Origin of the sequence: Candidatus Sysuiplasma acidicola, from assembly GCA_019721035.1 — an archaeon.
In the GTDB taxonomy this organism is placed as follows: Archaea; Thermoplasmatota; Thermoplasmata; order Sysuiplasmatales; family Sysuiplasmataceae; genus Sysuiplasma; species Sysuiplasma acidicola.
Genome location: JAHEAA010000012.1, coordinates 1 through 57,671, shown reverse-complemented (window position 1 = coordinate 57,671; position 57,671 = coordinate 1). Strand labels below are relative to the sequence as shown.

General features: G+C 51.7%; 54 protein-coding genes, 1 tRNA gene and 1 pseudogene (1 of these 56 running past the window's edge). 19 read left to right on the top strand and 37 right to left on the bottom strand.

Annotation, left to right across the window (positions count from 1 at the left end; translation table 11 throughout):
* Both KIS30_06775 and KIS30_06770 read right to left on the bottom strand, forming a co-directional pair.
* Positions 1 to 763 carry the 5' portion of a deoxyribonuclease IV gene (locus KIS30_06775; GenBank protein ID MBX8646440.1) on the bottom strand. Its footprint begins 68 nt before the window's first position, so only the first 763 of its 831 coding nucleotides appear in the window; the start codon lies at positions 761 to 763; its stop codon lies off the left edge, out of view.
* 15 nt (positions 764 to 778) lie between these two features.
* On the bottom strand, positions 779 to 1,135 hold the full coding sequence (locus KIS30_06770; protein MBX8646439.1) for a response regulator: 357 nt from the start codon (positions 1,133 to 1,135) through the stop codon (positions 779 to 781).
* 346 nt (positions 1,136 to 1,481) lie between these two features.
* On the opposite strand from KIS30_06770, the gene KIS30_06765 reads away from it, so the two are divergent.
* Genes KIS30_06765 through KIS30_06755 form a run of 3 tightly spaced genes read left to right on the top strand, consistent with a single transcriptional unit; the run spans position 1,482 to position 5,238 of the window.
* Positions 1,482 to 2,654, top strand: a complete 1,173-nt coding sequence (locus tag KIS30_06765) for a hypothetical protein (protein ID MBX8646438.1) — start codon at positions 1,482 to 1,484, stop codon at positions 2,652 to 2,654.
* Positions 2,651 to 4,183 carry a hypothetical protein gene (locus KIS30_06760; protein ID MBX8646437.1) on the top strand — a complete coding sequence of 511 codons (1,533 nt, stop codon included), beginning with the start codon at positions 2,651 to 2,653 and terminating at the stop codon, positions 4,181 to 4,183. Before KIS30_06765 ends, KIS30_06760 begins: the two co-directional genes overlap by 4 nt.
* Positions 4,180 to 5,238 carry a hypothetical protein gene (locus KIS30_06755; GenBank protein MBX8646436.1) on the top strand — a complete coding sequence of 353 codons (1,059 nt, stop codon included), beginning with the start codon at positions 4,180 to 4,182 and terminating at the stop codon, positions 5,236 to 5,238. Before KIS30_06760 ends, KIS30_06755 begins: the two co-directional genes overlap by 4 nt.
* A 47-nt stretch (positions 5,239 to 5,285) precedes the next feature.
* On the opposite strand, the gene KIS30_06750 is transcribed toward KIS30_06755, so the two are convergent.
* Entirely contained in the window at positions 5,286 to 6,011 is a 726-nt protein-coding gene (locus tag KIS30_06750) for a GNAT family N-acetyltransferase (GenBank protein ID MBX8646435.1), read from the bottom strand.
* Between the two features lie 541 nt (positions 6,012 to 6,552).
* Between KIS30_06750 and galT the strand changes: the two genes are divergently transcribed.
* Positions 6,553 to 7,617, top strand: coding sequence for a galactose-1-phosphate uridylyltransferase (galT, locus tag KIS30_06745; GenBank protein MBX8646434.1), 1,065 nt, complete (start codon positions 6,553 to 6,555; stop codon positions 7,615 to 7,617).
* Here galT and KIS30_06740 read toward each other — a convergent pair.
* Genes KIS30_06740 through KIS30_06730 form a run of 3 tightly spaced genes read right to left on the bottom strand, consistent with a single transcriptional unit; the run spans position 7,569 to position 10,284 of the window.
* Positions 7,569 to 8,795: an AAA family ATPase gene (locus KIS30_06740; protein ID MBX8646433.1), complete on the bottom strand. Its 1,227-nt coding sequence runs from the start codon at positions 8,793 to 8,795 to the stop codon at positions 7,569 to 7,571. The genes galT and KIS30_06740 overlap by 49 nt on opposite strands.
* Before the next feature lie 5 nt (positions 8,796 to 8,800).
* Positions 8,801 to 9,514 carry an RAD55 family ATPase gene (locus tag KIS30_06735; protein ID MBX8646432.1) on the bottom strand — a complete coding sequence of 238 codons (714 nt, stop codon included), beginning with the start codon at positions 9,512 to 9,514 and terminating at the stop codon, positions 8,801 to 8,803.
* A gap of 5 nt (positions 9,515 to 9,519) precedes the next feature.
* Positions 9,520 to 10,284 (bottom strand): RAD55 family ATPase, encoded by a 765-nt coding sequence (locus KIS30_06730; protein ID MBX8646431.1) that lies wholly within the window; start codon positions 10,282 to 10,284, stop codon positions 9,520 to 9,522.
* 299 nt (positions 10,285 to 10,583) lie between these two features.
* On the opposite strand from KIS30_06730, the gene KIS30_06725 reads away from it, so the two are divergent.
* Entirely contained in the window at positions 10,584 to 14,864 is a 4,281-nt protein-coding gene (locus tag KIS30_06725) for a GAF domain-containing sensor histidine kinase (protein ID MBX8646430.1), read from the top strand.
* Positions 14,865 to 14,869: 5 nt separating this feature from the next.
* Here KIS30_06725 and KIS30_06720 read toward each other — a convergent pair whose 3' ends face one another.
* Positions 14,870 to 15,601 carry an MBL fold metallo-hydrolase gene (locus KIS30_06720; GenBank protein ID MBX8646429.1) on the bottom strand — a complete coding sequence of 244 codons (732 nt, stop codon included), beginning with the start codon at positions 15,599 to 15,601 and terminating at the stop codon, positions 14,870 to 14,872.
* Between the two features lie 221 nt (positions 15,602 to 15,822).
* Here KIS30_06720 and KIS30_06715 point away from each other — a divergent pair, with 221 nt between their 5' ends.
* The gene (locus tag KIS30_06715; GenBank protein ID MBX8646428.1) at positions 15,823 to 16,035 is read left to right on the top strand and encodes a hypothetical protein; all 213 of its coding nucleotides are present in this window, start codon (positions 15,823 to 15,825) and stop codon (positions 16,033 to 16,035) included.
* 198 nt (positions 16,036 to 16,233) lie between these two features.
* Positions 16,234 to 16,875, top strand: a complete 642-nt coding sequence (locus tag KIS30_06710) for a proteasome subunit beta (GenBank protein ID MBX8646427.1) — start codon at positions 16,234 to 16,236, stop codon at positions 16,873 to 16,875.
* 40 nt (positions 16,876 to 16,915) lie between these two features.
* Here KIS30_06710 and KIS30_06705 read toward each other — a convergent pair whose 3' ends face one another.
* On the bottom strand, positions 16,916 to 17,218 hold the full coding sequence (locus tag KIS30_06705; protein ID MBX8646426.1) for a DUF59 domain-containing protein: 303 nt from the start codon (positions 17,216 to 17,218) through the stop codon (positions 16,916 to 16,918).
* A 194-nt stretch (positions 17,219 to 17,412) separates the two neighbouring features.
* Here KIS30_06705 and KIS30_06700 point away from each other — a divergent pair, with 194 nt between their 5' ends.
* Positions 17,413 to 20,268: a hypothetical protein gene (locus tag KIS30_06700; protein MBX8646425.1), complete on the top strand. Its 2,856-nt coding sequence runs from the start codon at positions 17,413 to 17,415 to the stop codon at positions 20,266 to 20,268.
* Positions 20,269 to 20,332: 64 nt separating this feature from the next.
* A complete protein-coding gene (locus tag KIS30_06695; GenBank protein ID MBX8646424.1) occupies positions 20,333 to 20,587 on the top strand; it encodes a hypothetical protein in 255 nt (84 codons plus the stop codon).
* 16 nt (positions 20,588 to 20,603) lie between these two features.
* On the opposite strand, the gene KIS30_06690 is transcribed toward KIS30_06695, so the two are convergent.
* The 9 genes from KIS30_06690 to KIS30_06650 all read right to left on the bottom strand — a co-directional run bounded on the left by KIS30_06690 (position 20,604) and on the right by KIS30_06650 (position 29,583).
* On the bottom strand, positions 20,604 to 21,191 hold the full coding sequence (locus tag KIS30_06690) for a hypothetical protein (protein ID MBX8646423.1): 588 nt from the start codon (positions 21,189 to 21,191) through the stop codon (positions 20,604 to 20,606).
* Positions 21,192 to 21,417: 226 nt separating this feature from the next.
* Entirely contained in the window at positions 21,418 to 23,517 is a 2,100-nt protein-coding gene (locus KIS30_06685) for a hypothetical protein (protein ID MBX8646422.1), read from the bottom strand.
* Complete coding sequence (locus tag KIS30_06680) at positions 23,453 to 24,184, bottom strand: hypothetical protein (GenBank protein MBX8646421.1); 732 nt, start codon at positions 24,182 to 24,184, stop codon at positions 23,453 to 23,455. Before KIS30_06680 ends, KIS30_06685 begins: the two co-directional genes overlap by 65 nt.
* A gap of 190 nt (positions 24,185 to 24,374) precedes the next feature.
* On the bottom strand, positions 24,375 to 24,791 hold the full coding sequence (locus tag KIS30_06675) for an NUDIX domain-containing protein (GenBank protein MBX8646420.1): 417 nt from the start codon (positions 24,789 to 24,791) through the stop codon (positions 24,375 to 24,377).
* Positions 24,792 to 24,895: 104 nt separating this feature from the next.
* Entirely contained in the window at positions 24,896 to 26,089 is a 1,194-nt protein-coding gene (locus tag KIS30_06670; protein ID MBX8646419.1) for an acyl-CoA dehydrogenase family protein, read from the bottom strand.
* 1 nt (position 26,090) lies between these two features.
* Positions 26,091 to 26,873: an enoyl-CoA hydratase/isomerase family protein gene (locus KIS30_06665; protein ID MBX8646418.1), complete on the bottom strand. Its 783-nt coding sequence runs from the start codon at positions 26,871 to 26,873 to the stop codon at positions 26,091 to 26,093.
* Positions 26,870 to 27,835 carry a 3-hydroxyacyl-CoA dehydrogenase family protein gene (locus KIS30_06660; GenBank protein ID MBX8646417.1) on the bottom strand — a complete coding sequence of 322 codons (966 nt, stop codon included), beginning with the start codon at positions 27,833 to 27,835 and terminating at the stop codon, positions 26,870 to 26,872. Before KIS30_06660 ends, KIS30_06665 begins: the two co-directional genes overlap by 4 nt.
* Positions 27,836 to 28,040: 205 nt before the next feature.
* Positions 28,041 to 28,415 carry an OB-fold domain-containing protein gene (locus KIS30_06655; GenBank protein ID MBX8646416.1) on the bottom strand — a complete coding sequence of 125 codons (375 nt, stop codon included), beginning with the start codon at positions 28,413 to 28,415 and terminating at the stop codon, positions 28,041 to 28,043.
* Positions 28,416 to 28,419: 4 nt separating this feature from the next.
* Positions 28,420 to 29,583 carry a thiolase domain-containing protein gene (locus tag KIS30_06650; protein MBX8646415.1) on the bottom strand — a complete coding sequence of 388 codons (1,164 nt, stop codon included), beginning with the start codon at positions 29,581 to 29,583 and terminating at the stop codon, positions 28,420 to 28,422.
* Positions 29,584 to 29,701: 118 nt separating this feature from the next.
* On the opposite strand from KIS30_06650, the gene KIS30_06645 reads away from it, so the two are divergent.
* On the top strand, positions 29,702 to 30,622 hold the full coding sequence (locus tag KIS30_06645) for a DNA-3-methyladenine glycosylase 2 (protein ID MBX8646414.1): 921 nt from the start codon (positions 29,702 to 29,704) through the stop codon (positions 30,620 to 30,622).
* A 33-nt stretch (positions 30,623 to 30,655) separates the two neighbouring features.
* On the opposite strand, the gene uppS is transcribed toward KIS30_06645, so the two are convergent.
* Complete coding sequence (gene uppS / locus KIS30_06640) at positions 30,656 to 31,471, bottom strand: di-trans,poly-cis-decaprenylcistransferase (protein ID MBX8646413.1); 816 nt, start codon at positions 31,469 to 31,471, stop codon at positions 30,656 to 30,658.
* Between the two features lie 10 nt (positions 31,472 to 31,481).
* Positions 31,482 to 32,171 (bottom strand): metal-dependent hydrolase, encoded by a 690-nt coding sequence (locus KIS30_06635; protein MBX8646412.1) that lies wholly within the window; start codon positions 32,169 to 32,171, stop codon positions 31,482 to 31,484.
* Between the two features lie 275 nt (positions 32,172 to 32,446).
* Between KIS30_06635 and KIS30_06630 the strand changes: the two genes are divergently transcribed.
* The 3 genes from KIS30_06630 (at position 32,447) to KIS30_06620 (ending at position 36,047) form a co-directional block, all read left to right on the top strand.
* A complete protein-coding gene (locus KIS30_06630; GenBank protein ID MBX8646411.1) occupies positions 32,447 to 33,649 on the top strand; it encodes a threonine synthase in 1,203 nt (400 codons plus the stop codon).
* A 53-nt stretch (positions 33,650 to 33,702) separates the two neighbouring features.
* The gene (locus KIS30_06625) at positions 33,703 to 34,689 is read left to right on the top strand and encodes a homoserine dehydrogenase (protein ID MBX8646410.1); all 987 of its coding nucleotides are present in this window, start codon (positions 33,703 to 33,705) and stop codon (positions 34,687 to 34,689) included.
* A 179-nt stretch (positions 34,690 to 34,868) separates the two neighbouring features.
* Complete coding sequence (locus KIS30_06620) at positions 34,869 to 36,047, top strand: mandelate racemase/muconate lactonizing enzyme family protein (GenBank protein MBX8646409.1); 1,179 nt, start codon at positions 34,869 to 34,871, stop codon at positions 36,045 to 36,047.
* A gap of 999 nt (positions 36,048 to 37,046) precedes the next feature.
* On the opposite strand, the pseudogene KIS30_06615 reads toward KIS30_06620, so the two are convergent.
* The 3 genes and pseudogenes from KIS30_06615 to KIS30_06605 all read right to left on the bottom strand — a co-directional run bounded on the left by KIS30_06615 (position 37,047) and on the right by KIS30_06605 (position 39,456).
* Positions 37,047 to 38,267: pseudogene (locus KIS30_06615) on the bottom strand (SPFH domain-containing protein).
* 7 nt (positions 38,268 to 38,274) lie between these two features.
* Positions 38,275 to 38,814, bottom strand: coding sequence for a hypothetical protein (locus tag KIS30_06610; GenBank protein MBX8646408.1), 540 nt, complete (start codon positions 38,812 to 38,814; stop codon positions 38,275 to 38,277).
* A gap of 93 nt (positions 38,815 to 38,907) precedes the next feature.
* The gene (locus KIS30_06605) at positions 38,908 to 39,456 is read right to left on the bottom strand and encodes a GrpB family protein (protein ID MBX8646407.1); all 549 of its coding nucleotides are present in this window, start codon (positions 39,454 to 39,456) and stop codon (positions 38,908 to 38,910) included.
* Positions 39,457 to 39,611: 155 nt separating this feature from the next.
* Here KIS30_06605 and KIS30_06600 point away from each other — a divergent pair, with 155 nt between their 5' ends.
* The gene (locus KIS30_06600; protein MBX8646406.1) at positions 39,612 to 40,634 is read left to right on the top strand and encodes a hypothetical protein; all 1,023 of its coding nucleotides are present in this window, start codon (positions 39,612 to 39,614) and stop codon (positions 40,632 to 40,634) included.
* A 16-nt stretch (positions 40,635 to 40,650) separates the two neighbouring features.
* Here the strand turns inward: KIS30_06600 and KIS30_06595 are convergent, their stop codons facing one another.
* The 9 genes from KIS30_06595 to ribB form a co-directional block, all read right to left on the bottom strand.
* Positions 40,651 to 41,277, bottom strand: a complete 627-nt coding sequence (locus KIS30_06595; protein ID MBX8646405.1) for a hypothetical protein — start codon at positions 41,275 to 41,277, stop codon at positions 40,651 to 40,653.
* Between the two features lie 146 nt (positions 41,278 to 41,423).
* Positions 41,424 to 41,723, bottom strand: a complete 300-nt coding sequence (locus KIS30_06590) for a DUF424 family protein (GenBank protein MBX8646404.1) — start codon at positions 41,721 to 41,723, stop codon at positions 41,424 to 41,426.
* Positions 41,724 to 41,727: 4 nt separating this feature from the next.
* The gene (locus KIS30_06585; GenBank protein ID MBX8646403.1) at positions 41,728 to 43,815 is read right to left on the bottom strand and encodes a minichromosome maintenance protein MCM; all 2,088 of its coding nucleotides are present in this window, start codon (positions 43,813 to 43,815) and stop codon (positions 41,728 to 41,730) included.
* A gap of 193 nt (positions 43,816 to 44,008) precedes the next feature.
* On the bottom strand, positions 44,009 to 44,542 hold the full coding sequence (locus KIS30_06580) for a DUF367 family protein (protein MBX8646402.1): 534 nt from the start codon (positions 44,540 to 44,542) through the stop codon (positions 44,009 to 44,011).
* 586 nt (positions 44,543 to 45,128) lie between these two features.
* A complete protein-coding gene (locus KIS30_06575; protein MBX8646401.1) occupies positions 45,129 to 46,445 on the bottom strand; it encodes a tetratricopeptide repeat protein in 1,317 nt (438 codons plus the stop codon).
* Between the two features lie 72 nt (positions 46,446 to 46,517).
* On the bottom strand, positions 46,518 to 47,135 hold the full coding sequence (locus KIS30_06570) for a riboflavin synthase (GenBank protein MBX8646400.1): 618 nt from the start codon (positions 47,133 to 47,135) through the stop codon (positions 46,518 to 46,520).
* 1 nt (position 47,136) lies between these two features.
* The gene (locus KIS30_06565; protein MBX8646399.1) at positions 47,137 to 48,384 is read right to left on the bottom strand and encodes an amidohydrolase family protein; all 1,248 of its coding nucleotides are present in this window, start codon (positions 48,382 to 48,384) and stop codon (positions 47,137 to 47,139) included.
* Entirely contained in the window at positions 48,381 to 48,842 is a 462-nt protein-coding gene (gene ribH, locus KIS30_06560; protein MBX8646398.1) for a 6,7-dimethyl-8-ribityllumazine synthase, read from the bottom strand. The genes KIS30_06565 and ribH overlap by 4 nt, the downstream gene beginning before the upstream one ends.
* 12 nt (positions 48,843 to 48,854) lie before the next feature.
* A complete protein-coding gene (gene ribB / locus KIS30_06555) occupies positions 48,855 to 49,547 on the bottom strand; it encodes a 3,4-dihydroxy-2-butanone-4-phosphate synthase (protein MBX8646397.1) in 693 nt (230 codons plus the stop codon).
* A gap of 129 nt (positions 49,548 to 49,676) precedes the next feature.
* On the opposite strand from ribB, the gene KIS30_06550 reads away from it, so the two are divergent.
* Positions 49,677 to 50,237, top strand: coding sequence for a hypothetical protein (locus KIS30_06550; GenBank protein MBX8646396.1), 561 nt, complete (start codon positions 49,677 to 49,679; stop codon positions 50,235 to 50,237).
* A 22-nt stretch (positions 50,238 to 50,259) separates the two neighbouring features.
* On the top strand, positions 50,260 to 51,762 hold the full coding sequence (locus KIS30_06545; protein ID MBX8646395.1) for an alkaline phosphatase family protein: 1,503 nt from the start codon (positions 50,260 to 50,262) through the stop codon (positions 51,760 to 51,762).
* Positions 51,763 to 51,772: 10 nt separating this feature from the next.
* On the opposite strand, the gene KIS30_06540 is transcribed toward KIS30_06545, so the two are convergent.
* From KIS30_06540 to KIS30_06520, 5 genes are all read right to left on the bottom strand, one after another.
* Complete coding sequence (locus KIS30_06540) at positions 51,773 to 52,288, bottom strand: hypothetical protein (protein MBX8646394.1); 516 nt, start codon at positions 52,286 to 52,288, stop codon at positions 51,773 to 51,775.
* Positions 52,281 to 53,483: a PLP-dependent transferase gene (locus tag KIS30_06535; protein ID MBX8646393.1), complete on the bottom strand. Its 1,203-nt coding sequence runs from the start codon at positions 53,481 to 53,483 to the stop codon at positions 52,281 to 52,283. Before KIS30_06535 ends, KIS30_06540 begins: the two co-directional genes overlap by 8 nt.
* 6 nt (positions 53,484 to 53,489) lie before the next feature.
* Complete coding sequence (locus KIS30_06530) at positions 53,490 to 53,699, bottom strand: hypothetical protein (GenBank protein MBX8646392.1); 210 nt, start codon at positions 53,697 to 53,699, stop codon at positions 53,490 to 53,492.
* 69 nt (positions 53,700 to 53,768) lie between these two features.
* Positions 53,769 to 54,311: an exosome complex RNA-binding protein Csl4 gene (locus KIS30_06525; protein MBX8646391.1), complete on the bottom strand. Its 543-nt coding sequence runs from the start codon at positions 54,309 to 54,311 to the stop codon at positions 53,769 to 53,771.
* A gap of 14 nt (positions 54,312 to 54,325) precedes the next feature.
* Positions 54,326 to 54,925 (bottom strand): METTL5 family protein, encoded by a 600-nt coding sequence (locus KIS30_06520; protein ID MBX8646390.1) that lies wholly within the window; start codon positions 54,923 to 54,925, stop codon positions 54,326 to 54,328.
* Positions 54,926 to 55,118: 193 nt separating this feature from the next.
* Between KIS30_06520 and KIS30_06515 the strand changes: the two genes are divergently transcribed.
* Positions 55,119 to 55,847, top strand: a complete 729-nt coding sequence (locus tag KIS30_06515; protein ID MBX8646389.1) for a hypothetical protein — start codon at positions 55,119 to 55,121, stop codon at positions 55,845 to 55,847.
* Positions 55,848 to 55,866: 19 nt separating this feature from the next.
* Positions 55,867 to 55,939 (top strand) — tRNA-Val (locus KIS30_06510).
* Positions 55,940 to 55,990: 51 nt separating this feature from the next.
* Here the strand turns inward: KIS30_06510 and KIS30_06505 are convergent.
* Positions 55,991 to 56,152, bottom strand: coding sequence for a hypothetical protein (locus KIS30_06505; GenBank protein ID MBX8646388.1), 162 nt, complete (start codon positions 56,150 to 56,152; stop codon positions 55,991 to 55,993).
* 90 nt (positions 56,153 to 56,242) lie between these two features.
* On the opposite strand from KIS30_06505, the gene KIS30_06500 reads away from it, so the two are divergent.
* Positions 56,243 to 57,671 (top strand): hypothetical protein (locus KIS30_06500; protein MBX8646387.1); only part of this gene is annotated, 1,429 nt, incomplete at its 3' end.

Sequence of the window (57,671 nt, the reverse complement as noted above, 5' to 3'; positions counted from 1 at the left end):
TGGGTATGCGGGAAAGCCCGCGGTAATGCATCAGTGCCCTGAATCCCTCTATTCCAATCTTTCCCCTGCCTATGTTTTCATGTCTGTCAAGGCGTTTCCCGAGGTCTGCTCTGGAATCATTCAGATGAAATGCAAGCAGGCGCTTCATGCCAATTGTGTCCCGGAATTTTTTCATCGTTGCATTCAGGCCTTTCACGTTTCTTATATCGTAACCTGCTGCAAATATGTGGCAACTGTCTATGCAGGTTCCGAGTCTGGGCGAATCCACGGCATCGAGGATGCGTGCTATCGATTCGAAACTGTGGCATATCACATTGCCCTGTCCGGCCATGGTTTCGAGAGCCATTCTCACATCAGAACCCTCCGTCTGGCGAAGCACTTCCCTCAGGCTCTCCACCTCTGTGTTTTCACCTTTCTCGTCCCCGGAGCCCATGTGGCTGCCGGGATGGAAAATGTATGTCTGCACGCCAAGCTGGCCGCATCTTGTCATTTCGTCCACAGCTGCTTCTATCGAAATGCGTCTCAGCCTGTCTTCGGGGCTGGCAAGATTGATGAGGTAGGAACCGTGAGCAACGATACTCTTCAGTCCTGACTCGCCGTACACTGTTCTGAACTGTTCCGCGTCACTCTGTTCGATCGGTTTTGCCTTCCACTGCATCTGGTTTCTTGTGAATATCTGGATTGCGTCAGCCTTTATAGAGAGACCCGATGTGACGGCGTTTTCAAATCCGCCGCCAATGCCAACGTGAGCGCCAAGCAGCAAATTTACACCCGTGCTTCACTTCTCAAACTTGCTCATGACGCTTATGAGCTCGCTCAGTTCAAATGGTTTGATAATATATGATGAGGCTCCAAGCTCTATTGCTCTCTTTTGCATCGTTCTGTCATACAGCGCGCTTACTGCAACTATCTTCGCATCCGGATAGCTGTGCAGTATCTCCTTTATGGCCTCCAGGCCGTCCTTGTTAGGCATAGCCAGATCTATGAGAACAACATCCGGATTCTTCTCCGAATATAAGCGCACCGCATCATTTCCATCCTGTCCCTCTCCCACAATCTCATAATTGTACGCAGAAAGCGCCGCTACCATTGCTGCCCGCGTCAGAGAGGAATCATCAACAACCAGAACTTTCATCACAGCCACGCCCTTTTACGTACTCGCAACAGTTCCTGATTATTTATAAAGTTCTTATCGGGTTTCAGTAAAAGTCTCTGTTCCGTGCCCTGGAAGCCTGACGGCGCGTCATCACAGTCCAACGCGCTTTGCGCACAAATGACGAAATTCGTAAATCATACCACGAATCACACCGACAACACTCCTGCATGCCTTGCTGCGTTGAAATCCCCTTCCATTAAGTGCCAGGGCACGTACTCAAACGCAGGCCGTAAATTCCATTAATCTGTAACTCCGTCGGCTCCTGCACAATTCATCCTTCCCAGAGGCTGTTTACTTCTCGGAATGGAAAACAGGAGACCTGGCTGTGGAAATACTCGGAACGAACCTGAGGCTCTACTCCTATGCTGCCAAGGAGATCATCACCAACAGACATTTCTCCTCTCTCCCCGGTTTCAACTCAATTTATCTTCCCGAAAACCTCACCGCGCTCAATGCAGGTACGCCTGATGGAAGCGACCTGTTCATCGAAGACGATAACAGGGGGGCGATTTCGCCGGAACCTGTTGCGAATATAGACGGGACGGACTTTCATCTCTCGGTCAAGGGGATTGGTTCAACAACTGATCCCTTCTCGCTCCGGTTGCTTGACCCCGAATACGTGGCATCGCTTACAGGCGATGCGGTTCTGAGGGACAAAATACGAAAGGCAAACGGGGTACCGGCAAGGTTCATAACAGGCGAGCTCTGGCTGAGAGGATCGCCATACGGCGGCCAGGGGCTTGAACATGCGGCCACCGCGCTCAGGGTATCCGAGATGGCAGACATAACTTCAATAAACGGCTTCAGGATTGCTCCCGTTATACGTGTAGTCCCCCTTCCTGAAGATATGGAAATGGAACTGAAGAAGATATTCTGGTACAGAAGGTTCAGCGGCAGGATAGTTCAGGAGATTCGACTGGTGCCGTCCAACATAAGAGTCTATTTCCATGCGGGGAATGTCATAGGGCGAAATATGAGGAGGATATTCGACATGTTCCGGGTTGACAGCAACGACAGGGCATATGAGTTCGAATGCAACTACATCAGGAGTTGCATTGCCCTTCTCACACTTTTCCCCAGGACATTGGCGATGAAGGACAACGGAAGATACACCGGCCTTGATTTCAACGATGTGTGGCTTGACAAGGATGCAGTGATCTCTCCTGACGGTACTGTCTATTTTGTTGATCTTGAAGGCATCGAGGAAAGAACTGTCGACGCAGATCATGTCATTGATAAGATTGAGGAACAGCTGTACCGGTCACTGTATGAATTCATGTTTGCCTACGAACAGATTGAGCACGAGAGGGCTTCACGCTTTGGCAGAGCTAGCGACAGAAGAACACAGTTCAGGATACTTGTCAGGGAAGCTCTGAGGAGTGATCCGTTCATAGACGTATCTGACCGCGGGGGTTCTTTAATATTGACAATTAAGAATAAATTGAACGAAGAAAATCTAAATAAGTCTTTTGCGATTGTTGACGGGGATATGATATGAAGTGTTCTGACGTGTACTATTTTTTCAACCAGATTTCGAGCAGGACCATAACCGCGCAGGTCTCTCCAGCGGATCTGGAAATGCTGCAGACCGGCGGGTACATACAGTCGCTGACAAAGGACGACTATGACAAACTGACTGCCGACATCGGTCAAATTGAGCAGCTCTCCAGTGACATAGCGCAGCGGAAACAGAAGGAACAGCAGCAGAGAGAGGCTTTTGAACCTGATTTCAGAGAGGTTCACTCTATTTTCTTCCGTGTGGCTCATGGCAGGGAAAAGGAAGAGGAGGAGATGCAGAAGGTACAGCAGGAAGAGGATGCGTTGAAAAAAATGGATTCGGATATTTCTGGAGAGGAGTCTATGCTTGCCTCGTACATAAACAGGAAATCGCTCCTCGACAAGCTCGTTCCATATGGGGATGCGCATGTTGCCCTGACAGAACAGGGGCTTGCCTCCATGAAAGACCTCGGCATCAGAATGTACAGGGTTTCGGACACCGATTTTTCATCCTATGTGCAGCAGATGAACCAGACGCTGAGCGAGCTCGGGGGCATAGCAGACCGGGGAAGGGATCATTTCCGTTTTCTCACTCAGGCACTCACGGATGTCGGGGCGTCTGAAATGTGGAGCACAGCAATCGGTCTTTCAAAGATGCAGGGAGATCCGAAGGCTCTTGACGCACGGTTTATTCAGGCTTTCGACGGCATAGAGAAGATGTCGCACAACATGGAAAACAGGCTCTCTGCATCAGAGGTCCTTGCATGTTCGGGCGCCGATCTGACCAGCACAATCCCTGAGCTTTTCGAGCTTGACCATGAAGTCAGACACAGGCTTGGCGTTCCAAAAGAGCTCTCTGCCGGAGTATCTTCCATACTGTTCTTCGGAAAAAGGCACGACGGTACATTTCCTCTGGACACATTCGGGAATTTCAGGCAGCTCACCAACTCCTACGAATCTGCCGCGCTCATGTCGATTGTTAACAGCTCCCCAGACGATTTGACGAAGAAATTCATGGCTATGAGGGCACTCTTCAATTCATGGGGCTTTGAAGTGTCTGAAGACACGGAACTGTCGGCCGCGTACCTCGCAGTGTCCGATCTGCCTGCCGACGGATTTCAAAGCAAGCTGGCAATTGTGACGGAGGGATTGAAACACTATCTAGAGTATCCCCTCGTCGCCGCAGCCATACTCACTTCAATACCGGTCATGGAGGCAAACGAGACACTCAACCTGCTCGAGAAAACCTACTCCATCATTGGTGTCAGGGCGACGGGACTTGAACAGTCGGAGCTGATCGCTCTTGCAGTCAGAATGATACACGGCATCAAGAACGAGCTTGTCAGGGACCTCGACAGCACTGCACGGATCACTGAGACTCCGGTACAGTTCACCTATGCCGCCTCACGACCGTTCGTTCCTCTATACATGCCAATGATGATTGTGCATTCTTCCTACTATTCTACCTTCAGCGGCATCGGTGGAGCCCATCCGGGACACGTCCATGCCCTCGGAGGATTTGTCGGATGATGTATTGGAAGGCGGCGGCTGCACTCTTAATCACATCGATGCTTCTGCTGCCGCCCGCTGCGACAGCACACAATGTCCCGAAGGCTGGTGATTACTTCAACTACCACGAGGCGATAACAGTCAACGGCGGGAAGGGAAACTACACAGGGTACACGGAGCAGCAGAGTGTCAACGGCACTGAGCGCATCAGTGCACTGAACCCCGGAGACATTGCCTCCGCATTCTATCAGTATTTCTGGACATACCACAACAGTACTGGCGGATACAGCAGTGGAAGCTCGGCAGGCAACTTCACTTTCTCGTATCATACATACAGGTATGTCAACGGGACGGACAACCAGACAGGCTACTCCAATCCGTATGTATGGTTCTACATGAATAACTCTCTCGGCAGGTCAAGTCAATTCTATCTGCTGAACACGCAGATGACGATTGTCTCAACGGACTACAGCTACAGGCTTCCTTCAACTGACGGTTATGTTAAAACAATATACGCTCAGGGGACTGGTTCATACCAGAGAAACGATGCCTATGGCAGTTTTACTGCCACTTATGACTGGAAGACCTATTTTGATCCGTCTACCGGTTTCATAGTCGCTTATTTTTACACGGAACATGACAGCAACTCATTAGGCGACGGCTTCACCTATACGGAGATTCTATATGTGACAGGCACGAGCTACGCGCTGACGCCGGCTGCTGCTCCAACCCCCCAGCCGTCATCTCTCAGCACCGCTGATATGCTGCTTTTGGCCCTGGTTATCGTCGTTGTGCTGGTCATCGTCTCAGTCCTGGTCTTCCGCTCGCGTTCAAAAAGGAACAGGCAGAAGCTGCCAAGGCACCCCGGTGATGGAAGGGTCGGTTACTCCTACGCGCCCGTCCAGCAGCAGGCTCAGCGTCCTGCGGGACCGCCGCCGATAAACCTCACTCCCGAACAGCCGGCGGTACAGCAGATTGTTGTCAAGGAAGTTGTGAAGGTGAAATGCCAGTTCTGCGGAACGCTGATAGATTCGACAGCCCTCAAATGCCCTGTCTGCGGAGCCCCTCGCAGCTGATTCTGATTTGAGCACGACAGAGCGTAATCGATTCCGGAAGTCACTCTTCAGCCGAAGTAATGATACATCTCACCGGCCTGATGCATTCCTCCCCTTGCGGCAATGCTGCGAGATGCCTTATTTGACTCTGCAATTTCGGAAAAGGCGTACCGCGCACCACTCCTTCCGAGCCATAGCAGGCGTGCAAACAGAAGGTCGGTCCCAACGCCCTGCTTCCTGAATTGCGGAGAAACGGCGAGTGAGTGCAGGCGGCCTTTCTCACCTGCCATGGCAAGCCATGCCGCCCCCGCGATGTTCCTGCCGTTGCGGACGATGAAGCACTTTTCTCCTGCGGCAAAAGCGGCGTGGATCCATCCGGGGTTAATTCTGGCACCCACATTTTTCATCACATCGAGAACATCAGGAAGGTCCTCATCACGGGCCAGACGCACCTCGTGAACAAACCTGTGCATGAATGAAAAATCAGACATGTCCCGGGCGTATATCAGGTAAACCTCCTTTCTGAGATCGAGCGGTAATTCTGAAAAAAAGGCCATCTTGCTTTTGAGACCGGATAGCAGATAGCATGCATCCCTGCTCCTTGTGAATATGCTGCCCGTTTTTTCTACTGCGTCATACAGCAGCAGGCCGCACACGGCACCATTGTCTTTCTGCACAGCATGCACCTCCCCTCCGGCAAGAAGTGTTTCCGCAGCAAACTGCTTGAGGAATGGATTGAAGAAAGACACGTCCTCGAAGTGCAGATGCTTCAATTCCATCACATCTGTTATCATTCGAGGCGTAATACCGTTTATTCCTACTTCTGCCTCCTGGTTCACATACTGCAATGGCATAAGTTGTTAATGAGTTTCGCTGTGTGGTACGTGAAGCGTAAAACCATCGCTTTCAAACTATGGCTGTATGGCCTTCCACCGCATAAGTCTCAATAAGTTTTTCAGGGTTTACCACCAGGCAGAGCCTTCCCACATCAAACGCTTTCATCTGACCCAGCTCAGAGAGACTCCTTCTCCTTGTCGCGCAGTCGCCCCGCTATGACTGTCCTTCCTGAACTTGATCCTTTGCCTCGGTCCGGATCTAGGACTGCATTCAGCCAGCGCGCTCCTGGCATTTTCGCTCCTTTGAAGTCAATTCAAGATTCATAACCACGTATGCAGAGCTCCAGTCGTGTGCGGTACAATTGTTTGGCAGGAGCGCAACAAATGTTTTTTATGCCGGTGAACCAAATAACGCATAAATAGGTATAGTATGTTCTCGCGAAGAGTCAGAATGCTCACCATTGATTGTATTTAGTCGAGATGCAAAGAGGCATTGAAATTGTCCGAAATCAGAAAGGATTACGTAACTGATACATGGGTGGTTATATCAGAAGAGAGGGCGATGCGGCCCAAAGATTACGTCAAACCGCGTCCGCCCGTGGTTCAGAAAACCTGTGTGTTCTGTGAAGGAAACGAAAAAATGACGCCTCCCGAGATATATGCATTCAGATCGGAAGGCACTAAGGCAGACGATCCCGGGTGGTGGATAAGAACTGTGCCGAACAAATACCCGGCCCTGCGCATCGAAGGCGAACTGCAAAAGAAGTCCGGCTCTGTTTTCACCTCCATGACAGGCATTGGGTGCCACGAAGTCGTAATCGAGTCGCCCGCACATGACCGGTCCATAGCGCTTCTTGAAACTAGGCAGATAAGGGAACTGCTGGAAATGTACAGGGCGCGTCTCGCAGATCTGAGCGGAGACAGGCGTTTCAAGTACATACTCATATTCGAAAACCACGGAGCAGAGGCAGGTGCCTCTCTGGAACATCCGCACAGCCAGATTATTGCAACACCGATGATACCCGTCTATGTTGCCGGAGAACTCCGCGGTGCCGAGCACTACTACATCGATATGGGTGGCGAATGCATCTATGATACAATAATAAAGGAAGAGCTGGCGCAATCGAAGAGGGTGGTATTCGAAAACAGTTCGTTTGTCTGCCTGACGCCGTTCGCGTCCAAGTATCCCTATGAACTCATGATATTGCCCAAGCGGCATTCATCCTCGTTCGTCGAGTGCGCGCATCACGAAATCGCGGATCTGGCGGAAATGCTGGGCAACACACTCTCCTCGCTTTACAAAGTGCTCGAGGATCCGCCCTACAACTTTTACATTCACACCGCGCCTGTCAACACACGCGAACACCCCTTTTATCACTGGCATATCGAGATAATTCCCAGGGTGAGTAAACTGGCAGGATTCGAGAGAGGCACAGGTTTCTACATAAATTCCCTGTCCCCGGAGAACGCGGCAGCTCAGCTGAGCGCAGTGCTCTACAACACTCAGACACAGGATCACAAACCCACGGCTGAAACGATCTTGAGAGTGCCTGAAACAAACTGAAATGCATAGTAACTCGAATCGATCCTTGCGCCGCGCATCTTCATCAATCTGAAGATCGGCATGGTACCATGCGCGGAGTCGCCCGCCCTCGTGAACTGAACGACGCCGTCTGCAAGATATGCCTCGGCGGATTTTTCAGAAACCGATATATCATAACTGCCTTCCTTGACCGCTATCGCTGTCAGTCCGCTGTTTCTGCACCATTCGAAAAATTCGAAGGTTGCCTTCCTTGCTTTTTCGTTGGAAACCATCGACGCAAGGGCATTAAGGCTGTCCAGGACGAGAAGCGAATAATTGAAGAGCCTCCTCTGCTCCTCGATGTAGCGCATCAGCAGTTTGCGCCACGTGCCCTGCATTTCCGCAGTATTCTTCTTTATCTCCCTTCTGTCTACAATTCGTATCCTGGCCCTGTCCTCTGCCTTCATTATTCCCATCAGCAGTAGCTTGGACTCCAGTGCTTTGGCGCTTTCTCCGAGAACAATGTAAAGGACATTGCGCTCCTGTTCTCTGGCAATCTTCAGCAACTGGTCTGCAGCAAGAATCGATTTCATCGTCCCGGGGGGACCGACAAACAGCACAACGGACTCCTCCGGCAGCCCGGGGCTCATTACCTTTTCTGATATGAACGCCAGATGTTTCAGTTGTGTGTTATGCGAAACACCGGTGTCTGTGGCCTGTATTTCCCTGATGCGGCCCAGATGCTTATCAACAAGTGCCCTGAACTCCGGATCTGTACGCTTTCTGAGTCTGCGGATGTTCCTCTTTCTTTCATTTTCCTCAGGCGGCTTTTCACCGGCGGGTCTGCGTGAAGCCAGGGACAGTCGCGCAGCCTCATTTTTCATATTAATCACGCGTTTGTTGGCTTCTTCGACCTGTTTTCTGAGTTCCTCTATGATCTTCTGGGATTCCAGGGCATCCTCGTAAGAACGTTCCACCTTCTTATCAGACACATTTGAATCCGACAGATCCCTGATGCCATAACCCGAGGTGGTTTTGCCTCCGAAGCTGATTGCCTCAATTGTGTAATCGGACCCCCATCTCGTCCCGCCGTCTTTCTCTGTCACCGTATCTCCGGAGTCGCGCGAGCCTGCGATCAGTTCTTCTCCGCATCTTCCGCACTGCCGTTCAGATCGTTTCAGCGCATAACCGCATACAGGGCAGAACTGAACGTTGGGCATGATGTTCAACTCATGGATTGCGTTACGACAAACCTTCCGTCCTGAAACTGAAGAGAATAATATGAAGTATCGTGCTCTGTATTCCTCATCTTCACGCACCTTATCCGCCTTCTCACTGCATCAGTCTCTTCCGACGAGAGGCTTAGATTGATTATGCCGTCTGACAGGTAGCCTTCCTCGCGCCCTTTTTCCATGACCTCTTCCGGGTCGCTCTCCGAAATCAGGACAGAGGTCAGATTCATTTCCCTGAGCCATTCGAAAAGAAAGAAAATCTGGCTCCTCCTGGATGTAGCGCCCACAGAAATATCCAGTACATCAAGCGAATCGAGCACCAGTATTTCGGTCTGCGCCTCCTTGACTATATTCGACAGATGCTCCCTGAGCACCGAAATAACCGTTTCATCCGTCTCCGCCTGTTCCAGCTCCTCCCTCACATTTCCCAGATCCACGATTCTGATTCTCTTCTCGCCTTCGACGTCCATGCCCATCGATTTCATCTGGCGTATGAGGCTCTGTTTTCCCTGTTCAAATGAAACGTAGACTGAGCCTATGCCATTGTTACTTGCATTTTTGTAGAGCATGTTGAATGCCATCGACGATTTCATCGTGCCCGGCCTGCCGGACAGCAGTACTATGTTTCCCTGAGGTATCCCTCCGCCGATGACCTTGTCAAACCCCTCCACATACGTCCTGATCCTGCGTTCCTGGCTTTCCTGCATACAGCTCAACCCCCGCCCGGCGCTCTTCCCGGCGCTCTCTCTTCATGTCTGCCCGGGTCAGACTCAGTCAGATCAATCTTGTTTTTCTGTATCGGTCCTTCCAGCTTCAGGCTGTTTCTGTCTGCCGCGAGGGTATAGGCATACCAGTCATGGTCTGTCCTTGCTCCTTTGATGTACCGGATGCGCAGAAACCGCTTCAGCCGGGCGTCGAACTCGATTTCAGCTACGCCGTCGGCAAGTGACATCAATGTGTTCGTAGTAACACTTTCGTGCATGCCCTCGACCACAGTGAACAGCAGGAATCCGAATTCGTTTCTGGCCCTTATGGAAAGAACCTGCACAAACTTCGCCATAGTCTGTGGCGCATTGTGAAGGAAAAGTGTCGAAAGACCGTCAAGCACTACCCTGACCGGTGCTCCGAGAGCTTCGACGGCAGTGGATATGGCAAGTGTGATGCTTTCGAGATGAGAGAGGCCGTTTATGCTTATGATGAGTTTATTCCTGGACTGCGTCGATTGAGATTGAGTCTGATAACAGTCTACTATGAGCAGTCTGCTCTCGAGGTCAGCCTGCTTGAAACCGGCCAGAAACAGGCGTTCTAGTATCTCTTCACCGCTCATCGAGACAGTGACGAACAGAATCTTCTCTCCCCTCCTCAGCCACTGACTTACGAGATTAATTGCAATTTCTGTCTTGCCGCTTCCAGGAGGTCCTCTGAGCAGTATCGATTTCCTCGCTTCGAACAGGTTAGATAGATCCAGTTCTGGCATAGTTGTGGCAACCTGTCAGATTATTGTTAATTCAGTGGAGGAAATTGTATTTAATGCTGTCGTGTTGAAATTTCAAAATGCAAAGCTCTGCTGCCTCCCCGCCTGCACCTCGGCATGCATCCTGCAAATATTGTGACTGACGTTTGTGAACGAAGTTTTAAAAGATATGTTATAATGAATTTACAGATAACATGTCATCTTTTCATGCCCTGTTTTATTGTGCCAGTCCGGCCCGCAATCCAGCTCACGTGGTCAGGCAATCAAAGTCGTTTAAACGAAGCAATTGAGGTGTCGTATTCATGTCTGTCGGTTCTGACCTTTCTGCGGAATCCCCTGTTTCGGCCGAAGTGACCGAATATGCCAGTAGGGCCGCATCCTTTTCCGCCGCTGCCGCATTATCTTACACCGGCTGTTCTTCCTGCCTGTTTTCAATTTATCTGGATAATGAGGAAATAGCAAGCTCATTTTCAGGCAGTGACGATCGGCTTCAGGAAGAGATAGCGCAGGTCCGCCGGCTGATTGAACATTCTGGTGCTGATGAATGGAAAGGCAACGGAGCGGTTGTCAGAAGAGTCTTCAGTCAGGTATCCAGGCGTCTGTCTTATGCTGTCTTTCTACGTCATGACGGCGAAACAGCCCCCGACTTCAACAAGAATGACGATATCAGCAACATGTTTGATGGCCCCGTTCGACTGATAGACGAGCTGGCGCTGCAATCCGCGACTATTGATACAATCGCACGGTCTGCCAGGCTGCAGCCGGTAAATGCATCGACCTCCGTCACGTCGATGCTTGTTGAGGCGGGCGACACAATCGCCAGGACATTCAGAGGCCGGGGTTTCGCCGTCCTTCTCGTCAAGCAGGGTGGCGTCTCAATCGCGGGGGGCAATGGGGACGCACTGCATATTGCCAATAGTCTGATTTCAGAGGCACCATGCGTTCAGGAAATGGTGTCTCTTGTCCATGGAAGTTCGCCGAAATTGTTCCGGGGCGGGGAAACGAACGGATTTCCAGCGCTTTCATCCAGGATTACAGGAATGACAGCCAATGCAGTCAGGCTGCCAGGCGGTTTTGATGCCCTGTTCCTTGTGGACCTGAGAGATACGCACGCACTCGGTATTCATAATGTTGAATCGTACATCCAGAGCAGTTTTCTGATGTCCCTCTCGGAAGGAATCGCTTTCATGGACAGGAATCTGAGTCGTTCCCGTGCGAGATCGCTCAGAAGTGTGCTCTATTCTATAAACACCGCAGCAGACACACAAACGCTGGAATCGCTCTTCTTGTCGGAGATGAACCGGTTGCTGGGCAAAACTGAGCGATACTGCATCCTGGAACTGTCCAGAACTTCGGAAATAACGGGAACTATCCTGAAGTCGTGTCTTTGCGAAAATGCAAACGGTTCCGCCTCTCTACAGTCAGATGATATCAATCTGGAGAAAGTTGCACGCGAAAGACTTCCCGTGATACTGTATGTGCCTGCTGAAACCGCTCAGGCTGACGCTAAAGATGGCGCACGTGGGGCGTGGCTTCAGGAAAGGATGATGTGTTTTATCCCTTATGCTGTGGGGAACGACACGCTGAGAGTACTCTCCGTCGAAAAGTCTCTGCTTCCTGGAGAGAGCATCGGGATTGAGTCCGCTCTCACGCCGCTTTCTTCGGCTTTTCTTGCAAAATCGGAGGAAATACTGCTTAAGCAGAGACTATCCGGAGAGAGAAACAGGCTCGCTGAGCTGAACCGTCTGATTTCAAGTTTTTCCTCTTCCGGCCTCAAGTTTGATCGCTCAGTAACAGGCGCGGCCATGCTTGCCGGAAGTTTTTCCAGTTTCAGGGTCGTGGCATATTTCGAGAAACGGGCAAGTATTGAATGCCTTTCATTTGCCAGCAGCGGAGCCGCTTCGACGAGTATTCCTGAGATAAATACTCTGCCGATAGAACTGCTGATGCGGCATGTCGATAATCTCACATTCGAAATCGCGGAGACTGAGTCGGACAGGGTGAAAAGGGACGTCATCTCCTCATTTTCCGGATTCCTGCAGGGGGACGAGCAGACCTGCACTATTCTCTGCTTGAGAGAGGGAACAGAGCCGTTCTCATTCCTGCTGGTAATTTCCAGCGAGCCGAGAGCCGAAGCCCTCGTGACATGCGAGCTTCTGAGACCGATTATGGCGAACATGCGTATGCTGTCTTCGTTCCGCAGACGCCTCTCTATTGAACGTGAAATAGGGTTTGCAAACAGAAACATGCTGGACGAGATCGGCAGAGTAAATACGGACGCCGATATTCACACGCTTTCTGCCGACTTTTGCAGACTCCTTTTGTCATTTTCTGGTGCCGCCGCATGTATTCTGTACAACCAGTCCAGCGGAGAGAATTATGAGTTTACCGCTGCATACCCAGAAGACTTAACCAAGCCTACAGGCATCATCCGTCCGGATGATCTGGGTCTGCATGGACTGGCGCAGTCAGACGGCTCTGTAATACGTCATATCACCGATCGTGACGGAACATATTCAAAACTGCTGAAAGTGGGCTCTGAACCATACGTTGCATGGGATGTGATACTCATACGAGACAGTTACGGCGGCAGCGGTTCAGACCACCTTGTTTTCCTCGGATATTCAGATGAAACCGCAACGCATGACGCAGAAAGGGCCGCACTGGTACAGCTTTCAAAAGCTTTCACCAAACTTATTCAGATAAAACTTCTGTCGTTCTCACCAGACTCAGGTCCGTCTATGGACGTCAGTTTCCTGAATCTGATTTTTTCTTCGGTCAGGTGGGAAAACGACAGGTGGGAATTTGATGACACTGAAGTATCTTCCAGATTTGCCTCATTGATGGCAAAAGCACTGGGCATGAAGTATGCTATTCTATACAGAATTGGCGAGAATGGTGCCGTCGTTATAGAGGGCAGCAGTCCTTCATTGAAGTCGCTGAACAGTGATGCCGTCAACGATTGTATTGGCATGATTTCAGAACTCACCGCCGGCAGTGCTGAAAGCCGCTCCGCTGCTGTAATCAGCCTGGACGCACCGGACGACGGCAGATGTGGCTCGCCGCGCTCAATACCGGTGGGTGATGTCCTGCTCGTTCCTGTGCCAATAACGCAGAACACGCAGCGCTCCGGTTTTTTCCTCTTCGATGAAAAACAGAGAGGACTCGGATATTCCCATACGCGTGTTGCATCAACCATTGCAGATGCGTATGCAACGGTCATGGACAACAGGGCTAACAGAACAAAAATGGGATGGATGCTTAATGCGCTTGCTTCAGAGCTGAGGGTGGTCAGAAACATCAGTTCCACGTTTGAACTTCCGGTCATACTAAACTACGCCACGCAGGAAGTCAACACGTTCGTATCTGCAGACCTCACATGCCTCTTTCTTGAAGATGATATGGGTGCGATGAATGTTGCATCCATCTCTGGCCCACCGAAAGAAATCATTGATGAGGTCATGCGTAAACCTTCCAATGCCGCTCGTTCCGGCGAAGCAAGGCGGAGCGGTTTCGCATTGCTTGCGGCCGATTCTGCGGGTCACTTTTACATGTCCGACGCTTCATCCGCAGCGGAAGCTCTTTCCCGGATGCCTGACGAACAGCGCTATGACCTGGGGCTGCTGAATCGCGGTACGCCGGTCAAATGTATGCTTGGCGTTCCTGTGTCGTTTGCGGGAAAAATGCTGGGCATACTGGTATGCTTCAATACATCGGCCGAGAATGCGTTCAAAGAGACGGACATAGGCTTTATCGAGTCGGTTGCCGCACTGCTTGCAACCGCAATAGAAAATTCGAGGAATTTCAGGACAACCTATGATGCGCTGAACAAGCTGAGCAAGCTCGATACGCTTAGGTCAAACTTTTCCAGCATTGCGGCGCATGAGTTGAGGACGCCTCTCACATCGATCCGTGTTTACATCGAGCTGATGAGGATGGGCAGGGTCGGCAAATTCACCGAGCCGGAAAAAAAGAACATAGAGAATCTGCTTGCCAGCATAACCGAACTGAACGAGATCATAAGCAACATGCTGGAATTCACCCGCATGGAGGCACTACTCCTGGAAACAGAAATGGCATCGACCTCACTGGCGCCTGTTGTTGAAGAAGTGTGTGCATTGGTTTCGCCGCAGCTCAACGCCAAACCTATCGAGCTGGAAATGGATATTGACAGGAATACAAGAAGGATAAACGCAAACGCGCCTCTGATAAAGCGCGTGGCGAACAATCTTATAGGCAATGCAATCAAATTCACACCTCCGGGAGGCAGGATATCGGTGTCCCTCCGAAATGAGGCGGATGGTGTACTGCTCACTGTAGCAGACACCGGCAAAGGCATTTCAGAGGAAGACCTTCCGTTTATCTTCGATCGTTATCATGTCGTCGACGCTTCAATACTGCATTCCGGTACAGGTTTCCGTTTCGGCCTGCCTATCACAAAGCTAATCGTCGAACGGCATGGCGGCAAAATCTGGGCCGAAAGTGTGCTCGGCAAAGGATCCAGATTCTTTGTCTTTCTTCCTTCCCAGAGGTCCATTTACAAGGAGGACTGGCTTTCGGAAGCCACAGCATACATACACTGAGGCGCTCAGGCGAGTTTTCTTCCAGAGTTATCTCTCAAGGGATGCATGAGTATCACTTCTTTGGCCAATGATCCGGTTTTAATCGCCTCCGACACCGTGTGGTGCAATCCCTCACAGTCAACCGGATTCTCCCATGTGGACTCAATCACGGCAACATCCGCTCCTCTGCACTCGCGATCCAGCGTTTCCGTCGGACCTGTGTCGCCCGAGAATACGACCTTCATGCCTTTGATGATTAACGAGTACCCGCAGGAAGGAACGGTGTCGCCGCATCTGTTCGAAGGAGAACTGTCCCTGTGTCTTGTCCCGAACGCAACAACTTCGCAGTCACCGGAACGATATGTGCTGTCCCCATTCGCAAGTAAATTTATGAAAGAAATATCGAAGTGCAATCTGCCACGGAGCAGCGATGCAAGTTTGTAAGCCGTGCCGCTTTCGCCACAGGGTGTGGCTATCGTAAGCGGTGCGCTCCTTCCTGCAATCTCAAAAAGCATCAGTAATGAAGGGATGCCTCCGGCGTGGTCTAGATGTTCATGGGTGAGCATGATATCTGCGACGCTGTCGTAGCCGCTCTTCTCTCTGCCGAAAAGGGAATGCAGGTACCTCGCAGCACCGTCGCCGCAGTCTATGAGCGAATATTGTCTGTCGTGGTGCAGCAGCATAACCGTCGAAACGCCGGGCACCGAAAACGGAATCTCGAGACGGATGCCATTTTTTTCCCAAATTCTGCCGTTCATATCCAAGCAGGATACTCAATCCGTTGTAATGTAATTTTCGCGGACTGATCGTAATGGCGGACTCACTGGCCCGGAAAGCCGGCGCTCCTGATATTATATTTATACTTAACGTACAATTGTAAGACAAATGTCCGACGGAAAGTATGAAATACCTGCTTGGCCATACATCCAACAGCTGCGAAAGCGGCAAAAAAGAAGAGAGGGATGCATTAGAAATGGCAATGAGAGAGATTCCCTTCGAGGAGGCAAAGCGCATAGCCTACTCCAAGGGTCTGAGGCCTGCCAAAGTCAGGGGAACGACAAAGCTCGAGTTTACAAAGGGCAACAACCCGAGACTCGAGGAGACAACCTGGGACGACTTTGAGAGTCTGCTTTACACCAGGAATCTGTCGGTCCACGAGAGCGGCGGCTTCATGAAAGTAATGAAGAAGTAAACCGCTGTGTCAGCCTTAATCTGCGGTTTGCGTTCTTTATAAACACTTTAACTCATCATTTTATTTTGTGACAGCGTGCGAGTCTGACCTGCGGTTTTGTAACTTCACAGTTGTCCGGTGAACATCTTCAGGTCAGTTTTTCCACAGAAAAAAGCAGCGTCCAAACGGTAATATATGCATTGCCCATAACACCCAAGCATGCAGAATTCCGTTCAGACGACCGGCACAACAACGCTTGGCTTCAAATGGAGCGAAGGCGTGATTGTGGCCACCGACCGCAGGGCCACAATGGATACAATGATAAGTTCAAAAACGACTACGAAGCTGCACAGAATAAGCGAACATATCGTTGCGACGATAGCCGGCGGTCTGGGTGACAGCCAGCATGTCATTCGTGTTCTCCAGGCCGAGAGCAATATCTTCAGATTCAAGAACGGCACGGAGATTAGCGTAGGCGGCATATCCACCCTCCTGGCAAACATGCTCAATCAGACTAAATTTTATCCTGAATACACTTTTCCGATCGTGGCAGGCGTTGACAGAACCGGCTCTCACGTCTATTCGGTCGATCCTGCAGGCGGCTCTGAAGAGGATGATTTCATATCCGTGGGCTCAGGCTCCCCATATGTGTACGGTGTCATGGAAGACAGGTACAGGAGCACTGAGTTATCGCAAGAGGACGGTTTCGACCTGGCAATTCGTGCCCTGTGCTCTGCGCTTAAGCGAGACGCCGCCACTGGGAATGGAATCGACGTAGTGTCCGTCTCCAAAAAGGAATTTTACAAATGGCCGGAAAAGGAAGTCAACAAAACGGCGGCCAAGTACGGCATGAACTTCTGACTGGAAATCGGAAAGCAAAAACAGGGAAAGACAGGGAATCTCAGGTCATCCAGCCAAGCTGTTTCTTCGCGTCTTCGGACATCTTCTCAGGCGTCCAGACGGGCTCCCACACTATATCCACTTCCGCTTCCTTCACACCCTCTATGGAGAGAAGCTTGGAAGTAACATCGTCCTTGAGCATGCCGCTGACAGGGCAGCCGGGCGCAGTGAGCGTCATCTTTACCGATACTTTCGAATCGTTTATCGATACTTCGTAGACCAGGCCGAGATCAACGATGTTTATCGGTATTTCAGGATCGTAACACTCTCTCAGTACTTCCAGAACATCTTCTTCGGTTGCCATCGTCCTGCCTCATCGGAATTTATGGTGAACTCTGTATTAAGTCTTGCGATTTGTCCGGCGCGTTTATCCGTCAGCAAACTTAAATAGCTTGGCTGTCCAGCCACGGCATATTGGCAAAAGGCAGCACAGTAAGTTATATTTCCCGATAATGAAACGCAAAATAAATTAATACTTACTTAAAATTGGGACGAACAATGAAGAAATGTGCTTCAGCCCTCATAACTGTGGCGTTAATTTCAATTTCACTTCTGCAAATGGCACCCGTGACTGCATCCTCCAATACGCAGTACCGCTTGCCTGTGCCCTCAGACACACTGGTCATACCCGCAGGAGCTCATAATATTCATACCATGAACAGAGGAACTGTAAGCATACTCATGTCACTCAATCTGAGGCACCAGGCAAGTCTGTCGTCCCTGATTCGATCGCAATCGACTCCAGGGAGCACTCAATACCACAAGTGGCTTTCTCCTGCCAGGTTTGATTCGTTATTTTCACCGTCTTCGGGGGAAGTGTCAACAGTGACAGCTTATCTGGAAAGTTTCGGCATGAATGTCACTCACGTTTCACAAAACAGACTCCTGATTGCAGCGTCTGCAACGCCGGCCGAATTGCACGCAGCCTTCGATGTAACGCCATACTCATTCAACATTGACGGCCATGAATATTATGCTGCAGGCGGTATGGTTACGCTTCCTGCCGGTATTGCTTCACTGATAAGCGGAGTACAGGGTCTGCAGGACTACGTTCAGGCCGCTCATCCTATGCTCGGAGCGGTTCACTCTCAGTCCTCTCTCTATTCTCCCCCAACAGGTCTCAATCCAACACCACCTTACAATCCGGCAACAATCCACGCAGCATACAACTTCACACAAGCGTACAGGAACGGGTACAGCGGTTCGGGCGTCTCCGTTTCAATCATCACCGCATATGCCTTCGACAACGCAAGCATACAGACATTCGACAGCACATTCGGCATCGTCGCCAATCGCATCAACGTGGTGCAGCCTTATGGCGGCACCACCCAGTTGAATCTCGAAACTACGCTGGATACGGAATGGATGTCGGCAACTGCTCCCAATTCAACTATCAACGTAGTGGAGGGAATCAATCCACAACTCGGAACATTTACACAGCTCTTCAACTACGTAGTGAGCAAGAATCTTTCATCTGTTGTAACTACGAGCTGGGGAACTCCAGAGAGCGTGACGCCCAGTTCCACAATTACACAGGACAACGGTATATTCAAACAGGCCGCCGCACAGGGCATTACGATTTTTGCCGCAAGCGGAGATTTCGGCGCTTATGATAATACGTCCTCACCGACGCCTGATTTTCCGGCTTCCTCGCCGTATGTAACAGGGGTCGGCGGAACCTGGCTCAATCTCTCAAAGACTGGTAGCGGTATAACCATATCTTCAGAAACCGGATGGAACAAGAGCGGCGGCGGCATAAGCAGTGTTTTCGGAAAGCCCTACTGGCAGGTCGGACCAGGCACTCCTTCAACCGGCGGGCGCGCCGTTCCGGATGTTTCGCTGAACGCAAAGCCTTCATCCGGTTATTTTGTATTCTATAACTCATCATGGCTCGAGGCCGGCGGAACTAGTTTTGGCTCGCCCATATGGGGCGGCATAATGTCGCTGGAAAATCAGTTCAGGGCTATGAAGGGCGAGCCATCCATGGGATTCGCGAATCCATCTTTCTACAGAATTCTCAACAGCTCAAATTATTCTGTAGCATTTCATGACATAACACAGGGGTATAACGGCTACTATTCTGCTCATCAGGGATATGATATGGTCACCGGCGTAGGCACTCCCTCTGTTTATGATCTTCTGCTCATACTTGCAAAACAGCCCACGAAACCGCTCAAAGCAATCGCCACAGGTTCTCCGCCTGCGGGAGACGTTCCCATTTACGTTTCGCTTTATGCGGAGATAAGCGGCGGCCTGGGCCCTTATAATGTGTCATGGGCGCTCAACGGAAGCACTGCAGGCAGCTTCGGCGCTCCGTTCAGCTACCAGCTGCAGAATATTCTCAAGATATACAATGCGGGTAATTATACAATAAGACTCACAGTGCGGGACAACGTGTCCGAGGTTTCTGTCTCGTATTTCAACGTGACAGCTTACAGCAATCCGAGTAATACACTTAAAGCCAGCCTGTCAGGCAGTCCAACGTCCGGTGACGCCAACCTCACAGTCTCCTTTTCCACATCAGTTTCAGGTCTGCAAACCCTTTCAACAGAGTATTACAGATATGCATTTGCAGACGGCGGATATCTCACCACGTCGAGTCCCACCGTGAAGCACACGTACGTCTACGGAGGCAACTTCACGGCGCTTGTTACCGCTTACGAAAACGTGACCGGCAGCACGCCGGACAATTACACCGCACAATCTCTGTTCAGCGTGACTGTGTTTCCACACCTGGTGGCAGAAATACTCTCCAACAGGACGGGAGGAAGTTACCCGCTGCACATTCTCTTCACAGCTTCTAATAATGGCGGTAAAGCTCCCTTTGCGTACTCATGGACTTACACAAACCAGTCGGGCAGTTTTTCACTCAGCGGAAAATACCTCTATGTCAACTACAGCTCGGTCGGTAATTACACAGTCACCCTGAGCGTCACTGATTTCTACAGCAGCCACTCGGTAGCCTCCGAAACAATACGCGTCTACAATCCGCTGAGCGGTCTGATCAACGTTTCACCGTCGGCAAACGGCGTTGCTCCATATAACGTCACATTCGTTGCAACCGTTACCGGCGGAGCCGGCGGCTACTCATATCTGTGGAATTTCGGAGGAGGAAACACGGCGTTTGGGAATCCGGCCAATTTTGTGTTCTCCTCGGGAGGCAATTTCACCGTCAGACTGACGGTGCATGATCTTGCAGGCGATGTGCTTCATGTGACCACTCATGTGGTGGTCCAGGGGCTGGGCCTGTTACAGCTGTTCCAGAACAGGATCACGCTGCTGATCATAACAGCAATGATTGTCATCGCGGCAGTCGTAAGCTATGCGATACTTAGAAAGAAGGGCGAAACCTGAACGCTCTTACTTATTCCGCTGATATTATACGGCACGATGCTGATATGCTGCCGGAGTGCCAGACATGCCGTTGCGTTCCTCGATATACAGAAAGGGAGCGGAGCTGTTCAGCACCGGAAAGGTAGCGCTCGATGTGGAGACAGAGAAAGGCCTATATCTCTTTGTTACCGGCGAGCATCAGCGTTATCAGGTTCGTCTCATGAGTGACGGCACATTCAACTGCACATGTCCCCTGGGAAGCCTGAAGGCAGGCAGGGGTGTTCTCTGCTCGCACGTGGTCGGTGCGATACTGTTTGAAACGCGCAGCAGTGTATCGTGAACCGCCGGTGCGCTGCTCAATGGCGCGGTGGAGGCGATTTCGGATAATAGGCGATGAGTGTCCCAAGACCGGTGCATGCAACAACAACGCTGAGCGGTCCTATCACGCCAAACCATGGAATGAAGTTCAGCCCCTGCACACTGACTGTCAGTGACTCGCCATTGGCCTGCGTGAACTGGGTTGATGCAGATATTGTTTTGAATGAGAACGATTGCGAAAATGAACCCGGATTCTTTGCCGAATACAGAAGGAACGTGAGTGTTGCGTTCTCTCCCACAGTCGCATTTGACGGAACATTCACTGTTATTACATCACTGTAGTTTCCGCCACTCTGAATGGTGAAACTGCTGTGTGCCAGCGAATAGCTCCATCCTGACGGGTGCTGAAACTGGATATGGCCGATATTGAGTGTCACTTCCCTGTAACCTCCGGCAGTACTGATGTTCAGAAAGTACGTAACCGAAAAGCCCGGCTTCTGAACGAGGCTGGTGGCGCTCACGTTCTGCTGAACCGTCGTCGGCGTCAGGAACAGATATCCGACGAGTATGATGCAGACGAGGACGACAACTGCGATCATGTCCAGCGCCTCAATTCTTACATTCACGGGCGCAGGATTGCAATGGTTGGATTAATGCTTATCGGGTGGACGGCAGTGTTCCACGAAATCTGCTCGGAGTGTCTTTGTCCCGATCTTTTTTTTGAAACGTTTGATGGTTGCATCCGTCTGCTGAAGGACAACACGCAGTGCAGATGCACCGGGTCATAATCAATTCAGGTTAGAAATCAGAGAGCAGAAATAAAAAAAATTAAGAGGTTTCGGGGAGACCCTTTTATGTCTGAGCACCCTCAATCTGTGCCAGCATGTTAACCGGCGGTCCAGTGGAATAGAACACCACCGTCAGCGGGAAAGCAGGCATGTCCACCAGCTTGACCGCGGTGTTGTTCTCAATCTGACCCTTGTGCTTTCCGTGGTCCACATGCACCGACATCTTGACCATGGACACGTTTGTGACGGTATTGCCTGAGGTGCTGACTTTCAGCCACAGTTTTATCTTCACCGTGATGGCACCCGAGCCGTTGCCGTCACCGCTGTGTTCATGCTCGCTATCTCTTGCACTTTGACCATCGTCACAGTGGTGCCTGTCGTCCGAGGAAGAGACGTTGCCTACGACGACACGGAACACAATCGTTGCATTGTAAAACGACGTTATCTTTGTCGTTCCGTTGACCAGGAATGCATCGATCAGTTCTGCCGTCACGTTGGCATACATCCTGTCTCCTCTGTTCTCGAACGTCTTGTTTACCGACAGGTTCTGATACGTGTACACAAAGTAGTTTCCATTTCCGGGCACCGTTATGTTACGGGGCGGCTGCCCTGTGACAGTGACCGTGAGTGTCGAGTGGTTCGATATGTTGTTCGCGGATGTCACCGATATGTTTATGACAAATGTGCCATAGTTGTCTGTTGTGCTGTTGTAGTGCAATGTCGAAGGCGGTGAAATATTCGCCTCCGCCGCCGTGCTGTTTAATGTAGAAATTAGTGTCCAGTTGATGCTGGCCTTCCAGTTCAGCGGCAAGGTGACGTTCACTGTGGTGTAATTCACTATAAACGGTGTCGTGCTGTTGACAGGCACGCTTATGGCTGCCGGAAGATTGTCTAGCGAAATGTGGCCAGACAGTATAGGCGGCTGCCCTGTGACAGTGACCGTGAGTGTCGAGTGGTTCGATATGTTGTTCGCGGATGTCACCGATATGTTTATGACAAATGTGCCATAGTTGTCCGAAGTGTTGTTATACTGCAGTGTTGACGGCGGTGTAATGTTCGCTACCGCCGCCGTGCTGTTTACTGTGGAAATCTGTACCCAGCTGATGCCTGCTATCCAGTTCAGCGGCAAGGTGACGTTCACTGCGGTGTAATTTATGATGAACGGTGTCGTGCTGTTTACGGGCACGCTTATGGCTGCCGGAAGGTTGTCTAGCGAAATGTGGCCAGACCGTATAGGCGGTGGCACCACGACGCTTGAATTGAGAACGTTGATACGCAGTGTTGAATAGTTTCCCACCGTACTATTGTAACCCACTGAAATGTTCGCAGTGAATGTGGTGTTGGTTGACACATAAGGTGCAGTATAGTTGGCGTCCTCTGCAGACGCGTTCACCATGCTGAGGCCGATCCAGGTGATGTTGGTCGCCCATGAAAGGGGTCCCGGGACGTGGCTCGTCGTGTAGTTCACCTGAAACGTTCCCCGCGCTCCCGATGGCACCGTTATGGTCGCCGGTAGGTTGTCCAGGCGGATGTATGACTTTACGTGCTGTCCAGGATGCGTTGTAGAGCTGCTGTTGTGGTATGATGTCACATTCACTTTAACGAAAGACGGCGAAACAGACCCCAGCAGCGCATTCTGGTATATACCTATCCAGCCGGAAACGTTGCCACGGCCCGTTACAACCAGGGTAACGTTCGTATCGGTGAATCCTGCCTGCATGTCTACGGCTGACGACTTCACAATATTGCCTTTATTGGCAGTGTTCCAGTTCGTGCCGGATGTCACAAAATACGCAGTTGCGTTGGTAACATCAGATGCCGTATCGATGCTCATCGTTATGCCTGACACATATCTCTGAAGGACAGTGAAGGTCAGTTTGAAGTGTTGCGCCGGATTCGTCGTGAGGTTTACCGTCTGCGGATAACCAGACGTCACCGCGTTGCCTGGCGGTGCCGTCGAGGGAAGTGTTCTGCCTGTCTGTCTGCTCATGTACAGTGCAATCGCGCTTATGACGAGTACGGCGACGACCAGTGTCACGACAATGCGCCTCCCTGCTCTGGTCTTAATCAGTTTGCCTAGCATGTTAAAACCTCGCAGTTCACGCGCTTCTGCCGGGAGACGTCTTTTCCTGGCTGCCGCTTTCCCTGGCTTTCTTTCTGGCATCCATGTCGACTTCGACCTGCTGTATTTCAGAACAGACCTTTTCCATCCTTGTCTTGAGTTTCAGTTTGTAGTTGTCGTTTCGGTAGATGATCGAATCGTAATCACTCTGTGTAATCTCATTTCTCGCTATTCGGGTCTTTGCCCCCTGTTCTATCATTTCACATATTCTCAATTCCTCCTCCAGTTTCCCCTTCTCCTTGTTCAGCATTTCGAGCCGCCTGCTGAGTCTGTCAAGCTCCACGGGCTGCTTTTCACCTGTTTCACCTCTCCTTGGCAGTAGATGCTGTATCGCAGTCGTTATGCCGCTTCCAGCCGCTCCTCCCGCAAGGCTGAGGATTACTGCCTCAATCAGTCCCAAAATCTCGGCCGAAGTTCCGGAATATGGCGCATAAACCGCAACCGCATCCGCAAAGGGCCAGTCATAGAATGCACTGCCGGTGAAAAGACCAGCCATTGTAATAAGCGCCGAGAAGGCAGTAATCGTGAATATGGCAATCATTGACAGCGTCGCGCCGGCCCTGAGATTCCCCGATGCGACAGCTCCTGCAACGAGAGAAGCCACAAAAATGGCAATCAGTGGATCAGACGAATGAAGGAAGGCACCGAAGGCGGCCAGCACTGCAAGGCCGGACAAAATGCCAAGGCCGTATCTCTGTATGCTATTCATGGTTAAACCTGTTCAGTGCAGGCACTGTTTTCAATCCTCAAACCTTTCCTCCTAAACACGAATCAACAGCTGCCAGTTTGCACGTTATCAACGTTGATAATTTATATATTGTGGTCGAAAAGGCAAGAAAAGACTCATGCTGGCCGTCTTCAGACCGCATTAGTCGTGAAAGCACGATCTGTCTGTGACATCAGTCATAGGATGACGTCACCATGTCGTTCAGTACCTGAAGAGACGTCTTCTGCTGCGGCCATTTGAGGCGGCGGGATGCTTCCTCATACGTCACCCACTCAAAAGCCTCATGTTCGTCTGAGAGTTTCACTTCCTTTGTTGCGACCTGCACGCCGAACGAGTGCTCTTCAATCTCTTCATCGCCCTTACTGAAATTGTACGGTACCCTCAGGTCAAGGGTGTATGAGAGTTCCTCTATGCCCGTTTCCTCCTTTATCTCGCGCTCAAGCGCGTCGAGGAGCTGCTCTCCCTTTTCCACGTGACCGGTGAGTGGCGCCCAGCTTCCGTCACGGCTTTCGGGTCTCTTCAGCAGCAGATACTCTATGGTCGCGCCGGGATTGTAGAGTATTGCCTGTATCTTCATTGTTCTGGCCATTGCCGAATGCACATCCTTTCTATTACCGAGACAGCCTCGGTCTTATAACATTTCACTTTGCATCACGAAACGCGGAGGTGCGGAAGCGCCTCTCGTGCTTATGATCACTGCCAGCCGCGCTTCACTATGTCCCTTCCGATGACCATCCGCTGTATCTCGTTGGTCCCCTCGTATATTTCGGAGATACGCGCATCCCTGTACATCCTCTCTATTTCCGACGTTTTGATAAAGCCGGTGCCGCCGTGTATCTGAAGACTCTCATCGACGCAGAAAGAGGCGGATTCGGATGCAAACGTCTTCAGCATCGCAGCGTCACGTGTCAGCCCTTCCCTGTCGGTTTTAGACCATTTTGCCGGGTTTGTGCCCATTTTCTCTGCCCTTGTCGCCACATTGTAAAGGAAGAATTCCAGCAATCTCGTCCTGATTCCCATGTCCGCGAGTTTGAACTGTATTGCCTGCTGTTCCGCTATGGGTTTGCCGAACTGTACCCTTCTCTTTGCATGCTCGACCGCAAGTTCAATTGCCCTTGCTGAAGCGCCAAGGGAACCGGCCGCCAGTGAAATCCTGCCGACGTCCAGCGTTGTCATTGCTATCAGGAAACCCTTTCCAACTTCGCCAAGTATGTTTTCCTTCGGCACGCGCACGTTGTCGTAGAAGAGCTGCATGGTGCTGCTTCCCCTGATGCCCATCTTCTCCTCTTCAGTTCCCAGCTTGAGCCCGTCAAACTTCCTCTCCACTATGAATGCCGTGATGCCGCCGAATGCACCCAGACTCTTGTCAGTGGCTGCAAAGACCAGGTAGACATCGGCCTCCTTCCCGTTCGTGGCCCAGAGTTTTGTCCCGTTCAAAATGTAGTCGTTTCCATCCTTCACGGCAGTGGTCTGGATGGAAGCGGCATCAGAACCTGCTCCCGGCTCTGACAGATTGAACGAATGCAGTGTCTTGCCTTTCGCGGCAGGAACAAGGTATCTCTTCTTCTGTTCCTCTGTCCCGAAGTAGAGCAGCGGCGTGCTTCCGAGAGAACAGTGCGCGCCGAGTATTGTGCTGACGGAGGCATCGACACGGCCCAGTTCTTCGAGCAATATGCAATAGCCGACCTTGCCGAGTCCGGCTCCGCCGTACTCTTCAGGTATCGGCACGCCCATGTATCCCATCTCGCCCATCTTTTTGATGAAATCGGCCGGGAATCTGGCATCTCTGTCTATTTCGGCGGAAAGCGGTCTCAGCTCCCGATCGAGGAAGTCCCTTGTGTTCTGCCTGAGCAGCATCTGTTCTTCGGTGAATGAGAACTCAATCATGCTACTTCCCCCTGAACTTCGGCTGTCTCTTTCCCACAAATGCCTCGATGCCTTCCCTGAGATCCTCACTCCGGGCGACGGTCATGAATTCCTTCCTTTCCTGTTCAAGCCCTTCCCTCAGAGACAGTGCCGCGCCTCTGTCTATGGCTGCCTTTGATGCCCTGACGGCAAGCGGCGCCCTCTGAAGTATCGTATGCGCGATGTCACGGGCTGCACGCATTTCCTCGCCTCCCGGCACCACCCTGTTGACGAGACCTATCTTGAGCGCCTCCTGTGCGCTTATCATGTTTCCGGTGAGTATGAGTTCCTTCGCCTTCGAAGCGCCTATGAGCCGTGTCATTCTCTGCGTTCCGCCGTATGCGGGTATGAGGCCAAGGTTTACTTCGGGCTGGCCGAATCTGGCACTGTCGGCCGCTATGCGAAAGTCGCATGCCATCGCGAGCTCATTGCCGCCGCCTATCGCCATGCCGTTCACCGCTGCTATCGTCGGCTTGGGGCATTCGGCGATACGCTGAAACGTCTCCTGTCCCTGCTTCACCACCTGTTCTATGTCTTCCGCCCTGATGCCGGCCATCTCCTTCACGTCGGCACCGGCCGCGAAGAACTGTCCCGCTCCGGTGATGATCAGTGCCCCTGAATCGTCCGAGGAGGCTATCTCGACGGCAGCACCTATCTCTCCTATCATGGCAGTGCTCAGTGCGTTTGCCGGCGGCCTGTCGAGTGTTATTGATGCGATGCCGTCCTCTGTCCTGTACCTTATGTTTGCAAATTCCACGTTTATCACTTCACATATTCAAAAAAGCCCTTTCCTGTCTTCCTGCCGAGTCTTCCTGCCGCCACCATCTGTTTCAGCAGCGGCGAAGGCCTGTACTTGGAATCACCAAACTCCTCGTACAGCACCTTTGACACATCATACGATATGTCGACGCCGACCATGTCGGCCAGTTCAAGTGGTCCCATGGGCAGCCCGGCTCCTGCCTTCATCGCCGTGTCTATGTCGCGTGCGGATGCTATGCCCTCCTGAAGACAGAAACACGCCTCGTTGAGCATGGGCACAAGGAGCCGGTTCACAAGGAATCCGGGCGATTCCCTGACTTTTATCGGCACCATGGGGTATCTGTGATTGCGCAGGCCCTGAAGGAAGCTCATTATGTCGTCCGTCGTGTTTTCCCAGGTTTCGAGACCCGGTATGATTTCGATCAGAGGAAGCGTGTACGGCGGATTAAAAAAGTGCATTCCGATAACTCTTCCTCTCCTGCCGGTTGCAGATGCGATGGCGGTGATGGAAATAGAGGATGTGTTTGAGGCGAGTATTGCGTGCTGTGGTGCAGCAGCGTCCACCTCCCTGAATATCTTCTTCTTCACTTCCAGATTCTCGAAGGCCGCTTCTATAATCAGGTCGGCACTGTCAAGATCGGAGTATGCGGTCGTTCCCCTGACCCTGGCCATTACCTCCCCGACGTCCTTCTCCGTGTATTTCGGCTTCAGCGCCAGCTCGATCTTCGCCTTCTGCTCAGCGCTGAGGCTCACACCAAGCTCCTCAATCTTCCTGATCTGTTCCTGAGCCCTCTTCCCGTGATATGCCGCGAGTCCTGACACTATGCGCTCGATATTTTTCATTCCCTTGCTGACCAGTTCTTCAGACACGTCCTTCAGTACGACTTCCATGCCGTTGAACGCCATGAGCTCGGCAATCGCTGAACCCATTGTACCGGCACCGATGATTCCAACCTTCTTGACAAACAACAAGTGTCTCCACCGTTTCAGACACAGTGCTTCGATGGCTATTAACGTTTTCAGATTCGCGGACTGCCTTTTGCACAGATACTCTCAGCCTGCGGCAGCGTGATGGTGCCGGATCGTGCCATTAATTATCTGTCTCCTGACAATCGTGGTGCAATTCCGAAAGCCTCTGCGTTCAGTCAGTCATTCTTGAGGAAGAAGCGCCTCTTTATGCACTCTCTTTGACCTTCTCAAATACGATGCCTCTCTTGTAGCTCTTCGTGAAGCGCACTGCATCTCCTGTGGAGATGTCGCTCTTTGATCTGACATCGGGCATCCATCCCGACACGCCGCATCCCTCATCAAGATCGACGACGACATAGGTGTACGGAGCATCGTTCACAAACTGTTCCGAAGGGACGGTGAGTATTGTAAACGTTCGAATCGTGCCCCTGCCTGAGAAAGTGAATGGTGTAAGATCCACAGAGCCGCACGACGGACAAGCCACCGCAAATGTCACTCCCTTCCGGCCGCATTTCGCGCAGGAATATCCTGTGAGCTTTCCTTCTTCGACTGCTGCGTTTACCTGACCGATGTATGTCACAGGATCACCTGACCCTCTTCATTATGTGGACGGTACAGGAACCGCCCGTGGCTCCGACATTGTGCGCAAGTCCTATTTCTGCACCGCTCACCTGTCTCTGCTCTGATCGGCCAGTCAGCTGCTCATAAAGCTCATGTATCTGCGCAACGCCCGTCGCACTGACCGGATGTCCCTTGGCTTTCAACCCGCCGGAAGGATTGACGGCGATCTTCCCACCTATGGCCGTCTGTCCATCCTGAGCTGCCCTGCCGCCTTCGCCTCTTGGAAACAACCCTATGTCTTCTGTCGCTATGATCTCGGCAATCGTAAAGCAATCGTGGACTTCGGCAACATCCACATCCGCGGGAGTAATGCCGGCGCGCTTGAACGCCCTCCCTGCCGCATCTGCCGCGCCGCTTATCGATGTGATATCGCGTCTGTCCTGCAGCGTCGCAATGCTTCCGCCCCTTTCACTTGCCGTGACTTCAACAAGTTCGCTCTTCAGTTCCTTCGCCCTGTCTTCGGATGCGATGACTACTGCCGAAGCACCGTCTGAGAACGGACAGCAGTCGTAGAGATGAAACGGATAGGCGACAATTGCTGATTCCAGGTACGTTTCCATTGAAATCTTTTTCCGGAAATGAGCCACCGGGTTATTTACTGCATTTTCATGGTTCTTCAGCGCCACACTGCCCATCATTTCCTGCGTCGTTCCATACTTCTTCATATGTGCTATAGCCATGTTTGCATACAGTCCTGGAAACGTCACGCCGTTTGCCGCTTCGAATGCAAAGTCTGAGCCCATCGCAAAATATGTCGTCGCGGAAAGCGTATCCAGGTGGCTCAACCTTTCTGCGCCGGCCACGAGGCACAGATCGTCATGTCCGCTCGCCACATGCATGAACGCCTCGTGCAGTGCAGCGCTTGAACTTGAGCACGCACTTTCAATCGTGACCGAGGGAACCTCAGGAATGCCCAGCGCCGTATTAATCAGCGGACCTACGTGCGCCTGCTTCTCCGTTATGCCGAATGCGTTGGAATAGAAAGTCGACTTTATTTCACGCGGCTCTATGCCGGCGTCGGTTACCGCGCTCATCGAAACTCTCGCAAGTGACTCTCTGCCGCTTTCCTGAAGCTTGCCGAACTTCGATATGGAACTGCCGATTACGAAAACTCTGTTATCTCCCATGTTATCAGTCCTCTGCTCCTTCACGGCGTTACATAACTCACAACATGTAATTTAAGGTGATGAGACACCGGGTATCTGCCTGCTCAGCTTATTAAGCCGGCGCCGCATTGTCGTTGAGATGAAGCAGCGCCCGGAGCTCCTCAATGCCAGGCAACCGGCCGATGGGCCGGCGGGAATCGAAATCAGAGTGGAAATAACGCAGCCCTTCAGCCTGGAACACAGTGCTGAATGCGGACAGGCATTCCGGTGGAATCGTATAGATGATTATTATTACTGTGTTATCGACGGAGTAGTTTTGAAAATCAGGCAGGAGGGCCACGCTGTGTATGCATCGCTCTTTCCCGGTGCCGACGCCGCCGCCACTACCCGCATGCTCTCGAACGTTTTCAGATTCGATGACGATATGGACCGCATACTTGCAGAGATTTCGTCGGATGCACACATCCGTGAGGCTGCAGGCAGACACGGCGGCCTGAGGCTGCTCAGACAGGATCCGTGGGAATGCCTCATTTCATATCTCTGCTCCATAAACTCAAACATACCCAGGATTAAGGGAGATGTTGAGCGTATTTGTGCCAATTACGGCAGCAGGGTCGTATTCGACGGTAAGATTTTTCACACCTTCCCGGATGTTGACACACTCGCCGAAACCGGGGAATCGGAACTGAGGAAACTCAAGCTGGGCTTCAGGGCCGAATATATTGCGGCGGCTGCCCGTAAGGTGAGGGATGAGAAGATTGACCTTCTCTCACTGAGGCACGCGTCCTATGAGGAGGCTCTGGAAGTGCTGCTCTCATTCCACGGCGTCGGACCGAAGGTTGCAGACTGCGTGTTGCTCTTCTCAATGGATAAGCTGGAGGCGTTCCCCGTGGACAGGTGGGTGAAGAGGGGCGTCGAAATGCTCTATTTCGGCGGTCAGCGTGTTCCGGAAAGGAGAGTGAGGGAATGGGCCAGGAATCGCTTTGGAAAATACGCAGGCTATGCTCAGGAATATCTGTTCTATGGTTCAAGACTCAGGGAATTATACGCCGCACACTGAAGGGGAGCACCCGCAGCCGTTGCTTCAGGCACATCATTCTCCGAATCTTCTCTGTCTGAGCTGAAACGAACGTATGGCGCGAAGGAAGTCCAGGAAACTGAATGTAGGCCAATAGACGTCGCTGAAGTACAGTTCACTGTATGCTGTCTGCCACAGCAGAAAATTTGAAACGCGCTCCTCTCCGGAAGTCCTCAGAACTAGATCAGGGTCCGGCATCCCCTCGGTGTAGAGATATCCGGAGACAAGCTTTTCGTCTATTTCATCAATGCTTATTTCACCGCGTTTCGCCCCGTCGGCTATCTTTCTTATTGCCGAGAGCATTTCCTGCCTGCTGCCGTATGCCACAGCGATATTGTAAGTGTAATCGCTGTAGTTTTTTGTTCTCTCTTCCGCATACGTTATGGCCTTCTGCACCGGCTCGGGCAGCATGTCTATCTGCCCTATCGCCTTTATCCTGATCCTGTGCTTGTGCACCCTTTCGTCGTCTCCCACCTTTTTGAAATTTTCCTCAAACATCCGCATCAGCGACTCAACCTCCTCGCTGTTGCGGTTCATATTTTCGGTGGAGAATGCATAAACCGTCAGCACTTTGATGTCCAGCAGCAGACACCAGTCAAGCATCTGTTCAAGCTTGTTCTTTCCCCGCTCGTGTCCTTCATCGGGAAGGATTTCCATCTCACGAGCGTAACGCCTGTTGCCGTCCATGATCACTGCAACGTGTCCAGGGGTGGGGTATCGCCTTACTTCTGAGAGCAGTCTCTTCTCGTAGGCATTGTAGGCAGTATCGGCAATTGCTCTGGCAAAGCCTGCTGTGGCCGATGTCTCCGTCTTTTTACCGTTGTTTTTCATCGGTAACCTTTCAGACGTCTATTGTTTCGCCCACTCTCATTATCTTTGTCCTGACTCTGCCCCCGGTCAGCTTCCTGACCTCCTCCTCGAATTTTGCAGGTTCCTGCTCGATTAAGGGGAAGGTGCCGTAATGCATCGGCACGACAATTTCTGGCTGTATGGCTGACGCCGCATATGCGGCCTCCCGTATTCCCATCGTGAATCTGTCGCCTATCGGTAGCAATGCGATCTTCGGTTTGTGGAACTCGCCGATCCATTTCATGTCCCCGAAGTAGCCGGTATCGCCGGCGTGGTAAACTGTCACGCCGCTTTCGACAACGAATCCAGCCGGCGAACCGCCTGTAACAAGGTTGTCGCCCTCAAACACGTCCGAAGAGTGAATGGCATTAACCATTCTGATTTCGCTGTCCAAAATTCTGCAGCCTCCTCCCACGTTCAACTGTTCTGCCTTCGCCCCTTTGCTGTCAAATCTTACAGCCAGTTCGTATATGGAGGCAATCGGTGCCTTGTTCCGCTTTGCAATATCCACAGCATCGCCCACATGATCACCGTGACCGTGCGATACACACACCATGTCTGCAGTGATTTCAGCGGGCTTGACCTTCGCGACAGGATTTCCAGAAATGAACGGATCGAACAATACTCTGTTCCTGCCCTCAAACACAAACGCCGAATGACCTAACCATGTCAATTTAGCCATTGAGACACACCCTTTTACACTGAATGCACACTGATTATTAATATTTCAACCAGGCTGATTTTTTCATTTTTCCATTCCGGGAGTCATGCCGTACGGATTGACACAGCTTCCGAGGAGTGAATTAGACATTGCGATGATTCTTACGTGCAATGTGTGCATCTCCGTCCTCCGCTTAGCGAAATAGGCAGTGTCCTTCTCCACACCGCACTTGCCTGTCCCGCACTACCAATCATTAAAAACCTGAAATGGTTCAGCTGACTGGTCCAGGTGATAGGGTGAAGTTCAGGTGCATCGGTTGCTCCGCTGATTTCGATACGGATGCCATGCCTGAGCTGAGATGCCCCTCATGCGGGGACCTCATCGATTGGGTCGCCGAGAGCCGCATCAGTGCGGGAAGCCTTCTTCCACCTCCTCAGGATTTTACCATGTGGCGTTATGCCGCAATGCTGCCGCAGATTGAGGACAGGGACATCGTGTCACTTTCTGAAGGCGGCACACCGCTTCACTACGCGGACGGAATGGCCGAAGTCACCGGAGTCGAGGAACTTTTCATAAAGAACGAGGGGAAAAATCCGACCGGATCGTTCAAGGATCGCGGTATGAGTGTCGCGCTTACTGCCGCAAAGGCACACGACGTAAAAGTGGCCATCTGTGCTTCCACAGGCAATACTGCTTCATCAATGGCAGCATACTGCGCCAAGGCCGATATCGGCTCAATAGTCCTGGTGCCCAGAGGCAAGGTCGCGAAGGCCAAACTGAAACAGTGTGCCGCCTACGGAGCAACCATTGCCGAGATCAACGGAAATTTCGACAGGGCACTGTCGCTTGTAAGACAGTCCTCCGGCATAGAGGGCGTTGCGATAATGAATTCAATCAATCCTTTCCGGATCGAGGGGCAGAAGACCGGCGCTTTTGAGGTATGCGATCAGCTCTCATCCGCACCGGACTGGCTCGTCATTCCTGTGGGAAACGGAGGTAACATAACATCCTACTGGAAAGGATTCAACGAGTTCAGACGGATGGGCGTTATTTCGTCGCTGCCCAAGATGATCGGTGTGCAGGCGGAAGGTGCCTCCCCTATAGTCCGCGCATTTGCCGAACAGAGCGAAACCGTGGAATTCGTCAAAGAGCCGGAGACCGATGCCACAGCCATAAGAATTGGCAGGCCCGCAAACTGGAAGAGGGCACTGGCCGCCATCAGAGAATCGGGTGGCGCGGCCGTTTCTGTTACCGATAACGAAATCAGGAGTGCCAGAAAGCTTCTGTCAGAGCAAGAAGGAATGCTGATAGAGCTTGCAAGCGCATCCACCATAGCTGCAGTGAGAAAAGTCGCTTCTAAGGGTCTGATCAGGAAAGGCGAGACCGTCGTTTGTGTGGCAACCGGAAACGGTCTCAAGGACGTAGATGCAGACACCGAGTTCACAACATCTCCGGTCTCGACGATTGAAGAGATTTCCGCATTGATCGGAACGATTTGAATAGAGGGGTGTTCCCGCTGAAATTTGTTTTACTTGGTTTAGGTGAAGTTGGCATGTCGCTGCTCTCGCTCCTGCATCATCAGGAGGAGGCGGGCAGACTGAAGCCCGGAGTGCTTGAATTTGCCGGAGCCGCCGACTCCAGCGGATATCTGCTTCCGGAACGCGGTCTCGCCGTTCATGACGTCATAAGCGCAAAACGCGCTGATGGACTCTGTTCACTGAAAGGCTATCTGCCCGGCGGAACTTCGCTGGAGCTCGTCAGAAGCTGCGATGCGGAACTGGTAATCGATTGCACACCCACGAACTATTCGGACGGTGAGCCCACCACTTCCTGCATCCGTGCCGCAGCAGAAAGGCGCAGACATTATGTCACGGCAAGCAAGGGCGCAATGGCACTGCACATGACCGAATTGCTGGAACTTTCACGCAATCACGGCACCTGTCTGAGATTCGGCGCGACGGTTGGCGGAGGAACGCCGTTTCTTGACTTCGGAAGGGATTGTCTTTATCCTCAGCGGGTCAAGGCACTGAGGGGAGTCCTCAACGGCACAACCAATTTTGTGCTCAACAGCATGGAGGCGGGCAAATCGATGCAGTCGTCGCTGGCCGAGGCGACTGAGTTGGGTTACGCTGAAACAGATCCGTCTAACGATATCTCCGGATTCGACACGGCGGCAAAGCTGGTGATACTGGTAAACTGGATCATGGGCAGACACATCACACTCGGCGATGTCGATATTACTGGCATCTCCGGTATCACCAGTGAGGATGTGATTGCCGCCGGAAAACACAGCAATGTCATCAGGCTCATAGGGTCTTTCGGCGATCGGGCGATTGTCAGGCCGGAACAGATACGCAGAGACGATGTCCTCAATGTGAAAGGCTCTCTCAATGCGCTCACTTACGACACGGAACAGGCGGGTCCCGTCACGCTCACCGGCCAGGGGGCGGGAGGAGACAGCACCGCTCAGGCAATACTCCGGGACATACTGAGCATACTCCGCGAAACACGCAGCTCTGAATCGGGTCTGTATGAGTGAGCAGGCATCATGCGGCTCATAACCAAAAACGTGAATGTGCAAAACAAACGAATGCGGCACGCGTTCCTGAGTCCCATTCGTATTGAAATGTACTCATAAAACTCAATCAGCGCCCGTGTTTAAATTGCGCAGATACATGTATTCCGTAATACTTTATTATCAGCAGCCCATGTTGGTCTATGCGAATAACCGATTTCGAAATATATCAGCTGGGAAAGGAAGTCGCCAGGGGACAGACTTGGGCATCCTCGGCAATAATACTCAAGCTCACCACATCCGACGGCATCGTAGGTTACGGCGAAGCGGTGCCTACGCTCCGTGTCCAGCCGGTTGTAGCCTCTCTGAAAGAAGTCGGCAGGCTCTACAAGGGAAGGGATCCGTTCGATGTCGAGCGCAACAGATGGGACTGGTACAGAAACGACTTCTATCTGCCCGAATCATTCGAGAGCACCACCGCATTGAGTGCATTTGATATCGCATGCTGGGACATAATCGGAAAGAGCCTCGGAGCCCCTATTCACAGACTCACCGGCGGGAAGTTCAGGGACAAAGTGCGCGTGTACGCCAACGGATGGTACAGCAACTGTGTTACGCCGGAGGACTGGAAGAAGAGTACAAAGCAGACGGTAAAGCGCGGATATACGGGTTTGAAATTCGACATATTCGGACCATATTTCGACTGGATAGATGAAGAGGGGATACGCATGGCCGTGGCACGACTCGAGGCGGTCAGGGACGCCGCCGGAGACAAGGTCGATCTTATGATTGAGCACCACGGACGTTTCAATCCTAATTCCGCCATTAGGATAGCGAAGGCACTGGAGCCGTTCAATCCGCTGTTCGCGGAAGAGCCTGTTCATCCTGAAAACATGGAGGGACTGAAGAAGTACAGGATGCACACGGACGTCAGGGTGGCACTTGGAGAGAGAGTCCTGTCGAAGCAGCATTTCATTTCGCTTGCACAGCGTCATCTGCTCGATTTCTTCCAGGCGGACATTACAAACATAGGCGGTGTAACGGAAGCAAGGAAGATGGCCGCCATTGCAGAGGGGTACGGCATCGAGATGGCGTTCCACAATGCATTCGGCCCTATCCAGAATGCAGTGACAATACAGCTCGACGCGTCAATACCGAATTTTCTCATACAGGAGTCATTTTATGATTTCTTCCCTGCCTGGAAGAGGGAACTCATAGGTGATGCGACGCCGGTGGAAAACGGGCACTTCCGGGTAAGCAACAAGCCGGGGCTCGGTGTCACAGTCAACGAGAAGCTGCTGGAATCTCTGCGCGTCGAGGGGCAGGAGTACTTCAATCCTGACGAACCTGTATGGGTCATTGGCGGCACATGGAAGAAGTGACGGCCACCGCTATCAGTCGAGTCCGATGCTGTTTATCACGCCGCCGGAGTTAGCATCAAGCACCACAACGATCTTCTTCCCCTTGTGGTTGTATCTGGCAAACCAGACAGGAACATGCATCAGTTCGGGGTCTGAAACATCAGTCTGCGTGCTGATCTTCTGAACCATGTGATGCTGCTTGTGCGCCTTCATTGACTGCAGCTGGTCCACACCGGTCTTCGCATTGTTCTTCGCAGCGTCCTCACCTACATCGCCGTTCAGTACTTTGGCAAACTTGGGTATCGAAGAAGTTGTAAACGGCGCCCTCTGCTGCAGCGCAAACGTGTAGTCCTGCGGCTGATACTCAGCAAGAGCCTTCATTGCAATGACTGGGAACTGGTAATTCCCGTCCAGGGAGTAAGCCCTTACAGTATTTCTTCCGCCGCCCATGCCTCCCATCGCCATGCCGCCAAACATCGCCCCTTCCATCATGCCAGTGCCGAAACCCGAGTTTCTTCCTCCTCCGCCAAATCCGCCAAACGCTCCGCCCATCAGGCCGAAAAGAGCGGCGGTGGTAGCTATGCTCCCGACTTCGGCCGCAGCGTCCACAGCAGTGTAAGAGGTCCTGGCCGACACGGGGACGATCCAGTACGGTACGACGCTGAGCGTCATCTCCTCATTCACCGACTCTTCCTGCAGATGCTTTCTCAGCAACCCCCTGTCCATGATACTGCCCAGGAGTGAGAGCGCGCTTTCCTTCGTTCCGTACTTCAGCGGCAGCATCGTATGCTTGTCCACACCGCGCCAGCCGTCTGCCGAAAGACTGATGCTGGACCCGCAGTAATCGCATGTCACAACCATCTCACCGAATTGCGGTTTGATTGGCGCGCCGCATCCCGGACACTTCATCTCGGTGACCTGCGGTCCCGCAATGGTCGCCGAACCGGCCGGAGATGGGGCAGCGGTGGCGGCCGGCTGGGACGGTGCGCCTGCCTGTCCTGCCTGCCCTCCCAGCTGTGCGCCGCATTTGTAACAGAATCTTGCATCGTCCGGAAGCTGTGCACCACACTTGTAACAGAACATCATGACACCTCAGATTGGTTTGCCGCAGTTGGGGCAGAATTTAGCCGCAGAAGTAAGCTGGAAGCCGCAGCTGCCGCACTTCGGCAGCGGAGCGCTCATTTCGGCGCCACAATCGGGACAGAATTTCACTCCGGCAGGAACATCTTTACCGCACTTGGGGCACTTGACCGTCTGCTGCTGACTCTGCTGCGTCAGTTGAGCGCCGCAGTTAGGGCAGAAGTTTGTCGCTGTCGTTATGAGCGAGCCGCACTTCGGGCACTGCCTGGACGGCTGCATAGCGCCCATCATCTGGCCGGACATCGCATAACCCATGCCCGCGCCTGCACCGATGCCTACGCCCATGCCCGCCCCGAGTCCAGCAAATCCGGACGGATTCTTCGATGCATCCACCATTGCCTGTCCGGCCTGGTACTGCATATAGTTCACTCCAAGGACAGACATCTCTGACCTGGTATCGATGGCTTTCTGAACCGAGTCAGGCAGATTAATCGTCAGGCCGGGCACCTTGTTTATTTCAATGCCGTACTGCTGGAAATGGTCAGGCGATGTCGCGAGCACTATCTGCTCTATGTTTGTCAGGTTTGATGCAAGATCGGTTATCTTCAGGCCCTTGTCCTTCATCTTGCCTATTGCGGAATAAAGCAGCACAACCATCTGGTCGCGCAGCCTGCTCTCGACCTGGTCCATCGTCTCTTCATTGAAAGTGCCGACGAACTGATTTATGAAATTCTCAGGATTGGACACGCGCCATCTGTATTCTCCGAACACTCTCAGGCTCACTACACCGAAGAGCTGGTCTGTGAACTCGTACGGTTCGGTGCTTCCAAACTTGCCGTCAAAGAATCTCTTCTGAACATAATAGACCTCAGCCTGCTGCTGGACTCCCGAAAAGAACTTCAGCAGTTTTCCCACAATGGGAGCATTGAAGTCTGTCAGGGCATACCTGTCCGGCTGGTCGAAATAAGTAAGCACCTTGCCGTCCCTGAAGAACACAGCTATCTCATCCTCCCTGACGACTATGTTGTCGTTCAGCCTAATCAGGCGCGGTACCTTCCACATCACGTTGTCCTGCTTGAACTGCGTCTCCCAGGCAATTGTTATTGAGCCTGCTACGCTGCCGCCGGAATAGGGTATTTCCTTGGATTTTCTGCCAAACATATCTGTATCACGCCACCTTGATGTTCTCCACCGCTTCCATTCTCTTCGAAAGCGTGTTTCTTATGTTGTCCACCATGCCCGAGAGCTTTGCCAGTTCAGCATTCAGGCTGTCGCCGGAAAGCGATGAGAGGCCGCTTCCGTCCGCCGTGCTTTTCAGCTGATTAGCGGCCGCGATAAAAGCATAGTCATAATCATAGAGTGAATCGAGTGTCTGCTGTTTCACCCTCACTGCGGGAGAGAAACCTGAGTATCCCTGTTCGGCGTGCATTATTTCCCCCTCGAGCAATTGCATTTTTGAAAGCAGCGACGCAACAGGCTGCAGATTGCCGTAGTCTCCATTGTTCACCATATTGCTCCGCGCCTGCTTGACGAGCGATTCCGTGCCCTGTAGCACCTGGACAACCTGCCTGCGCAGAAGCTCGTCAGCCTCTCTCAGATCTTCCAGCTGTCGGTACCCCCTGAAACCGGGCACAATCAGCTGTATCTTTTTCAGCAATCCTCTGCTGTCTTCGACCTTATTGCGCAGGTCAGGCGTTTCCGGTGACATGTCCCTCAACACTATTCGGCATGTTGTATTTGATTATTGATGTGCTGCGGTGCTAATTAATTATTCTCAACTGCTACTATCGATGTACGCTCTTTAACTCAACTGCTCTTCGCTCCCCGTCTTTTTCCTGTACCATTTTATGGCTTCCCGTTCGGTCTCCTTGATAAATCCGTTCTTGCCGTCCATGTATGCTTCGATGTCCCACGTGAATCTCTGTGCCAGTTCTCTCTTGATCCTGGCGTATTCATCGGCTATGGATGGAAAAGCACGGAGGTAATCTCTGAATGCAAGATGCCGTTCGATATTCAGGTCTCCATGCTGGAAGACGTGGATATGCACTTTGTTCGTAATGTCATCGATTTTCAGTGAAAACAACCTCCTTCCCGGAATGCCGTACTCGCCCATCGCCGTATAGCCCAGTCCTTCCATTCCGGAATTGCATTCGTCAACCGCCAGTATGTCTTTGACGACAGGCATCATGTCAATTATCGGTTTGGCCGCCAGCCCGGGCACGGATGTACTGCCTATGTGGTGGATGCTCAGTAGTCTGTCTCCAAACACGGGCACAATCCTTGCCTTTTCAGCTTTGAACATGGCCGGCCACTCTGAATTGTAGGGAACAACTTCCACCTTTCTCTTCATACCAACAAGAGGTTATTCACAGGCCGTAGCCGATAAAAAGCTTTTCTTGCGTCGCTTATGCCGTTCAGGCCGCGTAACTTCGGCCGGACCATGAATCATGCCCTACTGCCGAAAAGGTTAATTTATCATGTGGAGAGTGTTACAAAGGCATTGATATGTTCTGCATAAAATGCGGAAAGTCCGCACTCTCGGGAATGGTATTCTGTGCAGAGTGCTATTCGAAGGAGGAACCGTTCGTAACACTGCCAGATGTTGCTTCCTTCGAAATCTGTCCGTCATGCGGCCGCATAAAGAAGGGTGCTCACTGGTTGCGCGAAAGCACGATACCTCACATTTCAACGGAGCTGCGAAGGACGGCCAGGCTACCCTCAGGCGCATTCCTCAGGGCGTTTGAAGTGATTGGCCTGAATCCCGAAGATCATTACTCAAATGTCACGGTGGCCATGACCGTTTCCAGAAACGGCGTTGAGAAGGCCGAGCGCAAACAGATGCGCATCATGATCAAGGGCAACACCTGCCCGACATGCAACAGGAAGAGCGGTCATTATTTCGAATCAACCATTCAGGTCAGGGCAGTGGGCAGAGAGAGAGCGGACGTCATACTCGGTGTCGTTGAATTCATACGAAAACTTTGTGAGGAATTCGAGCAGAAGGAATCCGATTTTTTCATATCGGGTATCAAACGCACTAAGGGCGGCGCTGACATCAGCCTGAGTTCAAGCACGATTGGTGCGTCCGTAGCCAGAACGGCCGCCCAGCGCTTCGGTACGGATGTGCGTACAACGAGAAAACTGTACGGTCAGAAGGATGGAAGAGATGTGTACCGCACGACACATCTCGTGAGGATACCAATGCTCCTTCGCGGCGACTATGTCGAGTACGGCGGTGAATACTTCCGCGTCCGCGACACGACAGATTATATCGTGCTCGATCCGCTGGGTCGGGGCAAACAGTTCACGCTTGATCGTAAACGGGCTGGAAATGCGCGTTATCTCGGCGGTATCGAACTCGAGCAGGAGGCGCGTGTTCTTTCCAGGACTGCAGAATACATTGTCGTGAAGGATCCGGAAACGATGGAGGAAGTAAAGATTCCGGTATTCGGCGGCAGTGACGGGGCCGGAAGCACAGTACTGGTAGTCAGGGTGGGCAAACTTCTCTTCAGCGTTCCCGCCGCATAGCCGTAAACACCGACAGTCAGCTCGAATTGAGCAGCAGGACTCTTCTGTTGCCGTTTTCCATCCTGACGGTGGCAAATCGCAGCAGCATGCCTATGGAGAATGCAAGGACCGAAAGCATGATCGGCGACGCATACGGTATCTTCATCTCTATGAAGAAGAGCAGAAGGAGTGTGGATCCAAGCAGTGCGGCCAGCAGCGAGGACAGTATTCTGTAGAAGATGTAAGCAACGGCGAATACAATTACGGACAGCACAATGGCGGTGCCGAAGTCATGAACGAGAGACATCGCAACACTTCCTGCCGTTATGGCAATGGCCGCAGACACAAGCAGTCTTGCATTTGAAAAGAAGAGCACAGCGAAGAGCAGCGGCAGTGCAACAAACATGAGATACTCATAATGGAACTGGGGAACAATGCCTGAGACGTAAATGGCTATGAAGTAGCCCACTATGCCTCCGTAAAGGAAGAACAGTGCATTCCAGAGTCTTCTTCCTGCGATTATGAGACCGACGCCCGTGGCAAATATTATGGCCATGAGCTCAGGCTGTGGCCTGAACCCGGCATAGCGTGAAATCTCTGTGGCCATGGACCACGGTGAAAACAAGCCGTAGATGTACATCAGCAGACTCGGCAGGTAAGCCATCCTCGCCCTCGTTATTTAGAGTCTGCAACGATCTAAATAAAGTATGGCATCGACGAGATTCTGCGCATTTCGATAAGCACAACGCCAGCCGCGCGAAGTGTTTGAAACGCTGGCATTATTTTCCGGTAACTCCGGTCTGTCAGACCTCACTTTTTCAGCACTGCAAACTGTGCATGAACCGTTTCTCCGATTTTCAGCACCCTGTCTTCGTCCACATAATCGAGTTCAATTGCCTTCCTGACTGCGCGTATCCCCACCAGGTTGACAATCGTCGCCTCTTCCATGTACCGCGCGAGGCTCTCCTCCTCTATCGAACGTCCGCCGTAAAAACTCCCGTACACTTCTATCCTCTTCTCGCCGTCACTGAACTTCATGCCCAGTATTTCCTCATCGCAGACAGCAAGTATTGTCTCCTTCGGCATTCTGTGTATTTTTATCGAGAACACGCTATCACTTTTGTACTGTCCTGTAAACACCGGACTTCACTTCAAACAGTTCTCCCGCCTTGAGCAGCTTTTCCACGAGTCTGCGCGTCTCCGATGCATCTATCTTGTATCGTTCGGCCTCGATTGTAATCTCATCGATCGAAATACCTTCGCCGCCAGCACTCTTCTTCGCTATGTCCAGAATTATATTCACGTGAGCCCTCTGACTGTGGCTCATATCTCCGGCTATCCTGTCGATGTCAAGCACGCCTCCCTCTCGTGCTACCTTTGAAAGGTAGTAGCCAACGATACGGATGGCCCTTTCTGCGTCTTCCCGTTCCACCGCGTAGCTCAGCCTGCCTCTGGCACTCGCCTCAGAAAGCCTGACATATGCCTCAAGCTGTCTTGCGGTTATGGGCACCGAAGCACCGTTTCCCTCGCCCATTTTCCTTATGCGCAGGTATTCCTCCTCTATCATCTCAATCGCTTCGTCGGTAAGCACGGGATTTATTCTCTTGACGTACGATATGTATTTTCGCAGAAATTCCTTGTCGAATTTCGGTTCGACGACTCTGCTCTCCGCCTCAACAGTCTGTGTCGAAATACTGTCTGGCAGCTTTTCGACCCTTCTGCGTTCACCCACCCTGTGCGCTTTCAGTATGTGTGTGGCGATATTCTTGTCATAGGCTGCATTGGGCTTGTCCTGCAGAACAAAAATCATATCGAACCTGGAGAGGAGTGCGGGAGGAAGATCAATCTGGTCGCCTATGAGCTGCTCGTCTTCGAAACGCCCGTACCTCGGGTTCGCTGCGCCGAGGATCGAGCACCGCGCCTGCAGTGTTGCTGTTATGCCGGCCTTTGCCACGGTGATTATCTGACTTTCCATGATCTGGTGCATAGCGCTTCTGTCGTAATCCGTCATCTTGTCGAGTTCGTCTACGCACGCTATCCCCTTGTCAGCGAGAACCAGCGCACCTGCTTCAAGCGTCCATCTTCCCTCACCGAATTCGTCCTTCACTGCAGCGGCAGTCAGACCGGCAGCCGAAGAGCTCTTTCCGCTCGCATAGATTCCGCGCGGAGCTAGCTCAGACATGTACCGCAGCAACTGACTTTTCGCCAGACCCGGATCACCAACAAGGAGAATGTGTATGTCCCCCCTGATCCGTGTTCCGTCCTGCATCTCTTTCGAAACGCCGCCGAAAAGCTGCAGTGCAAACGCCTCCTTCTCAATGTCAAATCCGTAGATTGTCGGAGAAATCGAGCCTGCGATTTCCTTGAGTATGTCTCCCTTCGAGGCTATCTCCCTAATATTCTCAATGTCTGCGGCAGTAATCTGTATCTCGTCGTACTCGTGTTCACGGTATTCCACCGAATTTACCTGCAGCACAATGTTGAAAAGAGTCGACTTGCCCTGCGGGCCGGTACGCTGCATGCCCGTGAGTGTTCCGTTCAGCACAACCCTGTCCCCCGGCGCTATCTTCCCGGATATGTCGTCAAGAATGAAGCCCTCCAGCCTCTCAGGCTGTGCGCCTCCTCTCAATCCCTCAGGAGGCTCCTGGACTTCCACTTTCTGCGTGTCGACATAAGTGCTAATTTCAGGAACAAGAATGAATTTCGTCGCACCCGCGCCCTTGGCACACTCCGTGCACTCCATGGGCTCTCTCAGATTCACTCCTTCCTGCTCTTCGTAAGAAATTGCATCACATCTTGCGCACCGGAAAGCAGCCCTCATCAGCCTGGGTCTAACCTCGGTCGCCTTCCTCACGAGGCCCTCGATGCATACGAACTTGCCCAGGTGCTTGCTGCGCAGATTCCTGATGTCAATGCGGGAATCGGCAGGCAGGCCTGTTATCCTGAAGTTGATTGAAACAGCCTGTCTTTCGGGCGGCAGCAATGCCTTTATTGTTTTCTCGGCTGCAGCGAGCGACTTGGCCGGATCCTCAAGCAGATAGTTTGCGAAATCTGCATCAAATCTGTCTATTATGGAAAAGGGAACAGTAAGACTCCTCTCTTCCGGGTATCTGTCGCTCAATATGATGGCCTGACTTCTCAGGCCGGTGTCACTGAAGAAATTCTCCCATCTTGATGTGAGACTCTCCTCGTTATATTGTATGGTGGAAGAATATGCCATTTTGTTCTCTCCGCTGGCAGCGAAGCGTGTGACGGACTAATTCATAGATAAAGCTGACGTCTGGTTATCCGCAAATATGTATGAGCCAGCAGTTCCACAGGAAGCGTCGGAAGTGGCGCTTCGAGTGGAACTCCCAGAACGTGTCTGATCTGTTATTCCTCCAGTGGAAACGATACTATGGCCCAGGCGCAGTGTAATCCCACTGAATCGACACGATCTCCTTACTCGTTTCCGCCGAAGCGTATCGATCAAGAGGCTCTCTGTTTAGATCAAGGAAATTGTGCCCCCATGCGAATTTGGACAGAATCTGTGACGACTCCTCCTTCTCTCCTATTATGTAGAGGAGCGCAGCAACGGATTCCACGCTGCTGAGCTGCATGGGTCTTCCCCACATCACCGGGTTGGCCGCGACAAGATAAGGCAGAGCCCTTCTGTTTGTCAGCTGCAGTGAACGTGGCATCTCTTCCAGCTTATTCCACGAGAGATCAAGAACAACGATGCCGTATCTTGCTATTCTCTCCCTGTCTTCACGGGAAGCAGCCTTTGGTGCCGTCGGATCCAGAACCAATGCATCCCTGGGAATCGCTGATATTCTGCGTACAGGTTTCGCAATGTGGAACCTCACCATCTTCTCCGCGGTACACTTTTTAGGATCGTCCTGTCCGGCAAGGAATGCATATATCGTTGTCACCTGTGATACTTCCGATATGTCCCATCTGCCTTTACAGAATTATGTCTTTCTTCCGTAAATCGAATGATTTTTACTATATTCGTTACACACAATTTCTACCTTTCCTCCCCGTAATTAACGGTCAACTCACGTGTTTTGTTGCTACATGAATCAGACTTTCACCAAGATCAGCTCATCTTGTCGAATCAAAATTTTTTTCTGTTTGCCGACTCATACTGGCACACTGTAATTATGGTTTACCACAGCGCATGGAAATGGTGATTAATTCTGTCTGCAACTTTTAGGTTTCCGCTCAGGAAAAGTGCGCTACTATGGTTGCAGTAATTTGATCGGGCAACATTCACTCGGGGCCTGTTGATTCTAGTGCGTACGTAGAGTTTAAAAGCACATTTGTCATTCTTGACAATTGCGAGGGAGAGTAGTATACGTAAAACCACGTCGCCGTGGATTAGAGTAGCCGTAGCTTTTTGCTATCTCAGCTGGAGGAGGTTGAGAGATGCAGACTTTGAATACAGCCCGGCTGCCGTTCTGCGGACCTTTGCATACAACAAAGGAGGGGGAGTTCATTTGGTATTGTATGACCCAGTTTAATTCGATTCGTCTTTCAGGACCCGCTAGATAAAGCTTTTTTAAGCTCCTTGCTGGGTATCGCATTAAGTACGGACTTGGATGCGTTAAGCTCAGCTAGGGCTCTGTCATTTTCATTTCGAGTGGTGAGTGCCTTTGCATATTCTTCATGGCACTTTGCCAACAACGCCGGGTTGCCCAATGTTGTAGCGAATCTTATCGCAGAAAGAAACTTTTTCTCTGCATCTGCCCAGGGTCCCCTTGCTGTGTTATATATGCCGAGAATCAGATCGTTGTAGCAAAGCAGGTACGAATCGAAACCCTCCCTGAGGGCATCCTTGATAGATTCTGCGGCCTCTCTGGCTACCTCGAAATTTTTAATCATTGCATTGGCATATGCAAAATTTAATGCTGCCACACACTCTGAATACTTATTCTTTATTTCTCTGCAGAGGAGTATGCTTTTCCTCAGATAGCCTATGGCCCCCTCATACTTTTCAGTCTCGACCATCATAACGCCTAGATTGGTTAGCACTTTGGCCACAGTCTCCTTGTCTTCAAGTATCTCGAAAAACTCTAGTGCATGAAGCCAGTATCTTTCCGCGGTTTCGTAGTCCTTGGCAATAGAGCAGAGGATGCCGAGATTTATCTTCGCTTTTGCCACACCCATCATGTTCCTCGTTTCGAAGAACTTTTCTCTGCTTCGTTCGAACATCATCATTGACCTTTCGTAGTCTCCCATCTTGAGCAGTACGCCGCCGGCCATCCGAAGGCTTTCCGCCTCCCGCGAAATTTCCCCAACCTTTCCGAAAATCTCTACGGCCTCGACATAGTACTTCAGTGATGTCTCCTGCTCTCCCCTGGCATTCTCCGCTTTCCCGAGCAGGAAGGCTGCTTCGCCCTTGAAGTAATTGCTGTTCATTTCCTCTGCTTTCTTCTGCAAATCCACAGCATACATGAGCGCGCTGTCGTACCTTCCCAGTCCGATGCATGAATTTGCCAGTGCGATCAGCGTCTGCGGCATGGTCGCCACATCGTCTTCCCGCCTTAGCGAATCAAGCTTTCTCAAAAGCGATATGTGCTCCTGCTCAACATCAGACATGTTGAGCAGCTCAGAAGGATTTTCAAAAATCTTTCTTCCCTTGTCCGTGAAGGCGTATATGACATAGTCGCTATCCGGTTTACCGTTCTTCTGCTCTTTTATCCAGCCCACGTCGATCAGCGCATTTATATACTCAAGTTGCCGCTTTTCAGGAAGGCTGGAAAAATCCTTGCTCGTCAGCTTTTCCCTTGTTTCTCTGCAAACAATGAGTGTAATGAGCGCCCGGCATCCGTACTCTATGTCGTAGGCCATTCATACACAAAATGTCATAGTTTGCCTTTTTAAGCTTCTTCCCTTAATTCCATAATTGATAATCACTCCTGGTCAATCAGTCTTTTTTACTCTTCCTGCATCGCGGGCTTCCACGAATTTCTTGATATATTTTGCAAATAAATCAACTTCAACATTTACTGAGTCTCCTTTTTTCCGTAATGCGAACACCGTAAGACGCCGCGTCTCAGGTATGAGATATACGGTGAAACCTCTGTCCGTCACCCTGGCAGGTGTGAGGCTGACACCGTCGACGGCGACGAATCCCTTCTCCGAAATCATTTCACCGATGTGTGACGGCACAGCAATATCCATCCGTATCGAGCCGCCCTCCGGCAACACATTTCTCACGGTGCCGGTACCGTCGATGTGACCGGTCACAAGGTGCCCGCCAATCAGGTCGCTGCTCTTCATGCTTCTTTCATAGTTGACATGTGAGCCCTTTTCAAGGAACTTCAGGTTTGTGCGTCGCAGTGTTTCGTCGACAACATCGAACGATACAATGCCTCTGCCTACGGCCGAAACGGTGAGACAAGCACCGTTTATTGAGATGCTTTCCCCCCTCCTCGTTGCACGTGATTTGTTTCCGAGTCTCACCGACAGCCGCATGTTTCCGTTCTCAAGCTCTGCCCGGACGACGCTCGCCTTTCCCTCCACTATGCCAGTGAACATTTTACTTCTCCAGACTCAGTTCCCTTCTCCTGAACAGCAGCCTGCCCGACTTCACAGTACCCAGAACATCTCCGGGTCCTGCCCTGTGAACCAGTGCGGAATGAATGTCATGCGTGCCGGACAGCCTGGTGCTGCCCATGCTCATCAGCGCAAGATCTGCCTTCGCCCCTTCAACTATACCCATGCCCGCGCTCCGGGCTATCAGCCCTTCCCCGTTCACTGTTGCCATTCTCAACGCCTCCTTCGCCTGGACGGCGAGAGGGTCCAGTGCCGAACTTCTCGCGATCCTCGCTGCAAAATCCATCTCCCTGAACATGTCTGGTGAGTTGACCATGATATTGTCGCTCCCGAGCGCTATGCTGAATCCCGATTCAATGAGCCGGGGAATAGGCGGTGTTCCAACGCCAAACATTGCGTTCGACCGCGGACAGCACACTATGCCATATCGCGATTTTGCGGCTATGTCTATGTCGCTCTCCGTCGCGCTGGTCATGTGCACAAGAAAATCGGGTTTGAGATTGGCTGCTATGCGCTCCACCTCCGTTTCACCTGTCATCCTCAGCGAACGCTCCAGTGTGGCAGAGCTCTCGGCCGCATGAATACCGGTGAGCCCCTTCCTGACTTCGCCAATCTGTTCCATTGCCCTGTTGCTGTATTCATTGGCTCCGCTCAGACATGTGCCATCAAATTTCTGCCGCTCCCTGACGAACGCGTCTGTCTCGTCTTTGTCGAACCCCCTGTTTGACAATATTTCCTCCGGGCTGAAATACCTCCGCGGTCTGCCGAGGATGACCAGTATTTCCGCATTGCTGTTGACCTCCCTCAGACGTTCGATTATGGAGATGTCCTCTTCATGGAAATCCAGGGCACCGGTTATTCCTCCTCTGACCATTTCGTCTATCGCCGCCGACATCCTTTTGACTCTTTCCTCCATGCCCAGAGCGCTCAGACCGGTCTTTTTCAGTCCGGTCACGGGATGAATGAGTTCTTCCAGACTCCTCCCCCCACCTGCATCTTTCAACGGTGCATCATTCAGATGTATGTGTGCGTTCACAAGACCGGGCATGACGAGCAATCCTTTTCCTGTCACTACGGCCTGTCCGCCTTTCCTGCGTGCTGCCCCGATCTCACTTATCTTTCCGCCGACTATCGAAATATTCGTCGACGGCTGAAACTCCAGTTCAGGGCCGAGCAGCATGGCTGCATCTTTTATGAACAGGTCATTGCCGCCGTGTGCTCTGGCATTCATCTGGCTCTGCGGCTCCTCTTTCCACTCCGGTCACTCAGCTTTCTAAGGGTTTCGGCCATTGAGACGGCGGCGGTCACAGCTCTCCGGCCGTATTCCTCTGCTCTTCTCTCTGCCTGTTCCCACGTCATGCCGGGCCCCGAAACACCGAGGGCCACAGGCTTCCCGTATTTCAGCGAAAGTTCAGTGATGGCTGATGCCAGAACTCTGGCTATGACATCATCGTGGTCCGTGTCGCCTTTTACGATGGCTCCGAGCGTCACAACCGCATCGACATCGTTCATTGACAGAAACCTGTCTATGAACAGGGGCATGTCAAACGCACCAGGAACCTTGCAGACATTCACAACATCCGCTCCCTCATTCAGGCTCTGCTTCATTGCCTCATCGAGCATCCTGGATGTTATCTCACCGTTGAATTCAGAGCATACGATGGCTATCCTCCATCGTCTATGTCGCATCATCGTGCTGCCTCAATGGATGGAATCGCCATCAACAAACGGGACACCAAAGCGGTCAGCAAATTTGACCGCATCTCCGACGCTCAGAGCACCGTGCGTGTTTGAATCCTGCATTTCGCATACGACCGTGGCCGGCGCCAGTCCGGCGAGTCTTGCAAGATGTATGGAGAGTTCTGTATGCCCCCTGCGCTGCGTGAGCGACTCTTCAGCCTCAATAAGCAGAGGCACGTGGCCAGGTGTCTTGAACTCAGAATAGAACGCGTCTGCGGCAACCTGTTCGCCGTTCTTGACCATCATCGCAATGCTCCCCAGCGTCGAGACAGTGAGACTCCTGTCCTTATCGGTTACGCCGGTAAAGACAGATCTGTGGTTGAGCGACAGCGAAAACGCTGGCTTACCGCCGTACGGCATTTCCCTGTCGATTATCGAGGAAAAACGCGGATACCTGGTTTTTGCAAAATCAATTATGTCGTGCATGAACGGCAGCTGGAGAACCGAGGCAACATCATTGCCTATCGCCGAGCATATGAGTCCTCCGGCCTTCTCTCTCATCAGGGCAATCATATCAGGAGTGCAGAACTGCGACGCGGCAATCATGTCAATCTCATTTTCGCGCGAGCTGGAGTCGTGCAGCAGCACGATGCGGCCCGATGCCAGCGCATCGATCGCGTCAGCAAAATTTCCTTTCACATGCTGTTCTATCATCATATCTGCTTCCACAGTAAATTGTCGGGTTATAAACATGTTACTACAATATTTGTTGTAACAATTAAAATTGTCCAGCACCCTCATCATTGCGGAAAAAGATAAATGCAGTCTGCCTTTCCTCCTGCGATGCAGGGATCGGCTGAACGGCACTACTACCCGTTTCTCGCAATGTGGAACGGCACCATAAGTATTTCATTTTTCTATTACACAGGGTTGCTGAACAGCGTAGGCACATCGCAGTCTATACCGTACATAATAACAGGGCTGGTGGCAGGCTCGCTCTTCTATCCTTTCATAGCGGCCTTGTGGACCGGCAGGTCGCTGTCAGGCGTGTTTGTATCCCTCCTATCTGCGATTATCCTGTTTGTCGCGGTCGCACTGTATGTCCAATATACTATCATACTCGACAACGTGCAGATATTGCTGCTGTCGTTCATCACCCCGGCCGGCACTCTTTTTTCCACATCTGTGTACTTCAATACGTCGATCAGGCCGGCCGGATTCTTCCGTTCCTCACTGCCTGTGTGGCTCGGCGGCCTGCTTGTCTCAATCATACTTTTTTCGGCATACCTGATAATGTTTTATCGTTATATGCCGCTCATCATTCTCGCTGCTCTGATATGCAGCTGCCCGCTGCTCATCGCAGGTTTTCTCAAGGACAGACGAGATCGGGAAAACATAGTATAGTGTTTGCTGTTTACTCGGAACATTGAACACATGGAAGGGAATTGAAACGGCATATGCGCTGCACTTCGGCCGCACGCTGGTATCCGCACTCGCAGCAGTGATTCTCTGCCTGCCTGTTGTGCTGGTTCCAGTCGCTTTTTCGCACGCCGTTACCTCCGGTACAAGGACGCCGGTGAAGCACGTCATAATCATAACAATGGAAAACCACAGTTTCGATAACATATTCGGGAATTATCCGTTAGGCGGAACATCCACATTCTCCAACCTGACGTCGCAGCTGAGCGTGCCTGTCAACCTTATTGGTTCCAATCTGTCCGGCAGTCTCACACCAGTGCCGCCGGGCACCTACTCCACGGCGGACCCCGTAGAGGGATATTCTGCCTACCATCTCGACTGGAATCACGGCAGGATGAACGGCTTCGCGGCCAACTCTGGAAAACAGTCCATGACCTATTTCACGGCGTCACAAATGGCAATCGAATGGGTTCTGGCCGAGGAATATGCAATCGGCGACATGTACTTTGCAAGCGCGCTGACAGCAACGATGCCCAACCGGCTGTTCGGTATTGCCGGCTATTCGCCAGTGCTGAATGATTACGGTCCTCCACCGTACATACCGTTTTCCCAGTCAATATTCTCCGAACTGAACAGTTACGGTGTTTCTTGGTCTTATTACGTGGCAAATCCGTCGCTCGGCACCATTATCCTTGATTATTTCTACGGAGTTCATCGTTATGCATCTGACATCAGAAGCTGGTCCTCGTTCTTCTCCGAACTGCAGAGCGGGACACTTCCGGCAGTCTCCTACTTTATGCCCATAGGACTCGGGGTCAGCGGGTACAGTCAGCACCCTTCAGACAGCATGCTTGCCGGCGAACTGTGGCTACTCTACACTGTCGGGAAGATAATGAATAGTCCCGAATGGAATTCAACCGCTATTTTCATCAACTATGACGAGGGCGGCGGATACTACGACAATGTTCCTCCCCCAACGGTCGGCGGTCAGCAGCTCGGTTTCAGGGTGCCGCTGATACTCATTTCCCCTTATGCCAAGGAAAACTACATTTCCAGCACTCCGATGAATCACGCCTCCATACTCGCATTCATCGATTATAACTGGGGGATGCCGGCACTCAATGCATTCGTTTCGCAGTCCGATCTGCCGGTAGATATGTTCACATTCGGAATTCCCGGCGCTCGCGCACGACCGCCACTTAACCTGAATTTCAGCGGCATAGTGATGCCCTCTTCCATCAGTTTCCCCCTTACATCCGTCGGAGCTTCGCCGATATCAGGCATATTTCCGGCTCCGCTGCAAATCCCGCTCGGCAACCTGAATTACAGCCGCACCGGCAGTTCGGCCGTAAACCTTGCCCAGATGCACACCGGTCTTTATGTTTCTGCCAATTACCCCTATACGCCATATTACGAATCAATCGAGTTTGTCGGCGCGTTCATGGTAGTGCTCAGCGCGCTTGCCGTTGTTGTGCTATATCGAATTCGAATTCCCGGCCGCAGGCACTGAGCGGCAGCCCTCAAATCGGGCTGCTTTTCTTTCTCTTCGTTATGAGCTTTCCACCGCAGATTCTGCACTCCTTATCGTTGCGCGTGTGCAACGTCGAGCCGCACCCCTTGCAGACTATTTCCCATTGCACGTAGTTGTGTATGCGCGGTATGTAAAGCGACCTGTATTCGACGCCGAGAGCGGAGGCCGTATTCTGTATCGAGTAATCCTCGGTGACGATGACTGCGTGCAGCTCATAGGCCAGGGAGAGTATCTCCAGGTCAGCTTCGGACAGCCTTGCGATGTCCCCGTTCTCTTCCGCCTTTGTCCTCACCACCTTCATGCTCTCAGGCGAAGGCATGAGCACAGTCAGTCTCGAAATGATAAAGAATTCGGCTCTCTCCGTCCTGTAGACCTTCCTCACTTCGGTAACAATCTGGGGAGTGGCATAAAGGACGGTTCCGGCTGGATAATCCGTGCCGTTGTAGATGGCGCTCGTATCAAGCACGAGCATCTTCTCCTCCGTCCCGTTCTGCCATTCATACATAATGTAACTTGAAGCCTCTTCTGAGCATATGTGACTTCCCTTTCACATTCTTTCCGGCCAGCGCATCGTTAATGAGGCCTGCAATTGTCCTCATTTCCCTGTCGCCCATGCCCAGTCTGGATACTTCGGATGTGCCCAGTCTTCCCGTAGTGTCAACAATGATGTCGTTGCTTTCGAGCTTTTCGCTCACGCCTCCGAAACTCATGCCCATCGAGGCGACAGATGCCGGATCCACATACAGCTGATGAGACATCGAATAGCCATGCTCCCCGAACAGGCATGTCAGCCTGCCTGCAGAAAGGTGTTTGCCAAGGCTTTTCGAGTTTCTCTGTATGCGGGAAGCGTAGTTGCGTCCGTGCTTTCTCATTTCCTCAAGTGCCTGTGCGAGCGCAGCAATTCTGTTCCAGTGCGCATTGTCAATGATCCTCCAGGTGGTGTTCCTGACAAAGGACTTCCACACGTCGTCGTCCGTCGTTGCAAAGATGCCGCCTTGCGGGCCGGGAAAACTCTTGTGTGTGCTCCCTATCATTATGTCGCACCCCTCTTTCAACGGCTGCTGGAATCTGCCGCCCGCAATCAGTCCAAGGACATGTGACGCGTCATAGGCAAGCAGGGCGCCTGAATCCCTGCAGGCATCTCTCACCGCACTGACATCATAAGGGAAGAGTATGAAGCTCTGTCCGAGTATGACAAGTTTCGGCCTTTTCTTTTTAATCAACGCCGCTGTTTCTTCAGTCTTTATGTTCCATGAGCTCCTGTCAAAAGGTATCTCGGTGAAATTCGCGGAAAAGAGCTCTGTGATGTAGCCGGGTCCGTATCCGTCGTATCCTCCGTCCTTTGAGGAAACAGCCATCACGCCGTCCCCGGGACGGATGACGCTCGCGAACATCAGCAGGGATGCTATATGCCCGGACAAAGGCTTGAGCGAAACGCGTCCTCCAAACATGGCCGCGGCACATTCCTCGCCTCTCTGTTCCACCTCATCCATATATCGTGTGCCGCCGTAGCTGTTCGAGGCACCGTTGTTGTTTATGTGCTCATTGCTTCTCAGCGTATATCTTCCAGCCATGTCGGAAGACAGAATCCGTCTGACCGATGGGCTCAATATATTTTCAGAGGGCTGGAGGTTAATGCATTTCTGGCCCCGCCATTCGTCATGTTTGTCCACCAGGGATAAAATGTCAGATGGCAGCATCGCACCTCAGTTATTTGGTCCGTATCTGTCATCAAAATCAGGCAGCTGGACACCGGGATACTCTTCCTCTTCATCGGTATCTATGACCATGTTGAGGAGCATGTTCACGATTTCCTTCATCTCTTTGACCTCAATCCGCAGAGAATCTATTTCCTTCAGCAGTCTCTCTTCTTCCTTCCTGACCGGCGCCTTCTTCTGTGTTTTGGCCCTGGGCATGTAATTACTACCCTCAATGCACTCTAACGCAACCGGCTTTTAACTTTTTGCGTCCATCCACCGGCGACATCAGTCCACAAGCGCAGCACCATAGTCATCGGCAATCTTGCGCTTTTCAAATCTTTCGCACTCTTCGCAGTAGAGCGAACGATCCTTCAAAATGAGCATAGAGCGGCACCGGCTGCAGTGTGCTGCCACAACGCCCATGTGGTTGTTCACCGTGCTCAGCTGCACGGACGGTGTGCTCTGAATCACTTCCGCCCTTATCACGTCCCCGACCCTGACGGCCTGCCCTACCGACTCCACATACTGCGATGAAATTGTGGAAACATGAAGGGTGGAATCCCTGTCCCCGGTAACTGCCCTGTTTACTCCCTCTATGCGGAGTATTTCGCATATGGCCATCGAGCTCCGTACATCGGATATGACAGCCAGAACGCGATCCTTCTTCTTCGGCTCCGCGACAGGGTTAATGGGCTGCACCATAACGGTGTGTGCCTTGCTGTCCAGTATCAGCTCTCCGGCTTCCGACGCCACAATTTTTCCGTCCGCCTCGTATGTTCCCGCTCCGGGCGAGTATTCTTCGGCGATCGCTACTACGTCACCCGGTATCACTACCTTTCCTTTCATCTCACTTCGACATTGTCATCTTTCACTGCCTTATAAAGAATTAGACTGAATTCCCTGCTATCCATTTCATGAAAATCGAACGTTCGCGACATCGAGTATGTGAACAAGCGTGTAACCACCACTTTTCCCCCGAAGCGTTTAATCGTGTCCCTTATGAACTCCTCAGTTTCCGCAAGGTGTATCGTATAAACGGTATCAGCTATGCTGAGTGCCTTCTTGATGAAGGGGACATCCGCGTTTCGGGACTGGGAACCGAAGGGCGGATTCTGAAATACAGTATCGAATCTGCCTGAAAACTTCAGTACGTCCGATGTGATGAATGTGATCCTCTCCGAGATGTCGCTGTCAAGGAGCATCCTGGCGTTGGACTGTGCAATCTCTATCGACCTCTCGTCAATATCGACACCAGTTGCGCTCGAGGCGCCGAGCATCATCGCCCCTATGGCAAAGACACCCGCTCCGCAGCCGAGATCCGCCACACTTTTTCCCTCGATGTCATGCCTCATGGCTGCGTCGAACAGGATGGCCGATGCAGTATCAGTTTCAGTGTGATACTGCTCCAGTGAGGCGTTTGGCCTGTCGGGCTGCTTTAACATTCGCAAACGGCGCTTCAGATCATTGAGTTTCAGCTGTATCCCGTCTCCTTTTACAACGGTCCCCCGATAGCAGACAGAGGTGATTGTCCGGCCCGCCGATATGATTGTGCCGGAGCCTGCCGCCACTCCATGCTCGTATTCTCATGTCCAACTGAGATAGTGTTAATTACCAATTAATATTTCATTCAGTCCGATGAAAGAAGTACTGCCCGGCATCTACCTCATCGGAAAATATTCGTTGAAGTCGTTCGGCAACTCCGGGTATTTTGTCGTTCACGAAGGCGGAAACATCCTCGTTGACGCTCCGGAGCTCACTGAAGAGGATTCGAAATTTATCACGGACCATGGCGGTCTGGCAAAAATATTCATTACGCACATCAGGGCTTTCGGCGATGCCTGCAATCTCAAGACAAAATTCGGCGCTTCACTGATAATGCACGAGGGTGACGCCCGCCTGGCAAAGGGATGCACCCCGGACTCAACCTTCAGCGCTGAACTGAAGCTCTATGACGATGTAACACTCATACCAACGCCTGGTTACACTCCCGGCTCCTCCTGCATGCTCTTTCGCAGTGGGAAGGGTGTACTCTTTTGCGGTGACATGTTCTGGTGGGGCAACCGGGATCGTTACAGCAGTGAATTGATGAGCTGGCCCACTGAAGATGACAAGAAGACATGGAATCTCGCGGACGGACTCGTTCTGAACGTGAATCTTCTCGATTCCGACATATCGAAAATGAAGGAGAGTGCGCAAACACTCCTGAATTATGAGTTTGACGCGATACTCATGTCGCATCCGAATTATCCGCCGAGGGCCAGGGGACCAGTTCTTTCCGGCGGAAAAAATGCCATCCAGGACACGCTCAATACAGGAAAGATGACGCAGTTCTCAGACTGGATGAGACAAGAATTAAAGAACTGATTTCCATCCACTCAAGGAAGGGCTCATGGTCTAGTGGTCATGACGTCGCTCTCACACAGCGGAGGTCCCCGGTTCAAATCCGGGTGAGCCCATATCAAACAAACATGACAGGCCCAACTTCGTCAATTCTGAATAAGTGTTCCTTAACGGCCCCGATTCTTTACCAGCTTCTCAATCGCCATGGTGACAGCACTGTTGACAGTGGTGTCATTGTCCACTGTCCAGTATTTGAGTGCTTTATACAACTCTTCGTTCAGCCTTACTGTTATTTTTCTATATTCCTTCATTGCTTCTTTCATTGCCATGTCTCGTCTTATGCTGCCAATCCGGCATATTTATAAAGTTGTATTGCCGTACCTACGGCACATAAGTTGCATAATTTGGGAGTGGCTGAAATGAGCGTTGAGCAGAGTCAGAACAGCTCAGTTATCGTGCAATCGAGAAAAGGGACCATCGGAAACATCTGCAGGAAACTGAAGGCCGTCACGTTCACGGTCCTGTTCCTGCTCGCAGGCATGTTTGTCATAGTGCATGTGGCTGCGGGTGTGGCGAAGGCGTCATCGGTACCGACGAACTACTACTTTACAGGATACATGGGAAACAATACGATTTATATGACAACTGATAAGCAGGCATATTATATGACAAATTCACAGGGTCAAGCATTAGGCAGTAGTGCGTATCAGAATGCGAGCAATAATAAAGACGGAATTCCGAATGCTATCCAGCTCAATTTGAGCAATAAACTATATGATGCTTCGGGCTACTCATATGATTCTCTTAATGATGAGTTTATAGTACAGCTTTTCTTCTCAGCAGTGGGGGGTTCAAATTATTGGAATAGCAATCCTTTTACTCTTGAGGCAATTGGGCAGAAAATCGGTGTAAAGGAGATTATAAATGGAACCGACCCGACCGCCGTTAGCACGAATATCGAGCAATCATTCAACACCGGGATGAACATAACCAAGACTTCAACTCAGGATGGTGAAATTGCCTATATTGTAGAAACTGCGATGAATATAGCCATAACCGCTGCGGCAGTCACCTTCGCTCCTGAGATCGCGGTGCCTGTAGCCGCCTATGGAATCATGGACGGATTCCTTGGAATAGCCGGAACTTTTAGCCAGTCTCCGATGACCCCTCCATCCAGTTCCTATTTCACTGGATCCGGATCGACTTGGGAATGGGGGCAGGTTGACAACGGCAGTATGGCGATAACTTTGAGCGACGAGCCCGCTGGACACAACGTTTACGGTATGGGCACGATGGTTCAGATTCAGATAAACGACTTTCCCGGAGTGGTTTCGAGCGTCGGCAACAGCCTTATTAACCTCTTTGCGCAGAACGAGATGGCTGAATTCGATTCCAAGACAAGTGGAATAATATATTCAAACGGATCGGCTACTTCAATAAACGTAAACATGGTGCAGGCTGTTTCCATAGGCGGTTATGCCTACTTGCGCTCTGGTGTTCCGGACGCTAACAGTGTCGTCATATTGCAGCAGGACATGGGTGGTGTAATCGTTAATTTTGCACTGAAAACAAATGCAACCGGGTATTGGCATTTCTTTGCCGAACCCGGAGCAACATACACACTCTCCGCCAGCTTCTCCGACGCTCTTGGAACTGTTTCCAAGACTGAACAGATACCTTCCAGCGACACTGGAACAGCTGAGACCGGTGGGAATATAACTGTCTCTCCGATATACGTCGGGGCAGGCTATGTTACAGGTCGTGTAACCGATTCAGCCAACGGTTATCCGATAAGCGGTGCAACCGTTTCCCTGGCTGATTCGAGTGGTTCAGTGTCGACGAAAACCA

What these genes read in the sequence shown, in the direction of transcription:
- KIS30_06770 (MBX8646439.1), bottom strand. Translation starts at nt 1,135, where the DNA reads ATGAAAGTTCTGGTTGTTGATGATTCCTCTCTGACGCGGGCAGCAATG.
- KIS30_06760 (MBX8646437.1), top strand. Translation starts at nt 2,651, where the DNA reads ATGAAGTGTTCTGACGTGTACTATTTTTTCAACCAGATTTCGAGCAGG.
- KIS30_06755 (MBX8646436.1), top strand. Translation starts at nt 4,180, where the DNA reads ATGATGTATTGGAAGGCGGCGGCTGCACTCTTAATCACATCGATGCTT.
- KIS30_06750 (MBX8646435.1), bottom strand. Translation starts at nt 6,011, where the DNA reads ATGATAACAGATGTGATGGAATTGAAGCATCTGCACTTCGAGGACGTG.
- KIS30_06740 (MBX8646433.1), bottom strand. Translation starts at nt 8,795, where the DNA reads ATGCCCAACGTTCAGTTCTGCCCTGTATGCGGTTATGCGCTGAAACGA.
- KIS30_06735 (MBX8646432.1), bottom strand. Translation starts at nt 9,514, where the DNA reads ATGCAGGAAAGCCAGGAACGCAGGATCAGGACGTATGTGGAGGGGTTT.
- KIS30_06730 (MBX8646431.1), bottom strand. Translation starts at nt 10,284, where the DNA reads ATGCCAGAACTGGATCTATCTAACCTGTTCGAAGCGAGGAAATCGATA.
- KIS30_06725 (MBX8646430.1), top strand. Translation starts at nt 10,584, where the DNA reads ATGTCTGTCGGTTCTGACCTTTCTGCGGAATCCCCTGTTTCGGCCGAA.
- KIS30_06720 (MBX8646429.1), bottom strand. Translation starts at nt 15,601, where the DNA reads ATGAACGGCAGAATTTGGGAAAAAAATGGCATCCGTCTCGAGATTCCG.
- KIS30_06715 (MBX8646428.1), top strand. Translation starts at nt 15,823, where the DNA reads ATGAGAGAGATTCCCTTCGAGGAGGCAAAGCGCATAGCCTACTCCAAG.
- KIS30_06710 (MBX8646427.1), top strand. Translation starts at nt 16,234, where the DNA reads ATGCAGAATTCCGTTCAGACGACCGGCACAACAACGCTTGGCTTCAAA.
- KIS30_06705 (MBX8646426.1), bottom strand. Translation starts at nt 17,218, where the DNA reads ATGGCAACCGAAGAAGATGTTCTGGAAGTACTGAGAGAGTGTTACGAT.
- KIS30_06700 (MBX8646425.1), top strand. Translation starts at nt 17,413, where the DNA reads ATGAAGAAATGTGCTTCAGCCCTCATAACTGTGGCGTTAATTTCAATT.
- KIS30_06695 (MBX8646424.1), top strand. Translation starts at nt 20,333, where the DNA reads ATGCCGTTGCGTTCCTCGATATACAGAAAGGGAGCGGAGCTGTTCAGC.
- KIS30_06685 (MBX8646422.1), bottom strand. Translation starts at nt 23,517, where the DNA reads ATGCCAGAAAGAAAGCCAGGGAAAGCGGCAGCCAGGAAAAGACGTCTC.
- KIS30_06680 (MBX8646421.1), bottom strand. Translation starts at nt 24,184, where the DNA reads ATGAATAGCATACAGAGATACGGCCTTGGCATTTTGTCCGGCCTTGCA.
- KIS30_06675 (MBX8646420.1), bottom strand. Translation starts at nt 24,791, where the DNA reads ATGGCCAGAACAATGAAGATACAGGCAATACTCTACAATCCCGGCGCG.
- KIS30_06670 (MBX8646419.1), bottom strand. Translation starts at nt 26,089, where the DNA reads ATGATTGAGTTCTCATTCACCGAAGAACAGATGCTGCTCAGGCAGAAC.
- KIS30_06650 (MBX8646415.1), bottom strand. Translation starts at nt 29,583, where the DNA reads ATGGGAGATAACAGAGTTTTCGTAATCGGCAGTTCCATATCGAAGTTC.
- KIS30_06645 (MBX8646414.1), top strand. Translation starts at nt 29,702, where the DNA reads ATGAAGCAGCGCCCGGAGCTCCTCAATGCCAGGCAACCGGCCGATGGG.
- uppS (MBX8646413.1), bottom strand. Translation starts at nt 31,471, where the DNA reads ATGAAAAACAACGGTAAAAAGACGGAGACATCGGCCACAGCAGGCTTT.
- KIS30_06635 (MBX8646412.1), bottom strand. Translation starts at nt 32,171, where the DNA reads ATGGCTAAATTGACATGGTTAGGTCATTCGGCGTTTGTGTTTGAGGGC.
- KIS30_06625 (MBX8646410.1), top strand. Translation starts at nt 33,703, where the DNA reads ATGTCGCTGCTCTCGCTCCTGCATCATCAGGAGGAGGCGGGCAGACTG.
- KIS30_06620 (MBX8646409.1), top strand. Translation starts at nt 34,869, where the DNA reads ATGCGAATAACCGATTTCGAAATATATCAGCTGGGAAAGGAAGTCGCC.
- KIS30_06610 (MBX8646408.1), bottom strand. Translation starts at nt 38,814, where the DNA reads ATGTCACCGGAAACGCCTGACCTGCGCAATAAGGTCGAAGACAGCAGA.
- KIS30_06605 (MBX8646407.1), bottom strand. Translation starts at nt 39,456, where the DNA reads ATGAAGAGAAAGGTGGAAGTTGTTCCCTACAATTCAGAGTGGCCGGCC.
- KIS30_06600 (MBX8646406.1), top strand. Translation starts at nt 39,612, where the DNA reads ATGTTCTGCATAAAATGCGGAAAGTCCGCACTCTCGGGAATGGTATTC.
- KIS30_06595 (MBX8646405.1), bottom strand. Translation starts at nt 41,277, where the DNA reads ATGGCTTACCTGCCGAGTCTGCTGATGTACATCTACGGCTTGTTTTCA.
- KIS30_06575 (MBX8646401.1), bottom strand. Translation starts at nt 46,445, where the DNA reads ATGGCCTACGACATAGAGTACGGATGCCGGGCGCTCATTACACTCATT.
- KIS30_06570 (MBX8646400.1), bottom strand. Translation starts at nt 47,135, where the DNA reads ATGTTCACTGGCATAGTGGAGGGAAAGGCGAGCGTCGTCCGGGCAGAG.
- KIS30_06565 (MBX8646399.1), bottom strand. Translation starts at nt 48,384, where the DNA reads ATGAATGCCAGAGCACACGGCGGCAATGACCTGTTCATAAAAGATGCA.
- ribH (MBX8646398.1), bottom strand. Translation starts at nt 48,842, where the DNA reads ATGCGACATAGACGATGGAGGATAGCCATCGTATGCTCTGAATTCAAC.
- ribB (MBX8646397.1), bottom strand. Translation starts at nt 49,547, where the DNA reads ATGATAGAACAGCATGTGAAAGGAAATTTTGCTGACGCGATCGATGCG.
- KIS30_06550 (MBX8646396.1), top strand. Translation starts at nt 49,677, where the DNA reads ATGCAGGGATCGGCTGAACGGCACTACTACCCGTTTCTCGCAATGTGG.
- KIS30_06540 (MBX8646394.1), bottom strand. Translation starts at nt 52,288, where the DNA reads ATGTATGAATGGCAGAACGGGACGGAGGAGAAGATGCTCGTGCTTGAT.
- KIS30_06535 (MBX8646393.1), bottom strand. Translation starts at nt 53,483, where the DNA reads ATGCTGCCATCTGACATTTTATCCCTGGTGGACAAACATGACGAATGG.
- KIS30_06530 (MBX8646392.1), bottom strand. Translation starts at nt 53,699, where the DNA reads ATGCCCAGGGCCAAAACACAGAAGAAGGCGCCGGTCAGGAAGGAAGAA.
- KIS30_06520 (MBX8646390.1), bottom strand. Translation starts at nt 54,925, where the DNA reads ATGTTAAAGCAGCCCGACAGGCCAAACGCCTCACTGGAGCAGTATCAC.
- KIS30_06515 (MBX8646389.1), top strand. Translation starts at nt 55,119, where the DNA reads ATGAAAGAAGTACTGCCCGGCATCTACCTCATCGGAAAATATTCGTTG.
- KIS30_06505 (MBX8646388.1), bottom strand. Translation starts at nt 56,152, where the DNA reads ATGGCAATGAAAGAAGCAATGAAGGAATATAGAAAAATAACAGTAAGG.